The organism is Bradyrhizobium sp. WSM2254 (assembly GCF_000472645.1).
Taxonomy (GTDB): domain Bacteria; phylum Pseudomonadota; class Alphaproteobacteria; order Rhizobiales; family Xanthobacteraceae; genus Bradyrhizobium; species Bradyrhizobium niftali.
This window is the reverse complement of record NZ_KI421445.1, coordinates 1-57,671: the sequence shown is the minus strand read 5'-3', so window position 1 is coordinate 57,671 and position 57,671 is coordinate 1. Positions and strand designations below refer to the sequence as shown.

Genomic DNA, 57,671 nt, shown 5'->3' with positions numbered 1-57,671 from the left:
TTTTCGCGCTGTTCGCCTGCGCCTTCAACCTGGTTGCCGGATACGGGCGGCTCGTCTCCTTCGGCCACTCGATGTTCCTGGGCTCGGCCGGCTACGTCTGCGGCCATGCCGCCAAGATCTGGGGGCTATCTCCCGAGCTTGCGATCCTGGCCGGGACTGCAACAGCGGCCATGCTCGGCCTCGTCACCGGCTGGCTCGCTATTCGTCGCAGCGGCATCTACTTCGCGATGGTGACGCTTGCGTTCGCGCAGATGGTCTATTTCGTGGCGCTCCAGGCGCGCTTTACCGGCGGCGAAGACGGGTTGCAGGCCGTTCCTCGTGGCATGCTGTTCGGCCTCATCGACCTTTCGAAGCCGGCAAATCTCTATGGCTTCGTGCTGGTGATATTCCTCGGCGGCTTTTTCCTGATCATGCGGTTGGTGGGGTCGCCGTTCGGGCGCGTGTTGAAGGCGATCAGCGATCATGACGTGCGTGCCCAGTCGCTCGGCTTTGAAACCAATCGCTACAAGCTCGTCGCCTTTGTGCTCTCGGCGGCTCTGGCGGGGCTTGCGGGTTCGACCAAGGTGATCGTCAGCCAGCTCGCCAGCCTCACTGACGTGCACTGGTCGATGTCGGGCGAAGTGCTGCTGATGACGTTTCTTGGCGGCGTCGGCACCCTCTATGGCCCGCTGGTCGGCGCCTTCATCGTCGTCGCGATGCAGAACTATCTGGCGGCATTCGGGCAATGGGTCACCGTCATTCACGGCCTGATCTTCGTGCTCTGCGTGCTCGCCTTCCGGCGCGGCATCGTCGGCGAATTGATCGAGCTCTGGCATCGCCTGCGCCGGACACCGCCGGCTGCGTCCGCCGCGCTCCGCGAGGTGGTGGTCGCGCCGCAGGAGTGAGCAGAGACATTTCGAACAGCTTCGCCGTCCGGCGGAGCAGGACAGGACCGGGCCAAACCCGCTCGAGAGAGTGGATCTGACAACAGGGAATAGATGATGCAACAGACGCCTTCCAAATCCTTGCGCGGGATCGCGGCCGCGCTCTTCCTGGGTTCGTTCGCCGTCGGCGGTCAGGCCACGGCCCAGGTCAGCGACGACGTGGTCAAGATCGGTGTACTGACCGACATGTCCGGCCAGTACTCCGACCTGAATGGGCCGGGCTCGCTCCTGGCGGCGCAGATGGCGGCAGCAGACTTTGGCGGCAAGGTTCTCGGCAAGCCCATCGAGATCATCGGCGCCGATCATCAGCAGAAGGCCGACATCGGCGTCGGCATAGCCCGGCGCTGGATCGAGAACGAGAAGGTCGACGCGATCTCGGACGTCACCAACAGCGCGATTGCGCTCGCGGTGCAGCAGTTGACGCGCGAGACCGACCGCGTCGCGCTGTTCTCGTCGCCGGGCACGACGGATCTGACCGGCAAACAGTGCTCACCGACCGGCTTTCAGTGGGTCTACGACAACTATTCCAACGCGGTCGGACCGATGAAGGCCCTGATCGACAAGGGCAACGACACCTTCTTCATCATCACCGCCGACTTCGCCTTCGGACATTCGCTCGAGAAGATCGCAAGCGAGGCGATCAAGGCGAATGGCGGCAAGGTTCTGGGCACCATCCGCCATCCCTTCGGCGCGAACGATCTCTCGGCGTTCCTGCTGCCGGCGCAGGCGTCGAAAGCCAAGGTCATTGTTCTCGCCACCGCCGGCAAGGACATGACGACGGCGATCAAGCAGGCCAATGAGTTCGGTATCATCGCGGGCGGCCAGTCCATCTCCGCGCCGGTCGTGTTCATCACCGACGTCCACGCGATCGGCTTGTCGACCGCGCAGGGGATTTCGTTCATCGAGGGCTTCTATTGGGACCAGAACGACGAGACACGGGCTTTCGCCAAGCGCTTCTTCGAGGTGCGCAAGGCCATGCCGACTGCGCCGCAGGCCGGCGTCTATTCCTCGATCCGGCACTATCTCAAGGCGATCCAGGCCGCCGGCACCGATGAAGCCAAGGCCGTGGCTGCCAAGATGCGCGAGCTGCCTGTGGACGACTTCTTCGCCAAGGGCGGCAAGGTGCGCGAGGACGGCCGCATGGTCCACGACATGCTGCTGGTCCAGGTCAAGAAACCTTCCGAATCGAAGCAGCCATGGGACTATTATAATGTCGTGGCGACGGTCCCTGGGGAGCAGGCCTTTCAATCTCTTGCCCAGAGTGAATGCCCGCTCGTAAAGAAGTGAGGCAAGTCCCGGCGGTTTCGCGCCGCCGGGCGTCACTTACGCAATAAAAGGGAGAGAGCCGCGATGAAGAAGACTGCGACGCGACCGTCGCTGAGGGAGACCGCGGCCGCCGAGATCGTGCCAGCGCGTTTCTCGGCGGACGTCGCGCCGGCCGAGACAAGCGACGATCTCGGTCAGAGGCTGAAGCGCGTACGGATCGACAAGGGTTGGACCTTAAAAGAGGTGAGCGAGCGCACGGGGGTCGCCCGCTCGACCCTGTCGAAGATCGAGAACGGCCAGATGTCGCCGACCTATGACGTGCTCCAGAAGATCACGCGCGGGGTCGAGCTCGACATCGTCGAGCTGTTCGACCAGCGTCGCCAGAGCGCGCCCTTTGGCCGCCGCAGCGTCACCCGTAGCGGCGAGGGCAAGCCGCATCCAACCGATACTTATGACTACGAAGTGCTGGCGACCGACCTTTCGCAGAAACACATCCTGCCGTTCAAGGCGCGGATCAGGGCGCGCAGCCTGGACGAGTTCCCTGGCTGGGTGCGTCACGAGGGCGAGGAGTTCTTGTGCGTTCTGTCCGGTACCGTCCGGGTGTTCACGGAATTCTATGCTCCCGTCACGCTCGAGGTAGGCGACAGCACCTATTTCGACAGCAAGATGGGCCATGCCATCGTGTCGTTGAGCAAGGAGGATGCCGAAGTCATCTGGATTTGCACCGGCATCAGCGCACTTTCATGATTGGGACGGGATGATACCGATGCTGCGCAGTTACTCCGCTGCCGACGTCCATGCCGCGCTTGCCTTTCCCAAGCTGATCGAAGCATTGCGCGAGGCCTTCAGGCGCGACGGCGAGCCGATGCCGTTGCGGCAGGCCTACGAGGTCGGCGTCGACGGCGCGCCCGCCAGTCTCCTGACGATGCCGGCCTGGGTTCGCGGCGTGGCGCTCGGCGTCAAGCTCGTCACGGTGTTTCCGCAGAACGCCGAGCGCGGTCTCGGAGCGGTGTCGTCGCTCTATTTCCTGCTCGATGGCCAGACCGGCCAGCCGCGCGCCATGATCGACGGCGAAGCCCTGACCAACCGGCGCACTGCGGCCGCCTCGGCGCTGGCATCCGACTATCTGTCGCGCACCGACAGCCGCACACTGCTTGTCGTCGGAACCGGCCATCTCGCACCTCACCTCGTCGCAGCCCACTGCGCCGTACGTCCGATCGAGAAGGTGCTGGTCTGGGGACGCAATCCTCAGCGCGCGCTGGCCCTGGCCGATACGCTTGTCCAGCGGGGCGTCAACGCAGCCAGTGCGGCCGACCTTGCCGAGGCCTTGCCGCAGGCTGACATCGTCACCTGCGCCACGACGTCGACCGAGCCTTTGGTTAGAGGGGCACTGCTGCGGCCGGGAACCCACGTCGACCTTGTCGGTGCTTTCACACCGCAGATGCGCGAAAGCGACGATGATGCCGTTTTGCGCAGCCGCGTCTTCATCGACACCTATGCCGGAGCACTGGCCGAGGCGGGAGACCTGCTGCAACCCATCGCCGCCGGAAGTTGGAGCGCCGACAGGATTTGCGGCGATCTCCATGAACTGACTAATGGCACGAAGTCGGGTCGCCTTGACCGCAACGAGATCACCCTGTTCAAATCGGTCGGCGCGGCGATCGAAGATCTCACGGCCGCGAGTCTGCTGGCCAATCCGAGTTCCCTCGTGCGGTCTCCCGAGCGAGGGCGCCCGACAACGAAGGCCTGACGATGTCCAAGCAGGAAAAGCCTGGCTTCTGCACGTTGTGCCGCTCCCGCTGCGGCACGCTCAATGTGGTCGAGAATGACAGGCTTGTCGCTGTGCAGCCGAATCCGGCTCATCCAACCGGCAAGGCGTTGTGCCCAAAGGGCAGGGCCGCTCCGGAGATCGCGCACTCGGCCAGGCGCCTGAAGACGCCATTGCGACGCACCGCGCCGAAGGGCGCCCCCGATCCGGGCTTCGTGCCGATATCTTGGGACGAGGCACTGAGCGAGATCGCCGAGCGGCTCGGGCGCTACCGGGAAGAGACCGGGCCGGAATCGGTCGCGTTCGCGGTGACCTCCGGCTCTTCTTCCTCGACATCAGACAGCCTGGACTGGATCCAGCGCTTCGTCCGCGGCTTCGGCAGTCCGAACAACTGTTTCTCCACCGAGATCTGCAACTGGCACAAGGACCACGCCCACGCCTTCACCTTCGGCTGTGGCTTGCCGACGGCGGACTATCGCAATTCCGAACTCATCCTGCTCTGGGGCCACAACCCCGCCAATGTCTGGCTGGCCCAGGCGGAGGCGATCAGCGCCGCGCGGGCGCGCGGCGCCAAGCTTGCGGTGATCGATCCGCGCCGGACCGGCTCGGCGCGCGACGCCGATCTGTGGCTGCGGATTCGCCCCGGCACCGATGCCGCGCTGGCGCTTGGCCTGGCGCGCTGGCTGATCGTCAACCGCGCCTATGACGCCGAGTTCGTACGACGCTGGACCAATGCCGCCTTCCTGGTCCGCAACAGCGACGGCTGCTTTTTGCGCGCCGGCGATATCGGGCTCGAGGGCGACGGCTTCCTGGTCTGGGACGAGGCCGCGGGTCGCGCGGCGCTCGCCGCGGACGGATTAGCTGTGGCTGCGCTGGAAGGAAACTTCGACGTGATCGGTCCCGAGGGTCCTATCGCCTGCCGCACCGGTTTCGACCACTATGTCGCGGCGGCCGAGCCTTACGATCCCGCGACGGTCGAGCGTATCACCGGCATTCCGGCGGCGCAGGTCGAGCAATTCGCGGCCACGATCTCGGCTGCGGCATCGGTTTGCTATCACGGCTGGACCGGGCTCGGACAGCATACAAATGCCTCACAGACCGAACGCGCCGTCGCAACGCTCTATGCACTGACCGGCTGCTTCGATGCGCCGGGCGGCAATGTCCGGATGCCCAGCCTTCCGGTGCCCTCGTTGCATTCCATCGCGATGATCCCGCTGGAGACGAGAGCGCGCACCCTCGGCCTCTCGGAGCGCCCGCTCGGCCCGCCTACCGACGGCTGGATCACCTCCAGCGATTTCTATGACGCGGCCCTGACCAGCAAGCCTTACCGCGTGCGCGCGCTGTTCGCGTTCGGCTCCAATCTTCTCGTGTCGCATCCGGCGCCAGAGCGTGGACGGGAGGCGCTGAAGGCGCTCGACTTCCAGGTCCATTGCGATCTGTTCCTGAACCCGACCGCCGAGGTGGCCGACATCGTGCTGCCGGTCTCGAGCCCCTGGGAGCACGAGGCGCTACGCCTGGGCTTCGAGATTTCGCCCGAGGCGCAGGAACTGGTGCAGCTGCGCCCGCAGATGATTCCGCGGCAGGGCGAGGCCCGTTCGGATATGTGGATCGTGTTCCAGCTCGCCAAACGGCTCGACATGGGGGAACTGTTCTTCGACGGCGATGTCGAGAAAGGCTTTGAGCATCTGCTCGCGCCGCTCGGCCTCGACCTCGAAGCGCTACGGGCCAGGCCGGAGGGCATTCGCGTGCCGCTCAAGCATCTCCACCGCAAATATGAGACGACCGGCTTCGCCACCCAGACCGGCAAGGCCGAGCTGTATTCGGAACTGCTGCATCGCCATGGCTACCCTGCGGTACCGCGCTTCATCGAGCCGGCCGAGCGTCGTGACGAGGCGTTTCCGCTGACGCTGTTCTCCGCCAATAGCGGCTATTTCTGCCATAGCCAGCATCGGGGCATCAATGCGTTGCGTCGCAAGCGCGCGGAGCCGACGGCCGAGATTCATCCTGAACTCGCCCGCCGCAGGCGTATCCAGGAAGGTGACTGGATGCGCGTCAGCAGCCGCATGGGCGCGATCCGGATGCGGGCCATCTTTAACGATGCGCTCGCGCAGGATGTGGTGGCGAGCGATTATGGCTGGTGGCAGCCGGCGCCGGATCTTGGCCTTCCGGGCTATCTTCCGGATGCGACACAGCCTGTCGGTGCGAGTTTCAACGCCATCATCGCTGAAGATGGCCGCGATCCCCTGAGCGGGGCACTGGCGCTGCGCTCTTTTGCCTGCGATGTCGCACCTGAGGAGAGTACGTCCTGGCAGGGCTGGCGGTCATTCGCCGTCGCGGAGCGTCGCGAGGAATGTTCCGATGTGGTCGGGCTGACATTGCGGCCCGTCGACGGTGGCTCGCTTCCCGCTTTCCGGCCGGGCCAGTATGTCAGCGTCCGGATGGGCGATGCGATCCGATCCTATTCGCTCACCGGAGCCGCGGCCGCGTCACCCGAGGCCTACGACATCGGCGTCAGGCACATCGAGGGCGGGCGGGTCTCGACGGCGATCAGGCATGGGCTCGCGCCCGGTGACGTTGTCGAACTACAGTCACCGAAAGGTGGCTTCGTCCTGCCGCTGCGCAACGAATTTCCGGTCGTTCTGATCGCCGGCGGCATCGGCATCACACCATTCCTGTCCTATCTCGAAACGCTGGAGGGAACTAGCGACGAACCGCGTGTGACGCTGCACTATGGCTGCCGGGATAACGAGAGCCGCCCGTTCCAACATCGGCTCGAGGCGCTGCGGCAGAGGCTTCCGAATCTGACTCTCGTCACTTATTTGAGCCAGCCGCGATGCGGCGACCGCTTTGACCGGCAGGGCCGGTTCACCGTGTCGGATATCGATCCGGAACTGTTGCACAAGCGTGCGCGCTTCTACATGTGCGCATCCGATGCGATGATGGAAGAGGTGAGCGCGGGTCTCCAGGCGTGTGGCGTGCCTGCATTCGAGATCTTCAGGGAACGTTTCCGTTCGCCCGCGCCATCCGCGCTCGACCGCCTCGTGCCGCGCCGGATTCATTTCGTCCGCTCTGGCCGAACACTGACGTGGTTGCCGCAGGTGCCGCTGATTAGCATCCTTGCGACTGCAGAAGACGCCGGGCTTACGCTTCCGAGTGGTTGCCGTGTCGGACAATGCGAAAGCTGTGCCGTGCCGATAAAGACCGGCGAGGTTCGTCATTTCGTCGATTGCGCGGATCTGGATGGGGGGCATTGCCTGACATGCCAGGCCGTCCCACTTTCCGATCTTGTCATCGACGCATAACGGGCAGGCCCCCAAGCGATTTCAAAATCGGAGGCGCCGGGTTTCGAGGCCAAAGCTGACGTTACGCGCACGTTCACCAATCCCCGGACACGAGGCCGACAACTTGGCCAGTCCCGCTCGGCGAATTCAACCGCGAGGTGAGGGAGATCATCTGCGCCATAGCTCGCGGCTCGTGCATCGCAAGCGTGATCACCCATCCAGATCTGATGCGCGCGGACATGCGACTGTTCCGGCGCGAGGTGTGACTTGCCCGATAGCTGCAGAAAAACGCACATGGACTCGCAGTGCGTGGACCACATCATTGTCTCGGGCGAGATGCATCTGAAATCCTACGCGGACTATTACAATTGCGTCAGAACGCATCGATCCTGGAGCAGGGATGAGCCGGTTTCTCGCCCGGTTCAGCGAACCGGTGTGATCAGTTCACGCGCCATCCTGGGCGGACTTCACCACCACCACGGCCGGGTTTGAGGTTTCGGTCCACACAGCAGTCGCCGCAATGTTTTCCTACGGGCTACCCCGCTCGTCAGCTTCTGGCGCGCGGTCAGATAACGGCGTCTCGGAAGAGCCTGCTTGCAATGTTTAGTATCTCGTGGTTCACTAAACAAATCGAGCCTGGCTGAATCCCTAAGAATCCGGGCAGGCGCGAGGAAACGTCCGTTTAGTCGTTCAGCCCGTGAAGGACTGTATCGCTCTGCTCGAAGCATTCGAGCGGGTTGGAGAGTCGCGCCATGTCGATGGCCGGCCCCACTGTGAGGGAAAGCGTTATGAAACAGACAGTGAAGGCGCTTCTTACTACTTGCGGAGTTCTCGCATCCGCGCTCGGTGTCGGAGTGGGGACTACTCCTGCGCATGCGCAGGCCAAGACCATCACGCTGTGCTGGGCCGCGTGGGACCCCGCCAACGCCCTGGTCGAATTGTCGAAGGACTTCACCGCCAAGACCGGCGTCGGCATGAAGTTCGAATTCGTGCCCTGGACCAACTATGCCGACCGCTTCCTGAACGAGCTCAATTCGCATGGCTCGCTGTGCGATCTCATCATCGGGGATTCGCAATGGATCGGGGGCGCCGCCGAGAACGGTCAGTACGTCAAGCTCAACGATTTCTTCAAGAAAGAAGGAATCAGTATGGACGACTACATGCCCGCGACGGTGGTCGGCTATTCCGAGTGGCCGAAGAACAGCCCGAACTATTGGGCGCTGCCTGCCATGGGCGACGCGGTGGGCTGGACCTATCGCAAGGACTGGTTTGCACGGCCGGAGATCCAGGCGGATTTCAAGGCCAAATACGGCCGCGATCTCGCCGTGCCGAAGACGCTCGATGAACTGCGCGACATCGCAAAATTCTTCCAGGGCCGCGAGATTGACGGCAAGAAGGTCTATGGCGCTTCGATCTATACCGAGCGGGGCTCGGAAGGCATCACCATGGGCGTGTCGAACTACCTCTATGATTACGGCTTCCAATATCAGGATCCGAAGAAGCCGTATTCAATGGACGGGTTCGTCAATTCGCCCGGCGCCGTGAAGGGGCTCGAGGCCTACAAGGAGCTCTACAAGTGCTGTACGCCCCCCGGCGCATCCAACTCCTACATGTCCGAAGGCCTTGATGCGTTCAAGTCGGGGCAAGTCGCGCTGCAGATGAACTTCTTCGCCTTCTTCCCGGGCCTCTACAAGGATCCGAACGTCGGTGGGGACAAGATCGGCTTCTTCAGCAATCCCGCCGGCCCCGCGACCCAGGCGACGCAGCTCGGCGGGCAGGGCATCTCGGTCGTTTCTTATTCCAAGAACCAGGCCGAGGCGCTGCAATATATCAAATGGTTCTCCGGTGGAGATGTGCAGAAGAAGTGGTGGGCGCTGGGCGGCTATTCCTGCGCCAAGTCAGTGTTGAACGATCCGGGCTTCCCGAACAGCGCGCCGTTTGCCGGCGAGTTCTTGAAGTCGATGGGAATGGTCGTCGACTTCTGGGCCGAGCCTTCCTATGCGCAACTCCTGCAAGCCGAACAGAAGCGCGTGCATGACTACGTGGTGGCGGACAAGGGCACCGCGCAGGAAGCGCTCGATGGCCTGGTAAAGGACTGGAAGGCGATCTTCAAAGAAGAAGGCAAGAAGTTCTAGGGCAAACGCCTGGAGCGCACGCCGAGCGCGCTCCAGGCTCTCTTCGGTAGAACCCGCAGGCGTCGCATAGACGACAATCGCGACGCCAGGATTGACCAAGGCCATGAACGATTTAAGCACCTCGTCGCAGATCACCTACCGGGCCGTCCCGATCCGACCAGGCGTGATACGTCGTATCCGCGGCCTTTCGGACCAGGCGCTCGCATGGCTCTTCATCACTCCGACGATCGTGCTGCTGCTGGCGATCAATATCTTCCCGCTGGTATGGACGATCTACCTGTCCTTTACCAACTACCGCGCCAATCGGCCGAACGCGCCGACGTTATGGCTGGGGACCGATTGGTACCAGTCGATCCTGACCGATCCGGATATCTGGGCGGCGATGCAGGTCACGGCGCATTTCGTGGTTTGGACCGTGCTGATCGAGACGGTGCTCGGATTCGGCCTTGCATTCCTGATCGACAAGAAATTCCGTGGCCATGGCCTGTGGACCACGATCATTCTATTGCCGATGATGCTCTCACCCGCGGTTGTCGGCAATTTCTGGACCTTCCTCTATCAGCCGCAGATCGGGCTGTTCAACTACGTGGTCGCCTTCTTCACGGGGCGCGGCGCGTCGTCGTTCCAGATGCTGGGAGACGTGACCCTCAGTCCGTGGGCCATCGTCATCGTCGACGCCTGGATGTGGACGCCTTACGTGATGCTGATTTGCCTGGCAGGGCTGCGGTCGATCCCGGATTACATTTATGAGGCAGCGGAGGTCGACCGCGCGTCGAATTGGCGGCAGTTCTGGTCGATCACGCTGCCGATGGCTCTGCCGTTCATCATGCTCGCGGTGCTCTTTCGCGGGATCGAGAATTTCAAGATGTTCGACATGGTCAACCTCCTGACCGGTGGAGGGCCGGGCTCGACCACGGAAGTCGCTTCGATCACACTGAAGCGCGCAGCCTTTGAGAGCTGGCGAACCGGCTATTCTTCGGCCTTCGCGATCATTCTGTTCGTGACAGTGTTTGGCCTTGCCAACATCTACGTCAAGGCGCTGAACCGGGTGAAAAGCCGATGAGCGCGTCAAACGCAGCCCACTCAGTCGTCGAACCGTCGACCGGCACTCGCCGCTTTGCCGGCCTGCTCGTCATACTCTATGCCATCATAACGATGGTTCCGCTGATATGGATCGTGCTCACCTCGTTCAAGTCGCCTGACGATGCGATCTCCTATCCGCCGAAGGTCTTCTTCAAGCCCTCCCTTGAAGGCTATTGCAACGTCTTCACAACGCGCTCGCGCCAGACCCAGGAGTTTATCCAGACGCTGGGGCCACCGCAGGGGCTTTGTGACAATATCGCGCGCAGCCGCAACATGGTTGTCGCCGGGCCGTCGAACTATGTGCCGCGCTTCATCAACTCGCTGATCATCGCCTTTGGCTCGACGGTGCTTGCCGTCGCGCTCGGTACGCTCTCGGCTTATGGCTTTTCGCGCTTCCGCGTGCCTCTCAAGGACGACCTCCTGTTCTTCATTCTATCGACCAGAATGATGCCGCCAATCGCGGTCGCGATCCCGATCTACCTGATGTACCGGACTGTCGGGTTATCGGATACCCGTCTCGGGATGATCCTGCTCTACACTTCGGTGAACGTCTCACTCGCCGTCTGGCTTCTCAAGGGCTTCATCGACGAAATCCCGCGCGAATACGAAGAAGCGGCAATGATCGATGGCTATACGCGCTTCCAGGCTTTCGTGAAGGTGGTTCTCCCGCAGGCAACGACCGGGATTGCCGCAACGGCAATCTTCTGCCTGATTTTTGCCTGGAACGAATACGCCTTTGCGGTCCTCCTGACCTCTGGCAACGCCCAGACCGCGCCCCCTTTCATTCCGATCATCATCGGCGAGGGCGGTCAGGATTGGCCCGCAGTAGCCGCCGGTACGACGATCTTCCTTGTGCCGATCGTCGTGTTTACGGTGCTGCTCCGCAAGCATCTCCTGCGCGGCATTACCTTTGGGGCCGTCCGCAAATGAACCTTGATGTGAACACGTCAATGCCGCACGTCAGCCCGACGAGCAGAATGTTGCGGCGCGGTCCGCTAGAGGCCATCGCGACGGCAATCATTGCTGCAGGCGTGGTCATGCTGATGCAGCCGTTTTCTCTAACGCTTTATTCCTGGTCTTTCGTGGTCACTCTCTTTGGGACGGTGATGTTCACGATCGTCTCGAAGGTCCGGGAGTAGCGCTCGATGGCACAGATCAGGGTCGAAGCGCTCAATAAATCCTTTGGAGAGTTTCACGCAGTCAAGGGCGCGAGCTTTACGGTGGATGACGGACAGTTCCTTTGTCTTCTTGGGCCTTCCGGGTGCGGCAAGACGACAACGCTGCGGATGATTGCAGGACTGGAATTGCCGACATCCGGCACGATCAGCGTCGACGGTGAGGACGTGACGATGAACCGTGCCTCCGCGCGAGATATCGCCTTCGTCTTTCAGCTATTTGCGCTCTATCCGCACATGAATGTCCGGCGCAATATCGGCTTTCCGCTCAAATGCGAGGGGATTGGAGCTGCGGAGCGCGACCGGCGCGTGGTGGAGGCGGCTCGGATCCTGCGTATCTCCCATCTTCTTGATCGGTCGGTTTCGACCCTCACCGGCGGCGACCGTCAGCGCGTCGCGCTTGGGCGGGCGATCGTCCGCAAGCCGAAGTGCTTCCTGATGGACGAGCCGCTCGGAGCGCTCGATACCGAAATGCGCGAGGCGATGATCCAGGAATTGCGCGCGCTGCATGACCGGCTTGGCGCGACGACCGTTTACGTCACGCATGATCAACTGGAAGCCATGGCAATGGCGGACCTGATTGCAGTGATGAACAACGGCGTGGTCGAGCAGATTGCGAGTCCGCGCGACATTTATGACCGGCCTGTTTCGCTCTTCGTCGCCGACTTCATCGGTTCTCCAGCGATGAATTTCCTGCCGTTTCGCGGCAGCCTGCAAGCCGGGGCGCAGGCGATCCGGCTCGGGGATCGCGAAGTTGCGATACCCACCGCACGCGAGGCGTTGGTGGAGAGCGACCTTGTCCTGGGCGTCAGACCCGAGCATGTGCGGTTTTCCGATAGCGGCGTGGTGCGGGGCGAGATCTATGGTTCGGAATATCTCGGCACGACGCAGATCGTGACGGTGACGACGTCTTACGGCGCTCTCAAGGCTCGCTCGCCCGCCAGCATGCCCTTTCAGATTGGGGTGAATGTCGGGCTCGATTTTCGGCCCGATACGTTGTCGCTCTTCGACCAGGGGTCGGGACGGGCAATACGCACCGCATTGTACGAGGGAGGCGAGCATGGCTGAAGTCGAGATCGGGGCGGTCTCCAAGGCGTTTGGCAAGACGCAAGCCGTCGTCGATCTGTCCCTCACCATTGGAGACGGCGAATTCGTTGCGTTGCTGGGGCCGACCGGCGCCGGCAAGACGACGACGCTGCGTCTCGTCGCCGGATTAGAGGCGCCCGACAGCGGTTCGGTCCGCATCGACGGACGCGATGTGACCAGTGATGCGCCGGCGGATCGCGACGTCGCCTTCGTATTCCAGCAATATTCGTTGTACCCGCATCTGACCGTGTTCGAGAACATGGCCTTTGCGCTACGCGCGCCGACTCGCCGGCTGCCGGAGGCCGAAATTCGCGCAAAGGTCGAACAGGTTGCGCGTCTTCTCCATATCGAAGCCAAGCTCCACAGCAAGGCGACCCAATTGTCGGGCGGGCAGATGCAGCGCGTTGCGATTGGCCGCGCTCTGGTGCGCTCGCCCTCGATCTACCTGATGGACGAGCCGCTTTCTTCGCTCGATGCCAAGCTGCGCGGTGAAATGCGCCTGGAGCTTAAGCGCATCCAGATCGATCTCGGCGCGACGATCCTCTACGTCACCCACGATCAAACCGAGGCTATGACCATGGCATCGCGCATCGGCGTGATGGAGGCCGGGCGATTGATGCAGATCGGAACGCCGCGCGAGATTTACGAGAACCCGGTCAACACCTATGTCGCTGCCCGGCTCGGCCAGCCGATGATCAACCTGCTGCCGGCCGGTCTGTTTGCGGGGGCTCCGTCGAACGCCAAGACCATCGGGGCGCGTACCGAGCACCTGGCTATCACACGCAATGGCGGAGACGTGTCGGCAACCGTCACGCGGGTCGAGCATCTCGGCGACCAGAGTCATTTGCACCTGGATCTCGGTGGCCAACCCGTTGTGACGTTGGCGGAGTCTGAGACCACATTAGATGTCGGCGACGTGGTGTCACTACGCCTCAACAGGCCGCTGTTCTTCGACGCGGCCGGCAGGAGGGTCGCAGCATGAGTCTCGAGCGGGCCTCCAGGGAAGAGCTGGTGCGAGCGCTTGCGGAAGCGGTGATCCAGCACGCCGACGAGCTGACCGGCCTCGATCAGGCGATCGGTGACGGCGATCATGGGTTGAACATGAAGCGCGGCTTCGAAGCCGTGCTCGCGACCTTGCCTGGCCTTGCGGACAAAGCACTGCCGGAAATGCTGAAGTCGATCGGAATGACGCTGGTCATGAAGGTCGGCGGGGCCTCTGGGCCACTGGTCGGGACTTTCTTCATGGAGCTGGGCAAGGCGCTTCCGGAGCAGCCGACACGTGCAGAGTTCGTCGCGGCCGCGGATATGGCGATTAACGCCGTGAAGGCACGCGGACGCTCAGAAGCAGGACAGAAGACCCTGCTCGACGTGCTGGTGCCGGTGCAAGCGGTGTTGGCCGCGGGTGGCGATGCGCGGGCGATTGCGATGGAGGCAGCGCAGGCGGCCGATCGCACGACGCCTATGCTCGCCATTCGCGGCAGGGCTTCTTTTCTCGGCGAACGTTCGATTGGTCACATGGACCCCGGTTCGCGCTCAGTGTCCCTGTTGATCGGCGCTGCAGCCAAAGTATTGGAATTCGAGGCAAGGTTATGAACAGTCAAGATCGCGGTAATGTCGGAATCGTCATCGTTTCACATTCGCCCAAGATTGCGGAAGGCGCGGCCGATATGGTGCGTCAGATGGTGGGCAATGCGGTGCCGCTCGCCTGGACCGGCGGCGATGTCGATGGAGGGCTCGGCACGAATGTTGCTGGAATCCTGGAGGCGATCGAGGCGGCGTGGTCCCCATCAGGTGTGGCTGTGCTCGTTGATCTCGGTGGAGCGGAGACAAATTCCGAGATGGCAGTGGAAATGTTAGCCGAAGATCGGAGGGCGCGCGTCGTCGTCTGCAATGCTCCGGTGGTCGAAGGAGCGGTGATTGCAGCGACGGAATCCTCGGGTGGCTCATCGCTCGCAGCCGTCAAGCGTAGCGCGGAGGAATTCTATGCATGATGCCCACGCCAGCCGGGCAGGTGAGACGTCGGTGCCGCTGACCGCCTCGGCGGTTCTCGTCAACAAGGTCGGTCTTCATGCGCGGCCGTCGGTCAAGCTCACGCAGTGTGCGAAGAGGTTTGCCGCAAAGATCGAACTCGCCCTCTCTGGAGACGGGCCTTGGACCGATGCCAAGAGTCCGGTGAAGGTGATGCGTGTAAAAGCTCCGCAGGGGGCGACGCTGCATTTCCGGGTCACCGGACCGGACGGAGAGGTGGCGCTTGCTGCCGTGCTTGCGCTTGTGCATGACGGTTTCGGTGAGGCTTAACAGCAGTGGCAGAGATCCAACTTATCGGCCGTGCCGCATCGCCGGGCCTCGCGTTCGGGCCGGTCGCCGTGCTGACTGCGGCCGTGGCCGGGCGAATGGCGAGCGAGGATCCGGAGCAGGAGGCTGCAGCGCTGCGGTCGGCGATTGAGGGGGCGAGGGCGGAACTCGCCGAGCAGATCAAGACGATTCAGAGTGAGGCGGCAGACATTCTGGAGTTCCAGGCCGCCATGCTGGAGGACGATGCGCTAACAGACACGGCATATGAACTTATCGCGATCGGGATCACTGCCGACCATGCCTGGCGCCGGGCACTCGACCTAGAGATCGCCGGCTATCGCGCGGCTGAAGATGAATATTTCCGTGCCCGCGCCGTTGATATCGTTGACATCCGCGATCGCGTGCTTGCGCATCTGGGCGGTGTGGAGGCTGTCGCCGGAATCGCGGGCGGTTCGATTGTTGCGGCTGAAGATATCACGCCTTCGACCTTTCTTGCGACTGACTGGTCGCAAGGCGGCGCGATCGCGCTGGCCAGTGGCTCACCTTCCTCGCATGTCGCGATGTTGGCGCGCGCGCGCGGGGCGCCGATGGTCGTTGGATTAGGTCCGTTGGCGTGGCACGGACAGCCGCCGGTCTTGGCGCTGGTAGACGGCGACGCCGGAAGGGTCATCTTCGATCCGGAGCCGGAGACCATCCGTCTCTTTGAGCTGCGTATGGCGGCTGCGAAGGCCGAGCTGGCTGTCGCCGAGGCGACCAGCCTTGCGCCTGCCTTCGTCGCCAATGGTCGGCGGATAACGGTTCTGCTCAATGTCGCCGGGCCTGAAGACCTTGCAAACCTTGATCCCGCAATTTGCGACGGCATCGGCCTTGTACGCACGGAATTCCTGTTCGAGGCGGCTCACGGCCTGCCGGACGAGGAAACGCAATACAGGGTCTATCGAGACATTCTCGTCTGGGCTCAAGATAAGCCGGTGACGATCCGGACCTTGGATGCAGGCGGAGACAAGCAGGTTCCCGGGTTGACAGTCGAAGGTGAGAGCAATCCATTTCTCGGCCTCCGCGGTATCCGCCTCTCGCTCGCGCGGCCGGAGGTGTTTCGCATGCAACTCCGCGCGCTCTGCCGTGCGGCTGTCCATGGCACCCTGAAAGTGATGTTGCCCATGGTAGCGGTCCCGTCGGAATTGGACCGCGCGAACGAAATGCTTGAGGCGGAGTTCACAGCCCTCCAAGCGAAAGGAGTTGCCTGCGCTCGCCCGCCGCTCGGCATTATGGTCGAGGTTCCAGCGGCGGCGCTCTGTGCAGCGGATTTTGGCGCTGCATTCTATTCCATCGGTTCGAACGATCTAACCCAGTACACGATGGCGGCGGCGCGCGACATCGGCGCAGTCGCTGACCTCAATGATACCAGCAATCCAGCTGTGCTGGCTCTGATAGCCGCGACCGTCGAGGCCGGGCTAAAGCGTGGCGTCGAGGTTTCGCTCTGTGGCGACGCCGCGGCCAACACCCACCTGACGGCGGCGCTGCTCGCCACCGGATTGACAACTCTCTCGGTGTCGCCGATTGCCGTCGCACGGCTCAAGGCCGCAATCGCAAAGGTGAGTTCATGAAGGACGATGTCGGCAAGGACACGCCCGGTGACAAGAATGTCGCAGAATACAAGATAATCCTGCGAAAGGTACTCGACAATCGGCCCTCGGGGACGCGCCTGAAGCTTGCGGCGGCGCTGGGCAAGAATCGCTCTTTCGTGAGTCAAATCACGAATCCGGCTTATCTGGTGCCGATCCCTGCGAAGCATGTCACGGTCATCTTCGACGTCTGCCATCCGTCCAGCGCCGAGCGTGCGGCATTTCTCGATGCGTATGGCCGCGCGCACCCCGGAAGACTGCGCGCACCCCACCGCGAAGCACGCACGCGTGTCATTACGGTGACCGTTCCTGAACTTGGTGACGACAAGAAGAATCGTGCGCTCGAGCAGCTCATCGTGGATTTCGCCGCGCAGCTCGCGCGCTTTGCAGAAAGCGTCGGTTAGCCATTGAATTGAACTTTGGACCGGACTGGGAGAACGCTCATGAAAAAGCTGATCAACAGCGCAGATACGGTGCTCGAAGAAAGCCTTGACGGTCTAGCCGCAGCGCACGCGGATCTGCTGGTGCTTGGCCCCGAGCGCAAATTTGTGCGTCGTCGGGCTCTGAAGCCAGGCAAGGTCGCGCTGATTTCGGGAGGCGGTTCGGGACATGAGCCGCTGCACGCGGGCTTTGTCGGCCTCGGCATGCTTGACGCGGCTTGCCCCGGCCAGGTCTTCACCTCGCCGACACCTGACCAGATGATCGAGGCCGCGGAGGCCGTTGATACCGGCGCAGGCGTGCTGTTCGTCGTCAAGAACTACGAAGGCGACGTGATGAATTTCACCATGGCAGCCGAGATGGCCGGCCGAGAAGTGGCAAGCGTGGTGACGAACGACGACGTGGCGGTCGAAAAGTCGACCTACACGACCGGTCGTCGCGGTGTCGCTGGAACGTTGATCGTGGAAAAAATGGTCGGCGCCGCGGCCGAGACGGGTATGCCTCTTGCCGCGCTCAAGACGCTCGGTGACGATGTCAATCGGCGTACGCGATCGATGGGGGTCGCACTGCTGCCATGTACCGTGCCAGCGGCCGGACGGCCAAATTTTGCTTTGGCCGACGATGAGATGGAGATGGGCGTCGGCATTCACGGTGAACCTGGCCGTCGCAGGGTGCCGTTGGCTTCCGCGGATGCGATCGCCGCTGAGCTGGTCGAGTCAATTCTGAAGGATCTTGGGCCCAGCAGAGGCAGCGAAGTGCTGCTTCTCGTCAATGGGTTCGGCGCGACGCCTTTGATCGAGCTCTATCTGATGGTCAATGCCGCCAAGCGGATCTTGGATCGCGCAGGAATAGCGGCAACGCGGTTCCTGACCGGTCCCTACGTCACATCGCTAGACATGGCCGGCGTCTCGATCACCGTATCTGTACTCGATAACGACGCCGCAAAATTGTGGGATGCCCCGGTGCATACCGCGGCTCTGCGGTGGGGAGCCTGATATCGGCGTCGTGACGAAGTGGTTCTGTTGCAGGCGAAGACCCGTCGCTTTCACACCGCCGGGGTCCGCAAGATCGCGCAGCGGGCTTCGGCGGCGTCCACGCCGACTTCGACGCGAACAGCACGGCAGCCACTCCAAATTAATGCGATTTCCTTGACGTTGTCGTCGCGATGCCCGCGAGCAGTTCACTGCACCAACCTCTACTGCTCTTTCGCTTCCATTCTTGCGCAATCACTGCCGATCGTCGTCGGCCGAGGTGACGGCACGCGATTTCAGCGCTGCAACTACGGATTGGGGCCGCGCCACGCAAAAGCTAATCGCTGGGAACTACCCTTAGGGCCTACCTGTCAGGTCGCAACCGTCAGCGAATGTCGGTCGGCGTGTTGGTGCATCATTAAGTAGAATCCCGACCACTCCTTTGCAGCGGATTCTAGTCCAGGTGCCTTGCGCGCAGATCTTGAAGGTCCTTTTTCAATGCCACCAGATCCAGCCCGCGAGGAAAAGTGAGGCGTCCAGAGCGGATCACGAGCCGGACATACGGATACCGTTCTTCGGCAAGCATCGGAGAACTGATCTTGTACTTGTGCCAATCTTCGACGATGTGTGCCTGTTGTTCGACGTTGTATGAGTCCCAGCTATCCCCGGGCGTGTAGTCGTAGCCGGCACCGACCGTCTGCGCCCAGAAGGAGCGCGCCATCGTCCAGTTTGAATCGTTGAACGCCTGCCACACGTGGGTCATTTCGTGCACGAAGAGGTCGCAAATGCGACCGAAGTTGTCGCACAAGAGGCCGAAGGTGGGGCTAGGCGATGCCAGGTTACTGAACGCGACATTGCCGAGATTGATGGCATACCGCATGCTCGGCACCATGGGATTGCTTCCTCTAAAGAACGGTCCATCGTTCGTCCACGGTCTTCCGCCTGCTCCCAGGCCATTGGTAATCGCGATTGTCTCCCACGGCGGCAACGTCGGGCCAAAGACGTTGCGCGCGAAATCCCGTTCGCTGACGTCCAGCACGCGCGCGAAGTCGGGTCGGCTTCCTTCACAGTCCGGCGGGGTCGGAGCCGCTGGGGTGGGCGCAACCGGTGGAGTGGGCGCAATCGGCGGGGGAGGCGGCGTACCTGGCGGCAGATAGATGAATCCCCCTCGCCATCCACCTTTCCCGCCGGTCGTACCGGAAGAAAACGCAAAATTCTGGCGGTCGGGCGACATCGCGCGGCAGCCTACATACTCGGCCAGGTACCAGTTCACCTGCCGTGTGGCTTGTTGGAAATCGCGCTGTTTGACGAGCTTTATGCCCGGAAAATTGAACTCGATGAGGTCCCAGGGGTCGATGCCGATCCGCTTGGCGAGGGATATCCAGGTCTCGCCTGCCGTCACCGCATGCCGGATTCCTGCTGGCGGTACATAGCTTTCGACGACAGGCTTCAAGGGCCTTTCCTGGTTCGGCAATGTGAGACCTCCCCTGCTGGTTCCTGCGGAACTGTGCGTTCTCGCCACCAATATCCTGGTTGCCGCTATCTCGAGGCGGTTCGATAGTTCCATTCATTCGGGCCACGAACTGGCAGTGGCAAATCGAGGAGCCTCATTCGTAGCTTGGAGGCGTAGACACGGAGCAATGTCGAACGAGCAATGTCCGCTTTAGCGCCGGCCTTTTGACTTCGAACCAAGCAGATCATGCGTTCCGCTGATGCTCACCGTTCCCGAGCACTCGAAGCCGCCGAAAATTCCGCAGGAGCCGGTGACCGTAACGCGCAAGTCTTTGCGTTGGTACATGTCGACCGAAATGCCCAGGCGCGAAAAGTCGTTCGCGCTGTTCGGCAGGATCAGATCGATGTGCTCTGCGGCCCATTGCGGTATATGCTTGTTGCTCTTCCAGAACAGTTCATTGCCGGCGTGATGCACGAAGTTCGGCCCGACCGTAAGCGCACCGTCCACGCCCTCGAACACGAAGCCCGTTTCGTCGATGTGCACGTTCACCCGATCAGGCGCTACGGCGAAATGCAGCGAGGTGATGTCCTGGGGCTGCGGGTCCTTGCCGAATTGCGAGCTGTAGGCGTCGCTCCATTGTCCGCGGTCGCGCCCGAGCCCGAAGCCGTGGCGGCCCGGGAGATCCCGCGTTGAGAGCGGCCTGTCCGACAGCTTTGGGCGCCAGATCTCCCGAAACCCCTTGCCGATCGTTGCCGCCATCGACAGATCGAGGGCCCAATGCGACGCTTTCTCCGGGCTTTGCCCTTCGGCGAAGGCGTCGAATCCGTCGGTCGTCTTGGCAATGCGCAGCTTCTTGATCAGCTCTTCCCAGTCCTTGGGCAGGAAGGTGACGCCGTCGAGCGTGGTCGTCGCGGCAGCAACACCATACTTCTCGAGTTGGTGTCGGATGTAGGGCTTCTCGTCATAAAGGCGCACATCCGGGTTGGGGCCGGCAAAGTAATTCTTCAAATCGATCTGCGGCCGAAGCATGGTCAATCGCGCCGCGATCTTCCGGTAAGTGTCGGTCGTCGTCGGATCAGTCGTCGTCATGGAACGCCCTCCGAGCCAATCCTCCCCTCAGATTGGTCTCACCCGAACGGGCTCGGGTTCAATGCCGGCTCGTTCGGTCAAGCTGCCGCCCGGCCCAGGTCATTCGAATTCCTGTCGCGCCAGCGCAGTGACTGTTTGAACCTGCCGATCGGAAACGGCGACCACCATCCGTGGGGTAGTGTGAACAACGAGGACGATCAAATGTCACTGCGGAGCAGGGTGTTAGACGTACTCAATGGCCCGGCGGTCGCACGCATGCGGTTCCGGTTTCCGATCCGCGGCAGCCATGTGACCATTGCGCCGCAAACGTTCCATCACGTCGCCCGCGCTATCCGGTTGGGGCAGGTCACCGTCAGACCTCCGACGGATCTCGCGGCAGGCGTTGCTGCGCAATACAACGATGTCGCGAGGACCAGGGCGGACGGCACAGCGGTTGCGGCGAACACGCTGGAGGTCGTGTCGGCGACGGGGCGGCTGGACGAGGCCTATATCGTCCACGAAAGCCTGCATGCGGCATATGATCTGCTGCGTACCGGCCTTGATGCCAATGCGGAAGAGGCGTCTGCGTACGTTTGCACGGCGCTCTATTGCCGCATGACAGGCCTGCCCCGCCCTCGCTGGGCCAACGGGCCGATCTACGCCAATGCCGCAGAGGTCGCCCGAACGCTCCTGTCCCAGTATCAGAAGGGCGATCCCGGGATTCCCTGGGTCGGCGAGCATGAATGGAAGATGCTGCGCGCAGGTGTTGGCTTTGATCCGGTCTATACGAGCGGACCAGGCGGTATTCTCACGGGATGGCTCCTCGGCCAGCAATATACCCACGACGGCTAGAGTGCCGGGGCCGCATCCGTTTCAGGAAATGGCAGGAGCTTCCAACTCCTGCCGTTCATCGCCAACGGAGCCGACGCACTTGAGCGCGTCATGCGACCAGCAGGCCCAGCTTGCCGACCATCGCAAGCGAGCGTCGAACGCTTTCTCGCGTTGACAGCAACAACGGATCGGCAGGCTTCCCGGCACTATCCTTCTGGTCTACCTGGATGGTCGGGCCGAATCTTTCGGTCATTTCGGCCGTGATCTGATCGATAGTCCGCGCACCGTCGAGCAATTGCAGGAAATCCCTGGTCCGGTCGTCCTCCAACTGTACCGTCTGGTGGAGGAGGTTGGTGACGAGCGGACCTGTTTGCGCTTGTCTTCGTGCGAGCAGGCTCGCCTGCGGATGCTCGGAAGCTTCCTTCAACAGAAATGGGCGCGAGAGCAGGAACGAAACCTCGCCGCTGCAAGCCAGGATGAACATTGCCTCCGTCAGCACTTTTTCGTCATCATCCGCGTGTCGGCCGCCCAGCAGCGCGCGGGCGCCATCGAGCAACTCGCCAAATGATAATGCGCGCGGCCAGGCCCGGCCGAGACATAGATACGCAGCCTTCAAGAGCGGATTGGTTACCGTGACCCTGCTGCCGTCCTGGTTTTCGAATTCCATCGCGGAATCGTCGATCACGCAGGCGCCGGGGTCAACCGGGTTGGTCGTGCTCAGCAAATGGAACCTGGTGACGAAATCTAAGTCGATCTGGCGGGATAGCGAAATGCTGTCGTGGCAGAGCAAGGTGCGCCGAAAGCCGTTGCCGTCGATGAAGTCCTGATATTGATCGCGCGCCATGAACTCGCTCTCCGGGAAGCGCTGCAGCGTCGCGCGAACCTCCTCGGAATAGCCGGCAAGATAGCGTCGTGAGAAATCAGCGTCGCTCAGATATTGCAAGCCGTGGCGGCTTGCGTCTTCGGCAACCTCATGCAGCAGGAAGGCCTCGGCGCCATCATCGAGATCGTCGTGAAATAAAAGTTCGTCGGGGGACTTGAGGACGCGGTTGTACTGGTCGCGCATAACTGCGCCGTGCACCGAGTTGGCCTTCGAGCCGTCGCTCAGGAACTTCAAGATCGCGCGGGCCTGTCCTACCTTCCCCTTCATGTCGGTGAGACGGCGGGTGTGATACCGCATCATGTCGCGGACCATGTCGCGAAGATGCGAGAACGGGTGCGCGTTGTAGCTGACGTAGCAGACCCCGCGTGGAGCCAGGTTCTGCTTGAAGATCATCATCATCTTCTCACGCACCGCCGGCGGCACCCAGGAATACACGCCGTGTGCGATGATGTAGTCGAACTGCCCGAAGCTCGCGTCGACGTTCATGATGTCGCAATGGAGGAGCTTGATATTGCTCAGGCCCAATGTGGCGATATTTCGCTGGCCGCGCTCGATAGTCACGCCGCTCAGGTCGACACCGACGAATTCGCTGTTTGGATATTGAAAGGCCATCGGCAACAGGTTGCCGCCAACGCCGCAGCCAAGCTCGAGCACCCGACAACGCTCGACCGGAGCCGCCTGCATGCCGTAGACGGCAGCAATGGTAGCGAGATGGTTCGGATGAGTGAGCCCGTAGACGTGGCCAGGGTAGTAGACCTCGTCGTATGGCGTGGGACCGGTGCTCGGGTGGCGATGCTCGGCTTGAATGTTCATCGTCCTCAATTCCACGAATATGCGAACTTGTCGTTCTCGATCGAGACCCGCGCTTGCTTGACTTCCTCCTTGGCAAGCGACTTGCTGAGGAATTCGCGCGACAGCTCCGGGAGCAGGGTGTTGGTGATGATGTTGTCAATCATTCGCCCGCCGGAGTCCGGATCGTTGCAACGTGACACAATGTGCTCCACGACGGCGTCATCGTAGCTGAAGGCCGCGTTATGGTTGTCACGGAGGCGTCGTCCGATCCGGTCGAGCTGCAACCGAGCGATCCCGGCGAGCATTTCGTCGGATAGCGGGAAGTACGGTATCGAGACGATGCGTCCGAGCAGCGCTGCAGGAAACACCTTCAGCAATTCCGGCCTCAGCATCTTGGCGAGCTCTTCCGGCTCGCTGCGATACCTTGGATCTCGCGAGAGGCCCATGATCAGATCGGTGCCGACGTTGGTGGTCAGGATGATCAACGTGTTCTTGAAGTCGATCCGCCGCCCGTTGCCGTCCTCCATGGTTCCCTTGTCGAACACCTGAAAGAAGATCTCGTGGACGTCGGGATGAGCTTTCTCCACCTCGTCGAGCAGAATGACGCTATAGGGCTTGCGCCGGACAGCCTCGGTGAGGCGTCCACCTTCTCCATAGCCCACATAGCCGGGAGGCGCTCCCTTCAAGGTCGAGACGGTGTGCGCCTCCTGGAACTCCGACATGTTAATCGTGATCATGTTCTGCTCGCCACCGTAAAGAGTCTCGGCAAGCGCCAGGGCGGTTTCGGTCTTGCCCACTCCGGACGGACCAGCCAGCATGAACACGCCGATCGGTTTCGACGGGTTGTCAAGCTTGGCGCGGCTGGTCTCAATTCGCTTGGCGATCATCGTCAGCCCATGGGACTGTCCAACGACGCGGCGGTTGAGGATCTCCGGTAGCTTCAGCACGGTTTCGATCTCGTCGCGCATCATCCGGCCGACCGGGATGCCAGTCCAATCAGAGACAACGGACGCAACCGACTGCTGGTCCACATGGGCATAGACCATCCGCTTTTCCGGATTGATGCTCTCAAGTGTGTCGAACTTGGCGCGCAGCTCCGCGCGGCTGACGGCCGGATCTTCGCCTTCCTTGGGCCCTGACAGGATCTCCCGAATGCTCCGGATGTCCTTGACGAGCTCCTGCTCTGTGGCCCAATCGGATTCGAGGTTTGTCAGCTTGTCCTTCAGTGCCGCGATGTCGTTGTCGATCGCCGTGATGCGGTCGCTCTCCTCAATCCCAAGATCGCCGTCGCTGACGAGCGCTGATCTCTCAGCTTCACGAGCGGCAATTGCAACGCGTGCATCCTCGATCAGGGCCGGCGTCGCGCTCTGGCTGATGGCCACGCGTGCCGAGGCAGTGTCAAGCAGGCTGACCGCCTTGTCCGGCAACTGCCGTGAAGGAATGTAGCGGTGGGACAGGTTGACCGCTGCGACGATCGCTGCATCCGAGATACGAACGCCGTGGTGCTTTTCCATCGGACCGAGGAGTCCGCGCAGCATGATACAGCAGGTCTCCACGTCGGGTTCATCGATCTGGATCGGCTGGAAGCGTCGTGTGAGCGCGGGATCTTTCTCGATATACTGGCGATATTCTGCCCATGTGGTGGCGGCGATTGTGCGCAGCGTGCCACGCGCAAGGGGAGGTTTCAGGAGATTGGCTGCATCACCGGTGCCGGCCGCGCCGCCGGCGCCGATCAGTGTGTGGGCTTCATCGATGAACAGGATGATGGGGGTGGGTGAGCTCTGGACCTCGTCGATCACCGACCGCAAGCGCTGCTCAAACTCACCCTTCATGGAGGCACCGGCCTGCATCAGGCCGATGTCGAGCGCACAAAGCCTTACACCGCGGAGCGGTGGCGGCACGTCGCCGGCGGCGATACGCTGCGCGAATCCCTCGACAACTGCGGTCTTGCCGACGCCAGCCTCGCCGGTGAGGATTGGATTGTTCTGCCGCCGACGCATCAACACGTCGATCAGTTGGCGGATTTCTTCGTCCCGGCCAAGGATCGGATCCATCTCGCCCGATTTGGCCTTGGCGGTGAGATCCTGGGAGAACCGGTCGAGCGGCGTCGTCCCCTTGGGACCCGCTTGGGCCGCGCCTTCCGTGCCGGCGCCGACCAGGCCCGAACCGTCCATCGGCCGCATGGTCTCCTCATCGGAGCCGGCCCAGACGGCGCGGCGCTCCGCGGCCAGTGCGTCGACGTTGACCTTGGAAAATTCCTGCGAGAGGTTGTTCAGCGTGCGACGAATATCGTTCGATTTCAGGCCTGCCACAAGCAGATGACCGGTACGGATCTGGGTCTCGCCAAAGAAGAGCGTGGCATAATGCCAGCCCCGATCGAGCAGATCGATGACCGAAATGGCGACGCCCGGCATGTCGGTTTCGTTCTTACGAAAGCCATTGATCACGCCGGCAAGGTCCGACAACAAGCGTGCCCGGTCGAGCTTGTAATGATCGACCGAGAGGCTGAGATCGTTGCGTTCCTGCTGCAGGATATGAAACAGCCAGTGCGCAAGCTCGACGTTGCGATTGCCGGCGCTCTTTGCGTGGCGCAGGGCCTGTATGAAGGCATCATAGCCGGCCCGGTTCAGCTTGCCCGTTACAGCTTCAATGCTGATGTCGGTCACGGCGGCTCCTCCTGCTCAATTCCTCCGCGGATGCGTGCCATCACGCAGAAATTGCTTCGAATTCCATAGCATTAGGCGATCAGCGCGATGGATAGGTTCAAACCGCCGCGGCATTGGCTGCGGCACTCCGGCGGGCTCTCAATCGTTCGCCGAGCTGAAAGCGGGCATCGCGGCGATATTCTTCCGTCGAAGTCCAGTTCGGCGAGACCCAGGTGGTCCATCCAAGTCGTCCACTCTGTCCCAGCCTGACCGGTACGACCTCTCCCGCAGGAATGGCGAGCTCGACCTCCCGTTCCAATTCGTCGCCGATATAGAAGAAAACGGCGTCGGCCAGTGGCGCCGACAGGTTGGGTGTTTCGGTCGGCAGGAATTGTTCGTACTGAGCAAAAGTTCTGACAAAGACCCGAACTCTGATCTTGTCCTCGACGCTGAACACACGCGAGCCGAGAAGGGCGTCCTGGCCGAGCCTCGCATGCGTTCCGCCGAGCCGGCTGCAGTGACTTGGGTCGAATGAGAGCCAGGTGCCGACGAATTCGTCGATCTCGACTTTGACGTCGAACAGTCCTTGCAGGAACCGCGTCAACCGTGACGCACACTTCGCCCTGGGCGCGACCAGTCCAGCGAAGCTGAGCTTCGCCATGTCCGGAACCGCATCGCGATCGGCGAAAACATCGGAGCCCAAGCCGGCGAAGGAGCCGACATAGGCAATGAAGCGATCGTCCGCCGGGCGGTCATGCTGCGCGATCGGGCGCGCGTCGGCCCAGGCACGAAAGAAGAGTTGCAGGAAGCGTCCGTTGAGGAGGTCTAGAAAGCGGGGGAAGGCGTCATCCCGCATCAGCCACCAGCTGAGGCTTTCATCGGTGGTGGCAAGGGGCAGGGCGCCCTGCGGGCCGAGGAGGCCGAGAAATTTGACGAGTATCTTGAGCCGGCCACCCTGGTCGTCCACCGCCGCGAGGTTCGAGGCGGGGAACTCCAGATAAGGCACCTGGCCGAGGTCGATATATTCGTCGCGACGCGCAGCACTGTCGCCGATCCGCGGTCGATCCGGGTTGGCGCGCTCGAACTGGCGTAACGTATGGAAGAAATCGAAGCGCCAGGGCTCGGCCTTCATCTGGTCGATCAGCGTCATAGCGGTCTCCGCGTGCCCATGCGCGGTGGCCACCGCATGATCTCGCCGCGCTCCGGCGTCGAGATGACCGTCTGAGTGAAGGTGTTGAAGCCCGAATAGTCGGCGAAGAAGCGCTCCAGCACTGCCCCGAGCAGAAACACGCCGCTGCCCTCAAATGCCTTCTCGTCGAGCGTAACGGTAATCTCCAGGCCCCGTGCGGCGCCGCTACCCGTGCGCTCGCGCACGCGCCGCACGACAGGTCGGCTCTCTATGCTGCGCACGCCGCGGATCTTGCGCTCCGTGGCGTCGTCGAACTGATCGGCGAACAAGGACAGCATCTCGCGCAGCGCTCCGGCGTTCTTGCCGCCACCGCGTTCGACGAGGCCAAGATAGTTGAGGCTGAGCATATTGATAAGCCGCCAGCTGACAATCCCAATGTTGGCGATTTCGCTGCGGCTGCGCAGTTGGGCGATCACCGGCTCGCGTGGTGGCGTGGGACCTGCGACGCACATCAAATCAAGGGAGGTATCGTCAAGCAGACGAAAGTCGGCGCCACCTTGGCCGACCGGTAGGTGCTCGGTGAGATGGCGATTGGAGCAGAGAGCCCGGACGCTCAGTTCGGCGACGGAGCCTTGGCCGCTCAATTCACCGGGCTCGAGCAGTGAGAGGAACATGTCCGTTCCGGTGTAGTCGGAGGAAGAACCGTATGTCTTCTCTTCCACTGTGCGGCGCCGAGGTAAGCGGCGGACGGTAAAATAAAGCCCGTCGACCGATCCGCTGGTCCGGTCGACGGCGGCCGAATAGAGCGGGCGCACGGGCCGTTTATCCTTCTCTGCCGGCAGGTGCGCGTAGACCTCGAGCACCTGGTGCGGTTCGTATTCCAGATAGCGGCTGCGATCTGGCACCACATGGTACTCGTAAGTATTCGACTTGACGGGAATGCGATCGCTCGTTTTCTCGAACAGATTGATCGCCGGCGCAGTATAGAGCCTGAAGGTCTCGGGGCGCACCGAGGCGGCCAGCCGCGAATTGTGTTCATCGAATGCGAAGACAATATCGATCGATTTGCTGCGCAGTCGCGACATCACGCTGCGTAGTCCCGTCAGGTTTATGCCGAGGAACTTGCGTGGAAACATGAAATATTCTCGCAGCAGCTCCGAGCCGCGAAAGATCCGGTTGTCGTTGGGAAACAGTGACTCGTTTTCGTCGAAGCCGATTTGCTGCACGCAGTCATGGGGGGCACGAGTCACCACCGGATCGCCGAAGTCGTCGAGATGCCGGAAGTAGACTCCCCTGCAATTCGAGATCAATTGCTCGTAAAGCGCGATGGCGTCGGATTCCGCGCCTGACAGATAGATCGGAAGTTCGCTCACGCGGCAGCCTGCAAACCAGGTTTCCGGCTTGGTCCGGGCTTCTGCGTCCGACAGCTCCTCGTCAAGCCGGGCCGCACTACGATGGGTCAGCGACAGCCTCAGCCCGGCGATGACGTCGCCGCCGACCGGGATCCCGAGCGCCTGCAGAGTGCCCGCTGTCGAGAAATACTCTGCGCTGGTGACGTCGAACGGCCAGAGCACGATGTCGCGGCAAAGTCGAAATCGGCAGGAAAGGCTTCGTTCTCTCTCGCGGTAGGTCGCGTCGAAATAGGCGCCGCGCGCGATCTTTCTGCCGTCGCGCAGCGCCGGGTCGGCATAGGGTGGCCGTGCGGTGACCAGCATGGCCGATGGTGTCGGCGCAAGATAGTTCGGTACCAGCTGCTCAAGCAGATTTGCAGTGAATTCCGGAAACTCGTGCTTGAGCTTGAGCTGAACGCGGGCGGCAAGAAACGCGGCGCCTTCCAGCAGTCCTGTGATCATCGGGTCCGAGCGGTCCCGGATGAGGCCGCCGAGGCGCTCCGCGATGCCAGGATATTCTTCGGCGAAATCTCCCGCCTGCTCGTACAGCAATGACAGTTCACGATTGTAGAAATCGAGGAATTCGCGATTCATGCTAAAGTCGATTGATCTGGATATCGCCGCTGTCGAGGTCGACGTCGGCGATAAATTCCACGGGGACGTTGAGCGGCTCGGCCTTAAGGTCGGCATGAACGATGAAGCGCAGTTTGAGCTGCTCGGGACCGACGGAGCCGTCGCGGCGGACCCGGATCGTCTTGCGATCGAGCCTTGGTTCGTAGGTTGTTAGCGTCTCGCGCAGGGCGTCGGTGAGTTCGTCGTCCGTAACCTCGTCGATCGAACGGTGGGCGATATCGGGGAAGCCATAGTTCAGGATCGAGGTTCGAACCCTATCCCGCCCGCTCAGATCCAGGGTCGATTCCAGAGCAATGGTATTGAGGAGCGTTTCAAGGTCATGGGAGACCTCCCGCCGCAACAACGTTTCCGAGATCGGAAAGCGGCCTGCGCTGCGCCGCCCGGCAATGATCCGCTCACCGAACTCATCGCGCAGATTGAGCTTCTTGCGCGCATCGCGTGCTTCATGAGCCGAGCGAAAGGCCAGCATCAATGGAGGAGAAAGCCGGTCCCTCTTTGGAGCAATAGTCATTTACGGTCCCCAAGATGGCCGCCCGACTCGCTATTCTATTCCGCGGCGCATCAGCTGGTCTCCAAGATGATGTCGCCTCGACAGGCGGTCGGGCCCACAAAGACGTACGACCGCAATTGCGTCGCCTGGCGCCGGTTCGCGCTTATCGCAACCGGCGCCAGGTAGGGCCGACAATCAGGCCCATTCCTTGTTGGCGGGAACGTCCCAGCCAAACACCGGCGCAGCTCCAGCGCCGCCTTTTTCCGTCTGGGTCTTGTAGGTCATCTTGACCTTCGCGAAGTTCAGACTCACGTTTTCGGTGAGGCGATCTTCACCGTGCGATCCGCCCGTCGATACGCTGGTGACTAGGATGTGCTTCATCTCGATCTTGAGATACTCCAGCGGATTTTCACCCGCTTTGCGGACGGTGAGGATCGCCGTATCAATGTGCTTGCCGTTCGCGCAGACCTTGAAAAGCTCCGGCGTGGCCTTGTCGACGAAGTGTGTAAAGTGGAGATCCTGGACGCTGACCTTGCCGGCGCCGCCGCCCGAACCGCTGTGGAAAGTGCCTGACTGGCTCTCGCCGAAAGACCAGCTCAAAATATCGATTTCGTCCTTGTGCTTGTCGTCCAGCGACTCGCCCTTGATCGGATCGAGTTTCAAGAAGATGTCGACAGCCATAGCGTAGTCCTCTCAAATTTCTGCATGTTTACGGTTGCGATGTCGCGGCGTCAGGAACCGGGGCCGGGCAGGCGTGAAACCAGACTGAGGCCGACGTCCATCGCCTCCAATTGAAAGTGTGGACGAAGAAAGAAGCGCGCGTTGTAATATCCCGGGTTCTCCTCGTTTGCGATGACTTCAACCTTCGCAGCGGCCAGCGGCTTGCGCGCTTTCTGAGCTTCTGACGAGAGGGCTGGGTTGGCATCAACGTATTCGTTGATCCAGGTTTGCAGCCAGATCGTCAGCTCATCCTTCTCCTTCATGGATCCGATCTTGTCGCGAACCATGCACTTCAGATAGTGGGCAAAGCGGGACACTGCGAACATGTAAGGTAGTCGTGACGACAAGTTGTCGGACGCGGTGGCATCCACGCCCTTTTCGCCGAAGTACTTCTTCGGCTTGTAGAGTGACTGGGCGCCGATGAAGGCGGCCTTGTCGGTGTTCTTGCGATGGATCAGCGGGATGAGGCCCGCCTTTGCAAGTTCGTGCTCGCGGCGATCACTGATGGCGATCTCGGTCGGGCATTTCAGGTCGACGCCGCCGTCATCGGTCGGGAATGTGTGCGTCGGCAGGTTGATGACTTCGCCACCGGACTGCACGCCGCGGATGCGCGTGCACCAGCCAAATTCCTTGAAGGCGCGGTTGATGTTGACCGCCATTGCGTAGGCGGCGTTGATCCAGCCGTATTTGTCGCCGGTGTGTCCGTCCGTCTCCTCTTCGAAGGCGAATTCTTCCACGGGCTCCGATTTCGCGCCGTAGGGGAGGCGGCCGAGCGCGCGGGGCATGCACAGGCCGAGATAGCGCGAGTCGTCCTGATCGCGCAGCCCCTTCCATGCGGCATATTCCGGCGTGTCGAACACCTTACCGATGTCGCGAGGGTTGGACAGCTCGGTCCAAGAGTCCATTCCCATCAGCGTCGGCTCGGCGCCGCTGAAGAAGGGAGCGTGCGCGGCGCCGGCGATCTTGCTGAGATCGCGGAGCAACTGTACGTCGGTCGGGAGGTGGCTGAAATAGTAGTCACCGATCAGGCAGCCGAACGGCTCGCCGCCCAGCTGGCCGAATTCATACTCGTAGATCTGCTTGAACAGGGGACTCTGGTCCCAGCGCGCATCGGGGTAAAGCCGCAGATTCCGATACAACTCGGTCTTGGAGACGTTCATCACCCGGATCTTGAGGTTGGCGTCGGTCTCGGAATTGAAGACGAGGTAGTGGAGGCCGCGCCAAGCACTTTCGATTGCCTGGAACTCAGGTGTGTGAAGAATTTCGTTCATTTGCGCGGTCAGCTTCTGGTCGATCCGCGCGATCATCTCCTCGATGGTGTCGAGGACGTCCGACTTGATGACGCTCGTGTCCTTCAACGCCTCTTGAACGAGCGTGGATACCGCGTTTTCGACTTCGGTCGCTGCGCGTTCAGTGCGCGGTTTGAAGCTTTGCTTCAGCAGAGTGGCAAACTCGTCAGCTTCGACGGTCTTGACCTGGGTGGTGCTCTCTTTGTGAACAGCTTCTTTTGCCATGGTCCCCATTCCTTCCTTAGCTCTCGGTGCCAGGTTCGGTCGACTGGCTTGTCGCGCGTTCCCGAAGCGCCGCCATCAGTTGAGGATCGGCGAGAAGTTTTTTGAGCTGGTCCTCGGCGGCCACCTTGCCATCCATGTAGCGCAGCAGGTTGGCGAGTTGTTCGCGCGCCTCGAGCAGCTTGGCAGTAGCCGGCACCTGGCGGGCGACGGCCACCGGCGTGAAGTCTGCCATCTTGTTGAAGCGCAGGTTGACCGAGATCTTTTCGTCGGATCCATCGCTGAGGCGATTGGCGACACGCGCCGTCACGCCGGGCTGGATTGCCGCCATGCGGTTGTCGAAATTGTCCATGTCGAACTCGAGGAACTTGCGCTCCTCGACCTTCGTCTTCTCGACGCCGGGGTTATTGCCGGAGAGGTCGGAGAGGACGCCCATGACGAACGGCAGTTCGATCAGCCGCTCGGCGTCGTAAGGATCTTCGTATGTGATGTGCACGCGTGGTGCGCGGTTTCGCCGAATGAATTTTTGACCGCTGTCTGTAGCCATGGTTCCCTCACTACGAAATCGCATTAGACATCGAAAAAGACATCGAATTTGCGCGACGCAGATTGGCTAGGGCGCTTCAAGTTGCTGCGGTCGGCAAACATCCTTGTGTCCAGTTAGTGCCCTCGAGCGAAAGCTGGGTTCAATGCGATCTGTCGATTGTTTTAAGCGCTCCCTCAGGAAGAACATCATTCAAAAGGCTGAGAAAATCTCGTTGTGCGAGGTCGCGCGCGCGATCGACCAAAAAGGGGATGGGGCTGGACGGCTCCGCGGTTCGGAAAAACGACGCCACCTTCGTCAGCAGGCTTAAGGCCTGCGCCCTGCTTTCTATTGAAAATACAATATCTTGAGCGCTGTCATCGGTCGTCGATGAGAGCGAGGTAGCGAGCTCGGCCATCCGTTCGATCGGCAGGTCGAAGACCTTGTCGCGTCCGATGTTGATCGCAGCGCTCTCCACGTGCGCAGGCACCAGCATCCGCATCACTTCAATGAATGATTTGCCGACCATCTCCTGCGCTTGACGCACCAGTAACAGAGCCGGGTTGGATGGTTCCATTCGGGCGAAATAATCGGCCGCCGCTGCAAGCGCTGCAGATGCCTGTGCGGATGAAGCCACCACCCCGATCGTGTCTGACGGCACCTGTGTATCGACAGGACCGACATCTTCCGCAGTTTCGACAATTGCCGTCGGATCCCGCAACGCAACAAGACCCGCAAGCCAGGCAGCCATCCCGTTAACCAAGCCCGAGAGCCTGTCGAGGCTGATTGGTTGCCCCGAGTTCAACTTCTCACGCCAGGTCGCCTTGATGCCCGCGATTTCAGCCGCGACCGCGGAGCACCGCGCGCTGGCTGTCCTGAGAGTGTCGAGATCCGTCTCGCTGACGATGCGCTCGATGGTCGCGAGATCGAGCCCGTCGGCGTCGGCGTCACCGGCGGGAATTTCGCCCTGGGCGATTTGATAGGCGCGGTAGTTGAGGTTGCCGTGTCTGCGGTTCTCGATCAGGGGAAGGAACTGGAGCGGGTTGATCACGGTCGGAAACACGTCGATTGCTTCGACCGTGACAGCCCGAAGCGCGTAGTCGCCGTCCTCGCCTCTCGGATGCACCGCTTCCCACTGCTCGCGCAGCAGCAAGTTGGTCGCCTTCAGGCAGCAGAGAAAGCCGTCGAGATCGCGGTTGAGAATTGAAAATTTGGCCAGCAGCAGATTTAGGCGCAGATCGCGGGTACGAGCAAGAAGGGGCTGTGCGGCGGCAAATTGGCCGGCAAAATCGACTGCCTTTGGATCGAAGCGTCCACGCTCACCATTGGCATTGACGACCTCGAAGAACGACATTGGCAGCAGGGATTCCGCACCTGCGAAGAAATTCAGATACTGGACGTCTCCGATGGCGTCGAGATCCGGCCCGCAGGGATCGTCAGCGGCAACGGGGTGCGTCAGGGAGGCGACATCAAGCATACGACAATCGTCCATCTGCTCGGTCACGGCCCCGCTGCCGAGCCCGTGGCGACTGCCGGATCGCGGGGGATCCATGATCCGAGTCTATATCCATGGGTCAGATGCCTGCTGGTGTTGGTTCATTCCCGAAGATCATGCCATTTTCGCGTGAACCGGCAAGCTCTTGGAGCCGACTACTTGATGACCGGGGCGGTTCTTTGGACCGCTGTTGTGGAACGTCCGGGGCGGACCTGCCGGCACTGCCGGTGGCGGGCAGGATTTCGGTGGTCCTTGCATAACGTCTGATCAGCTCTTCGCAGCGGGTCATTCGATCGAAGGAGGGAGTTTAAGCCCACATGGGCCAGCTTACTCAGGATACCCGCCTCTGCGAACTCAAGACGCCTCTTGGCAAGGACGTTCTGGTTTTTGCCGGGTTCGAAGGCTCGGAAGGTCTCAGCGAACTGTTCGAGTATCGCATCGAGTGTCTCAGTGAGGATGCCGACCTCGACTTCGATCGTGCCATCGGTCAGCAGTGTACGCTGACCATAAAGCTGCATGAAAAGGAGCGCGAGTTCAGTGGCATTTTGACGGAGGCCCAATGGCTCGGGGTGAAGAACGACTATTTCAGCTACCGGATCGTGCTGAGGCCCTGGTTATGGCTGTTGTCGCGGACAACTGATTGCCGAATATTTCAGGACAAGAAGGCGCCCGACATCATCAAGGAGGTATTCAACGAACGTGGCTTCACCGACTATGAATCCAAACTGACCGAAGAGGGTTCCTGTCCGAAGCTCGAATATTGCGTTCAGTACCGCGAGACCGACATGAATTTCGTGTGCCGGCTGATGGAGCAGCACGGCATCTCCTACTTCTTCAAGCATGAGGGCGGCAAACACACGCTGGTGTTGGCGGACTCCAAATCGTCGCACAGCCCGATCAAAGGTCTTGCTACGATTCCCTACATCCCGCTGACGGGTGCCGATCGTCGAGGCGAGCAGCACATCTATGAATGGGTGTCGGAGCGCCGGTTTCGTACCGGCAAGATCGAACTCAACGACTACAACTACCAGAAGCCAAACGCTCAGTTGATCAGCGATGCCAAGGGCTCCGAGCATTACACTCGGTCGGAGATGGAGTATTACGACTATCCCGGGAAGTTCAAGGAAAAGTCCGACGGCGAGCGCTACGCGAAGATCCAGCTCCAGGCGGAGCAGGCGATGGACCGGCGGCGTCGCGGCAATGGTGACGCGGTCAACCTGTTCCCCGGTGGGCTGACGAAGCTCGAAAAGCACTCCAAGGACTCGCAGAACGTGGAATATCTCGTGGTGCGAGCCACGCACTCGTTCTCGATTGAATCTTACCGCACAGGCGGTCCCAGCGACGCCGGGCAACATGTCTATTTCGGCAGCTATGAGTTTCTGCCGAGCGATCGGCCGTTTCGAGCGCTGATGATGACGCCGAAGCCAAGGATCAACGGCGTCCAAACGGCCAAGGTGGTGACCAAAGACGATAATTCGAACGAGGAAATCGACGTTGAATCGCTAGGCGAAATCTATGTCCGCTTTTTCTGGGATCGGAAGAAGAAGCGGTCGTGCCGGTTGCGCGTGGCTCAGGTTTGGTCTGGCAAGCGCTGGGGCGGTCAGATCATCCCGCGCGTCGGACAGGAAGTGGTTGTCGAATTCCTAGAGGGGGATCCGGACCGGCCCCTGGTGATCGGCACCGTGTACAACGACGAATACAAGCTGCCCTATGATTTGCCGTCGAAGAAGACGGTTGCAGGATTGAAGTCCGACTCCACCAAAGGTGGTGGCGGCTTCAACGAGTGGAACTTCGAGGACAAGAAGGGATCCGAGAAGATCACGGTGCATGCTGAGAAGGACCACGACGTGACGGTCCGCGACACCGAGACACGGACCATCGGCGAAGCTGCATTCGGCGGGGACACCCGCAAAACCACGCTCAAGAAAGGCAATGATAAGCTCGATATCGAATTGGGCGGTCAGCACATCACGCTGGCCATGGACCAGTCTGTCAATGCGGGTATCAGCATCACGCTCACGGCCAATGCCAATATCACCCTACAGGTTGGTCCCAGCCAGATTATCCTGAGCCCGGCGGGCATCGTCATCAACGCGCCGACGATCGCCATGACAGCGCAGGCCGGCATGGCGCTTGCAGCCGGCGGTCCGCTGGTCGCGCACGGCACTCCAACTCTTGTCGGCTGACGGTCATGGGGCAGGTTCGGTTCGGCACGGTACGGGATCTGTTTCAAGCCTATCCCTTGGCGCGTTATGATGTCGGCAAAGCCGATGCCGACAAGCCTTCGCTGGATTTCCTTCAGGAGGCCGCCGATGCCCGCAACTGGCACCAGGCCGTATCTTACTGCGCCTATCTGCTTCCCAGGCGCGTGGCGATCGCCTGGGGATGCCGCTCCCTGCGACGGATGTTCGACCATTTCGACGCCTACGACAGCAGGTCGCTGAATGTTGTGGAGACCTGGGTCCGGCAACCGGACGAGCAGTCCCGGAACAAGGCGCTGGCCGTCGGCAATGCCAACGATCCCGAGCAGCCAGCGACATGGCTGGCGCTGGCGGCCGGCTGGTCCGGCGGAAGCGTGGTTCCTCCGGAATTTGCGCCCGTGGAAGCCAAGCCAGATCAGGCCGCACGGGCGGTGCGTGCAGCGCTGCTGATTGGCCTCTGCCGGCTCCCCCGTGACTCCCGGGACCAGATAATGACGTCATGCCTGGAGGATGGTATTCAATTGGCACGCGGCGAACCGCGCCCTCCGCGCTAACGAGACGATGTGATGGTGCTTCGCTTTAATATCGAGAACGAACCGAACCTTCCGGACGGCGGACCTGTGTCGTTTACGGTCACCGGCAGGCGCTCGGTCGATATTGGCCGGGATCGTCACCTCGACTGGACGCTGCCGGATCCGGCGCGGACGATTTCCGGAAAGCACTGCGAAGTGCACTTTCGCGACGGCGGCTATTGGCTGCACGACGTCTCGACCAACGGCACCTTTCTCAATGGTGCCGACCAGCGCATGCGGGGGCCGCACCGCTTGCGCGATGGCGACCGACTGACGATCGGCCACTACGTCATCGGAGTTTCGCTGGAGGATGAGGCTGGCGGGCGCAGCCCAAACCATGAGGCGCAACTGCACGAACCCTCGGTCCAGCAGCATGCCGATTACGGAGAGCTTTGGACGGCCGATCGTGACGTTCCGCCGCCGATCGATCCGAACCTGTTGAAGAAGCCACGCGAGGCTGCGCGGCCCGTTAATCCGGGGTTCCTGGATTGGGCGGCGAGCGTCCCGGCGCCGGGTGTAGACCCATTTCGACCGTCATCGCCGACGTCTCCGTACCAACCGTCCGTGCAGGACGACGACATGAACTGGGCAGCGGGTCCGGTCACCGCGCCGAAACCGCAAGTCGAGCGCCCCCCAGTCAAGCCGACCCCACGCCGGCCGTCGGTGTGGATCGATGATGAACCAGCCGGTGCACAGCCGCCGGCATCGCCATTGCACCAAGAGGTTGCGACGCCGCGCCAGACGCAAGCAGCAGGCGAGGGGCCTGTCACGTCCAAGCCAGTCGGCGGTACCGAGTTCGCGCGACTGGTGGCGCGCGCTGCAGGATTGCCGGACAATTTCTTTGCCAACAAGTCCGACGCCGAACTCGCCGAACAGCTTGGCATCATCTTGCGCATGACCGTGGATAATCTCATGGCGCTGCTGCAAGCGCGAACCCAAGCCAAACAGCTGACCCGCAGCACCAGCCAGACCACCGTCCAAGCCCTCGAAAATAATCCGCTGAAATTCTCGCCGACCGCGGAAGAGGCGATGCGCATTCTCTTTGGGCCGCCGACGCGTAGCTACCTCGACGCGCAGCGCGCCTTTGCACAGGGCTTCAGTGATCTCAAATCACATCAGTTGAAGACCTACATGGCGATGCAGCACGCTGTCCATGAGCTGATTGCGGACATAGATCCGACGCTGATGGCGCGCGAGCTCGAGCTTCAGCGTGGCGCAAGCTCCTGGCTCGGTACGAACAAGGGCAAACTCTGGGACGAGTTCTTGACGCGCTGGAAGGCGCATCTTGGCCGCGACAACAGCGCGCCGATCGAAACCTTCATGTTGCACTTCTCGGACTATTACGACCGCGGCGACAAGCCCGGTTCAAAGTAAGCTATCGGCGACCATGCGGTCGCCGACATTTTCTAAGTGGATGTAGGAATGTCTTGGTACAGCAAGGTTTTCTGGTCGGAAGGTCTGTTTCTGCGGCCGCATCATCTGCAGCAGAACGACCGCTACATCGAACACTTGCTGGAAAAGCGCGTTCGCTACACGACACCATACCCCTGGGGCTTTGCCCAGCTGGAGATCGATAAGGATCTTACCGAACAAAGCAAGTTCGCGGTGCGCAATGCGTCCGGCGTCATGCCGGACGGTACGCCGTTCGATATCCCTGCGGACAGCCCAATTCCCGAAGCGATCGATGTGCCGGAGACGGCCGCAGGCCAGATCGTCTGGCTGATGATGCCTGTCGCGGCACCAAACACCCGCGAGGTCGACGAGGACCGCACCGACAGCGCCAGTCGTTATGTTCGTACTTCGGAAACCTTCATTGACTCGACCTCGGCGCTACGCATCGAGGAAGAGATCGACATCGCTTATCCGCGCTTGTCGTTCGAACTGCGCAAGACCAGCAAGCCCGGATACATGGGCCTCGGCATCGCGCGCATTCTGGAAGTGCGCGACAAGAACATCCTGTTCGACGACAAGTTCGTGCCGCCGATGCTGGTCTGCGCAGCGCATCCGATCATCGATGGTTGGCTCAACCGCATCATCGGCTGGGTTGAGACCAAACTCGACGAGCTGGCGCGTTACGCGGTCGATCCGTCATCCGGCGGTGGGTTGCAGAGCGTCGACTATCTGGTCCTGCAAGTGCTGAACCGTACCATTCCCGTGCTGACTCATTTCCAACGCTCCGGCAGCGTGCACCCCGAGCGCCTGTACGAGGAATTGCTGAGGTTCGCGGGTGAACTTGCGACTTTTTCCACGGCGGAACGGCGGGCGCGCAACTATCCGGCGTACGATCACGACGATCTCGAGAACGTCTTCACACCATTGGTGAGCGACATCCAGGACTTCTTGAGCGCGCGGCTGGGCCGGCGGGCGATCCGTCTGGAGATCATCGAGCGCGCGCAGAATGCGTTCGTATCGCCGATCCGCGATCGAGCGCTGTTCCGAAATGCGACCCTGGTGCTGGAGGTTGCCGCACGGCGGCCGCTCGTGGAGATCCAGAACGATTTCCCGCACCTGTTCAAGGTCGGGCCGAACACCAAGATGAACGAGATCGTGCACGCAAACTTGCCGGGCCTGACCTTGGTGCATTTGCCGACGCCGCCGCCGCATATCCGGGCCATCACGGATCACGTCTATTTCTATCTCGACCGCAAGTCGCCGCTGTGGCCCGAGTTCAGCACGGCGGCCTCGATCGGAATGCACTTCTCCGGCGACTGGCCGGAGCTTGAGCTGTACCTTTGGGCTATCCTGGAAGACAGGCCATGAGCGACAGGGACAAGCCGGTCAATCCTTTCGGTCGGGGCGAACGGACGATCATCCGTCCCAACCCCGGCGGGAAGTTGCCGCCGACGCCGACCTCTCAGCCTCCGCCGGGCGAGGGGCCTGCAGCACGTCCGGCCTATTCGCCATCACCCGTACCTTCTCCCGGCGCGCCAGCGCCACCACCATCCTTTTCGCCCGTTCCACAGGGCCCGAACTACGCCTCCGCGCCGGCCAGCCATCCAGCCGAGGAATGGATCTCCACACCCGCGCAAGGCCAGGTGCCGCAACCCATGTTGCCGCCAGGGCCGCCGTTGCGCGTCGACGATCTCGTCGCGCCAAATGCCAATCCAGTGATGCGCGCTGCGGGCCCGTTGCTGCAGCTGCTTGGTCGGTTGCGGGTGGCGCTCATGCGCGCGTCATTCGCGAGCCTGATGGAGCAGGTCGCAGACGCTATCAAATTCTTTGAGAAGGACATCCGTTCAGCGGGCATTTCCGAGCATCAGGCCAACACAGCGAAATACATCCTGTGTGCCACTGCCGACGATATCGTGCAGCACATCCCAACCGAGGAGCGTCACGTCTGGACGCAATATTCGATGCTGAGCCGGTTCTTCGGCGAGCGTGTCGGCGGCGTCCGTTTCTTTGAGATCCTCGACCATTTGAAGGTTGATCCACTGGTCAACTATCCGGTCCTCGAACTTCAGCACGCCTGCCTTGCGCTTGGTTTTCAAGGCATTCACCGGACGTCAGGGGGCGGACTTGCAAACCTGCAGCTGATCCAGCGCAACCTCTATGAATTGCTGCGCCGGGTCCGGCCGAAGACGATGAGCGACCTGTCGCCCAACTGGCGCGGACAGGCGCTAGCGGGGCGCCGGCAGCGTCTGCGCGTTCCGGTCTGGCTCGTGGCGGCCGTCGTCGCCGCGCTGCTGACCGGGTCCTATTTCGTCCTGCGGACGCTCCTCGCTGGCCGGGCAGAGAACGCTGCCGAGGTGGCGCTCGCGCTCCATCCGGCCGGCCCGATCGAGCTCAAGCGCCAGGTCGTTGCACCACCGCCGCCGCCTCCGCCACCGCCGCCACCGGATCGCATCACCCAGTTGCAACGCATCCGCAACGCGCTCGCGAAGGAGAACACAGCCTGTGCCATGACCGCGGACCAGACCCCCAGTTTCATCGTGATCAGGGTCTGCGATCTGGCCTTGTTTGCATCGGGCCAGGCGACCATCCTCGACGGTTTCAAGCCGATCGCACTCCGCGTCGCGGCAACCCTCGACAAGGAGCCGGGACGGATCCGAGTCGTTGGCCATACCGACAGTTCGCCGATCCGCACAGTCCGCTTTCCGACAAATTTCGAGTTGTCGGTCGAGCGCGCCAAGGCGGTTGCCGCGGCACTGAAGCCTGGCTTGACCGATGGTTCGCGCGTCGACGTCGAGGGCAAAGGAGCAGATGCGCCAATCGCCAGCAACACGACACCCGAGGGACGCGCCAAGAACCGGCGCGTCGAGATCTTTATCGAACGCAGCGAATAGGCAGATTCCACCGGGTCAGGTGGTTTGCGACAGGTACGGTTAGATGCTTGCCAAGGACATTCTTCGCATCGTTCTCTACGGAGTCGGGCTCAGCTCGCTCGGAGCGGTGATCTATTTCGCCGGTCCCTTCATTGCGTTCGGCGATTGGCGGCCGCTGGAGAACCATATCGTCCGGCAGATCGCTATTCTGCTGCTCACCACGATCGTGGCAGGCATCGTTGGCCTCAATCTGTTCAAGCGGCGCAAGGGTGCCAAGGAGATTGCCGATGGCATCGCTGGTGCGGACCAGCCCGTCAGCGATGAACCGGTGCTCAAGGAGCGCATGAAGGATGCGCTCGCGACGCTGAAGACCGCCAGCGGCAACAAATCGGGCTTTCTCTACGATCTGCCGTGGTACGTCATCATCGGTCCGCCCGGCGCCGGCAAGACCACGGCGCTGGTCAATTCCGGGCTCAAATTTCCGCTCGCGCGCGGGGCGACGCCCGCGGCGATCGCGGGGGTCGGCGGTACCCGCTACTGCGATTGGTGGTTTACCGAGGAGGCGGTGCTGATCGATACCGCCGGCCGCTACACCACCCAGGACTCCAATAGCAAGGCGGACAAGGACAGCTGGCTGGCGTTCCTGGACATCCTGAAGAAAAGCCGGTCACGCCAGCCGATCAACGGCGTGCTTGTCGCCATCAGTATCGAAGACATTCTAACGCTGCCGAAGCAGGAGCTCGCACTTCACGCCGATGCCATCAGGATGCGCCTGCTCGAGCTGCATCAGAGGCTCAAGGTCAGCTTCCCGGTCTACGCGCTATTTACCAAGGCCGATCTCGTTGCCGGCTTCACCGAGTATTTCGCCTATCTCGGGGATGCCGGCCGCCGCCAGGTCTGGGGTGCCACGTTCCAGACCGCCGACAAGACCCAGAATCTGGTGGGGCAGATCCCGGTCGAGTTCGACCGTCTGCTGGAGCGCCTGAGCGAGGAGACGCTCGACCGTCTGCAGGACGAGCCGACGCCCCAGCACCGCGTGCAATTGTTCGGCTTTCCGGCACAGATGGCGCGGCTCAAGCCGCAGATCCACGATTTCCTCAACCTGATCTTCGAGCCGACGCGCTATCACGTGAACGCGAACCTGCGCGGGTTCTACTTTACCTCGGGTACGCAGCAGGGCACGCCGATCGACCAATTGATCGGATCGCTGGCGCGTACGTTCGGCGCTGAGGAGGTCGGTTCCGGATCCTATTCGGGCACGGGCAAGAGCTTTTTCCTCGCCGATCTGATTTCCAAAGTCATCATCGGCGAAGCCGACTGGGTCTCGACCGACCGTGCCGCGGTGCGCCGCGCGCTGATCCTGAAAACCGCGGCCCTGTCGTTGATCGGCCTGGTCTCGATCGGACTGATCGCAGCCTGGCTGACGAGCTACAAGCGGAACTCCGATTTGATTGAGCAAAGCCTGCAGGCCGATAGCGAGTATGCAGCCGCCGGCGCACCACTTATCAAACAGACGCTGATTGCTGATCATGATCTAGACAAGGTGCTGCCGCTACTCTACCGGCTGCGCAACGCCCCGGCCGGCTACGGATCGCGCGGCGAGTCGGTGCCTTTGTCGGCTCGCTACGGGCTCAGTCAGCACGCCCGGTTGCTGTCGCCCTCGAAGGCGGCCTATCATACGGCGCTTGAGCGCATGTTCCGGCCGCGCCTGCTGTATCGCCTGGAGGAGCAGCTCAATGCGCGCATAAACGAGCCTGCCTTCGTCTACGAGGCGCTCAAGGTCTATCTGATGGTCGGCGGCCTGCAGTCGCCGGACCGCGAGTTGATCCGCTCCTGGATGCAACGTGACTGGGCGGACAACCTCTATCCTGGCGCCACCAACGCGGAAGGGCGGCGTCTGCTCGACGAGAACCTCGTGGCAATGTTCGACCTCGAGACCGAACAGCAGCCGCTGGTCGAACTCGACGGCCGGTTGATCAAGCAGGCCCAGAGCTCCTTGGCGCGCCTGAGCGTGTCGCAACGTGCCTACGAGTTTTTGAAATCGGAGGCTCGCGCATCGACCGCTGGCGACTGGATCGCCAGCCGCCACGGCGGACCCGACATGGGTGTCGTGTTCGAAACCACGACGGGGCAGCCTTTGGACGCCGTGCGGGTACCCGAGTTCTTCACGTATAACGGCTTCCATCAGAAGTTCGTTGCCCGGCTGTCCGGATTGTCTGAGCGGATGAAGCGGGAGCGATGGGTTTTGGGGGATGCCGGCCAGCAGTCGGCCATCGACCAGCAGTACGATAATCTGGCCGGCGATCTGCTCAGCATCTATTCCAACGATTTCGTGACGACCTGGCGAACGGCGCTCGGGAGCCTGCGCCTGAAGAAGCTGCTCGCCGACAAGCCGAAATATGAGGTGCTGCGGGCGCTTTCGGCGCCGACCTCGCCGATGCGGCAAATTCTGGAATCGGTGCGCGACGAGACGTTGCTAACCAAGGAACGGGCGAAGCCGGCGAGCGCTTCGGCGCCAGCTGCCGCACCGGCGCCAGCACTCTTCACGAATGCCCAGGATGGACCGCCTGGCGCGACGATCGAGGCGCAGTTCAAACCTTACCACGCGGCGCTCGAAGGCGAGAGCACCCGCCGGCCGATCGACTCGACCGTCGCGAACCTGAACGACATCGCGCAGAACCTGACGCTGATCATCGAGAATCCCCAACTGACCGCACAGGCCACAGCTGCGCTTCAGACCCAGGTCGCAGCGCTCCGCAACAATGCCTCGCGCATGCCGCCGCCATTCTCCGACATGCTGCGAGCAGCAGCCGCGGAGTTCGAAGGCAGCATTGCGGCTTCAACCGCCGGGCAAATCCTTCAAACGTTGCGCGATCAGGTCACGCCGGTCTGCCAACAGACCGTGACCAACCGCTACCCGTTTATCCGCAGCAGCAGCCAGGAAGTCCCGCTGGCGGATTTTGCCAAATTGTTCAGTCCGAACGGCGTTATGGACAAGTTCTTCACCCAGTATCTGGCACCTTATGCCGACACGTCGCGATCGGACTGGGTTTGGCGAAAGGAGAGCCCCGTTGGTCGGTCGTTCTCGCCGGATACGCTCAAGCAATTCCAAAATGCGGCCTATATCCGCGACGCTTTCTTCCAGACCGGCGGCGGTGTGCCGGCGGTATCGTTCGCGATCCGGCCGCCTGGGGCAGCCGGGCCAGGCGTGACCGTCAAGACCGAGATCGGCGGCACCACAATTACAAGCCCAACCACACCTGGTCCAGCGACCTCATCCTTGTTCGGCGGTCCGCAACCTACGCCGCCGCCACAGCCACAGAGCAACTCGCCAACGACCGTCCTATGGCCGGGCCCCGCGCCGCGAACGGCAATTTCAGTCAGCAACGACACCGGCCCGCCATCCGTGCTTGAGCGCATTGGTCCCTGGTCGTTGTTTCGGATGCTGGAGGCGGGTTCGTTAGTGGTGAAAGCGGAAACGGCCAGCGCGACTTTCATCGTCGCCGGGCGCGAGCTCAGCTATCAAATTTCGACTGGATCGTTGCGCAACCCGCTGAACCTGTCAGTGCTGCGTGAGTTTCGTTGCCCGACCGGGATATGACCATGCGTTGCGGGTTATTCGGCAAAATCGGCGCGAAGCGCGATTTCATCGCGATCGCAACCCCGCGCAGCTTCCTGGAAGCCTGGGAGCCGTGGGTACAGGCTGCGCTGTCAGCAAGTCGCCACCAGCTTGGCCCAGGATGGCAGCAGGCCTTTCTGACCGCGCCGGTCTGGCGGTTTTGGCTCGGTGCCGCAATCTGCGGAACGACGGTGGCGGGGGCGATTATGCCCTCGCTCGACGGGGTGGGGCGATACTATCCCTTGACCCTGCATGCCGTGACCGGCGAGGCCGTCTCGCTGCCGCCGCCGAGCATTGATCCGCAGGACGAATGGTTCGGGCAAGTGGAGGCGTTCCTGCTTTCGACCCTGGATCGGGCCGCGACCTTCGAGCAGATCTCCGATGGATTGGACCGGCTTGCGATGCCACGATTGCAGGAGACCATCGCCAGCGGTCCGCCGATCACGTCGCTTGGTACTGCGGCAATGGGGAGGGCTTCGGCGGTCGACGCCTTCGCGGGGGCGTTTGCAGCACTTTGCGCCGCCAACCCACAGGTCTACGCCGCGGCTAGCTTCTGGTGGACCGCCGGAGGGGAAGGCTTTCCGCCAATGGCGCTGAGTTGCCGCGGATTACCAGATCCGTTTCACTACATTACGCTGCTGACCGGTGATCCCGGCCTCGCGGCATCCGGGAATGGATGACGCACGATGGCGCATACTCCATCCTTGTTCGATGTTGGTAGCGTTACCCATGCCGGAAGGGTGCGGGAGCGGAACGAGGATTCATGTTTGGTACGAACCGACGTTGGCCTGTGGGCCGTCGCCGACGGTATGGGTGGTCACGAGGCCGGCGATCTCGCCAGTCGCATTGTAGTGCAGTCGCTTGACGCGATCGGTACGCCAGAATCAGCCGCAGACCTGCTGGCGGAATGCGAGGAGCGGCTATTCAGCGCAAACCAGCAGATACTGGCGCTTAGTCATGAACGACAGGGTGCCACCGTCGGGACGACAGCGGCGGTTCTGCTCGTTCGCGATAGCTACTATGCCTGCATATGGGCGGGTGACAGCCGGGTTTACCTGATCAGTCGCGGCGCAATTAGCCAAGTGTCGCATGATCACAGCGAACTGGAGGAACTGATCGCCGAAGGTGCGCTGTCGCGCGACGACGTGAATGATTGGCCGAGCAATGCCATTACTCGCGCCGTCGGTGTCGCCGATGATCCGGAATTTGAGGTGGTAACAGGCCCGGCCGAGCCGGAGGATGTCTTCGTGATCTGCAGCGATGGCCTGACCAGGCACGTGCGGGACGACGAGATCCTGCAGCACGCGGCTACGCGACGCGCCCAGGCAGCTTGCGATGACATGCTCGCGCTGGCTCTTGATCGTGGCGGGCTTGACAACGTAACGATTGTGATCGTGCGACTGCTGACGCCGCGATCTCAGGAGGCGACAAGATCTCCGCTTAATCGCGAGCCGCAACCATGACCCCGAACGATCCGTTCCGACCGTCCTATCAGGGCGTGCCCCCCGGCACCCGTCTCAACGGTATCTACGAGATCGAAGCGGTGATCGGCGCGGGAGGCATGGGTGAGGTCTACAAATGCCGAGAGATCCAGACTGGATCGCCTGTTGCCGTGAAAATGCTATTGCCCGACATGGTCGATAACGAGGCGGCGCTCGCGCTGTTCCGTCGAGAGGCCGCGGCACTCCACAATCTTCCGCATGATGCGATCGTTCGCTACTTCCTGTTTACGGTGGAGCCGGTGCTGCAGCGACCGTATCTCGCGATGGAGTTCGTGAATGGCCGCTCGCTCTCGAACATGCTCGACGATGGACCGTTGACTTTCGAGGCGCTGATCCAGCTTATGCTGCGCGTCGCATCGGGACTGGAGGCTGCCCATGAGCACGGCATCATCCATCGCGACGTTTCTCCGGACAACATCATTGTTCCGCTCGACGACGTCAGGCGGGCTAAGATCATCGACTTCGGCATAGCCCGGTCGACCCAGATGGGTGACAAGACCATCATCGGCTCGGGCTTCGCTGGCAAGGACAACTACGCATCGCCGGAACAGGTAGGGTTGTACGGCAATGACGTGACCGCGAAATCCGATGTCTACAGCCTCGGTCTTGTGCTGTTTCACGCCCTGACCGGACAGAAGCTCGACATGGGTGGCAGCCAGTTTCAACTGGTGGAGAAGCGCCGGCGTGTACCCGACCTCGGTGCGGTGGATATGCGCATCCGGCCTTTGCTGGAGCGGATGCTGCAGCCTGATCCGGCATTGCGCCCGACCATGGGAGAGGTCGCCAGCTGGAAGCCGATCGGTTTGGTGCAGACGCCGGCCGCGCCGTTATATGGCTTCGATCCGCTGCGGCGGCCGGAAGGCGCGGCGCCGGTGCCGCAGGACAGGATGCCGTCGACCGCGCGGAGTCCGCGCGGCCGCTGGCTGGGGGCGGGCGTGGCGGCTCTGTTACTGCTGGTCGGCGGTGGTGGATATGCCTTCTACAAGCTGGTCTGGTCAGCGCCCGCAACCGCGGTCTTGCCGCCACCTCCAAAGCTCGCTGGAACAATGGCGCCGCCAAAGGTCGAGCCCGCTGGACCACAGCCCGGGCGCCAAGAGCCGGAGAAGTTGTCCGCGCAGCCGACGGCGACGCCGTCTCCGGCACTCGATGGGGCGGGGCGAGCTGAGCGCATCCGCAAATACGTGGCCCAATATTCTGGCGGTGACTGCTTCTTTGTCTTGCCGATTGCCGTGAGCCCAAATGCCGCTGTCATCGAAGGGTTCGGTGCCTCGACCGCCCCATTCGACACCTTCGACAAAGCGTTTCGGCGTGAGCAGGGTTTCGAGGCTTCGATCGGCGTCAGGCAAGTGACCCAGGCGCAATGCCCAGCCGTCAAGTTCTTGAGTCAGGTCGGGAGCGATCAGGCGCGAATGCCACGCATCACCCTGTCAGCGACAGAGCTGAAGGGTGGTGAAGCCCTCAATGGGACCATTGAGAACTTTGCCAACCGCGTGGTCGAGCTGCTCATGGTGTCGGATCGCGGCGAAGTCCAGAGCCTGTCTTATCTTCTGAAGCCGGGTATCGACGCGCTTTCGTTTACGCTCCCGACAGCGCGCGCGAGCGGTCCGCAATTGCTGTTGGTCGTGGCGGTTCCGCAGGTTCTGGACTCACTGCGCCAGCCGCGACCGATAGCTGCCGATACGTTCTTCCTCCAGGCGCTGAGCGAGGCTCAGCGCAACAAGGTGACTATCATCGCGGCCGCGCGCTACGTGCTGCTCACCAATTGACCGGCACGCTCAGAATGTTCCGATCACCAGGATTTTCAGGTCGGCATCCGGCTTGAAGTTGTTTGCCGTATATTCAAGCGTGTTTCCGGTAGCAGACGATGCCTTGAGCCGCCCAGGACAGAAGCTCACCAAGCGGTCGTTGCCGCCTGGGTCGATAGTCAGCTTGAACGACCGGATCGGCCCGGCCCAATTCGCGCCGGTCTTGAGCACGTATGATATGCGCCTCTCCTGCAGGTTCGCGCTGTTGGTCTGGTTACTGCCCGCGCGCTTGTCGAGCTCGGCGAGGAACGTATCCTGGACGCAGTATTCTTTCCGGTAACGGGCGACTTGCTGACCCAGCGCGCTGCTGCGGCGTAGGCTCGGGCGCAGGATGGTGTCAGGACTGGAGCCGACGCTCGGCCGGTACTGGTGTTCGACCGTGACGGTGCGCATGGGCGGAAACACCTGCTGGCGTACAGCCGAGGTCTTGATAACCCAGCCTGGCGCATACTGCTGGCGACCGTTGTCGCTCATTCCGGCAGGCATCATAAGTCCGTCGTCCACGAGCCGGGTCCGAGTCGCCACGGGCAGGTCGCTCACCCGGATCTCGCGGCCACCAATCGGCAGCAGCGGCAGCTTGAGTTCGCGGAGCAGGGCACTGACATCCCTGTTGCCAACCATGGCGCGCTGATCGACGGTCAGCGGCGCCGGGCTGCCGTCGACCCTGGTCTCGAAGTCGACGAAGTTGATCGGATCATTTGAAGGCAGTGCAATGTTCTCAGCCTCCGACAGGTCGATGTCGGGTAGCGGAAAGGCAACAGTAAGCGTGACCGGCTTGGCAGTGACGTTGGCGAATTGGTAGCGAACACTGATTCTGTCGAGCCCGATACTAAGGTTCTCGCTCTCCATGGCCACGTCATTGGTGCGTACGAACTGGAGCCCGCCGATCGACAATTCCGCAGCCGAGTCGTTGGCGCGTGCCGGCCAGCCCGTCGCAACCAGCAGCGCGACCGTCAAGGCCCGTATTCGGAACGACGGTCGGGTGCAGGCTCCGTTCGGCAAGCTAGTCTCCATGCGGCGTCGCAACATATGCTGGTTCCATCCGATGCGGGTCAATCGATCGGCTGATAAAGATCGCCCCACTCGGACTTCCAGACCCCGTCTGGATCGCACACCACCAGCGCCAGCTTTACGTCGTTTGCCAGCCGGATCGCGCCGCGAAAAGCATCCTGAGCCGGCAATTGCGCGCTGATCTGGTCGGTGGTCAGCCGTCCCCGGCTCGCGGCGGCCGGCAGCACGATTGATCCGCAGGCGCCGTCATTGTCGCGTTTCAGGAGCAGCGTGATCGCGTCGGGCTGAACGTCGCTCACCTTCTCAAATCTGTTCCGGGCCATGTTTTGCACCGCAAGCTGAAGGAAATTCGGACTATCACCGTCAAGTGATAGAATTGAACGTGATTGATATTGCTCACCACTAATTGACGCGCCGCATTAACGGCATCTCGGATTAGTCGATCCGACGCCGCGATCGGTTCGGGGTACATTGAGGCGAACATGCTTCGTCCAAATCGTTGGATCTGGGTCTTCATCGTTGGCGCTGGCATTTTCGGAACCAAGGCGCATGCCGACGATACTGTCGTCCGCAGCTTTGCCAGCGGTTTGGCTGCTTCCATGGTCGGCATCGTTCCGGCCAGCCAGGACGTGGAACTCGCGGGACCACAAGCACTCAGCGCCGACGGGCAGGGCAACCTGTTTGTGCTCGATCAGGTCAACGGTCGCATCCTGCAGTTTGACCCGAAACAGCCGAACTCAGATCCTGATGTCCTCAAGATGCCGAAGGACGTCCAGCCGACCGATCTCGTGGTCCACAACGACGACATCATGGTTTGGGACGGCGGCGTACGGACGCTGAAGGCGGCGCCAGGGCAGTCCACGCGCGGAATCGGTGGCGACGTGATCCAGCTTGAGGAAGTCTCGAACCGTGGCGCGGACGATCAACTCGCCGTCTCCGCTTTCGCCCAGATGGGATCGCAGGCGCCCGGCAGCGCGGCCGACTTGCTCGACCAGAATACCCGCGCGGCCATCGTCACGACGACGCGGCAGCCCGACCGGCAATATGTGGCTTCTCGAAGTAAGGGCTCGGTGATCGCCGATATCATTCCGGACAAGGGCAATGCCAGCGTAAGGGTCGAGATCCAGACCATGGTCACCAACGAGACGATCGCACAGCTAAGCCTGCGGGTGCGCAACCAGCTCGGAACGGTGGAGTTTCTTGAGATCGACAACGGCGACCGCTTCTACGTGCTTGCCGAGGACGTTCCGCCATCGGGAAAGAACGCCTCCACGTTCGTCGCACGCTATGCTGCGAACGGCCGTCTCGAAGGAATCTATGAGCTTCCTTTGGAAAATACGCCGCTGACCCGGCGGTTCGTAACGGTCTCGGGCGATGGCGATGTCTATTTCCTTCGGACCAAGCCGGACGGCATTGAAGTGGTTGGCGTCGGCTTCAGGCCTCTGACCAACGCTTCGATTATCGACGTGCGGCCGTCGCGAACGGCCGCCGCGCCGGCACAGCGATCCGACGTCAAATTTGACGCGTCGGCCGCCGTGAGACCGTCCAATCGCCAGCAGGCGATCGAGACCGCGTTTGCGTTCGAGGGCATCCAGTGGAAGCTGACACAGGCCAACTACGGCAGCGATCCCGACAGCCAATGCAGCGGCTTCAGCCGTGTTCGTCGGCCGTGGTATCTGCAGGGAAAAGTGAACCAGGAGGTGCGCGGCGTACCTTATTGCTGGGGCTGCCACGGATCGCTCGCGAACTTCCGTCAGCGGATCGAGAGCGGAACGCTGGCTGGCAATGTGTGCACTCGCAATGCGCCACGGCCGGATGTTGCTGGCGTCGACTGTTCGGCATTCGTCAGCGCCGCGTGGGGACTTTCCGTCCACTACACGACTGCCGCTATTCCTGCGATCGCAGCCCCCGTGGCAAATCCCTGGGACCTGAGGCCCGGCGATGCGCTGAACAAGCCGGGCTCGCACGTGATGTTGTTCCTGCGGTTCACGCCCGATCGCAAGGCCGAGGTGATGGAATCCTCGACCGGTGGCTGCAACGGCCGCGTCTGCCGCAACGTCTACCCGTTGGCGAGCCTGCTTTCGCGTGGCTACGTTCCGGTCCGCTTTCGGGCGTTCGCGGATGACCAGGCGACAGTCTCAGCGAGCGCCTATCAAGAGGCCGAACCGCAGGCGGGCCGCAAGACGGCAAGCAAAAGGCGCTGAACCCGGTGTGTCGCTGGCGCTACAGAATGGATATGAAGGATGTCGAGGTGGATCACGATGCGGATGCCTAGGGAACTTGATTGCGGGATCAAGCGGCTATGCGCCACCATCGGGCTCGCTGCGTTGATCGGGCTGATATCCCCGCACGCGCATGCGGCAGGCGGATTGTCGATCAGCAATCCGGACGGGGCGGCGGTGCGCGCGCTCGTGATCGGGATCGATGACTATCAGCACGTGCGGAAATTGAAGGGCGCGGTCGCCGACGCCACTGACATCGTGACCAGCTTGAAGAGCATGGGGGTTGGCGACGTCGTCGTACTGACGAACGCACAGGCCGACAGGGCAAGCGTCTTGCGCGAGATCGGTTCACTGGTGGAGCGGACCAAGAACAACGACCTCATCTTTCTGTCGATCGCAGGTCATGGAACCCAGGAGCCGGAGCGCGTCAAGGGCTCGGAGCCGGACGGGATGGAAAATGTGTTCCTGCTGCCAGGCTTTGAAACCACGCCAACCGGGTCCGTCGAACGTGTTCTGGGCAGTGAGTTCAACCATTTCATCCGGCAGTTCGAGCTTCGCGGAGCGAAGGTGATCTTCGTGGCTGATACCTGCCACGGCGGCGGTATGGTGCGCGATATCGATCCGCGTGCCGCTGAGATGAGCTTCCGGCAGGTCCCGCGTTACACGTTGCTGGTTGACGAACTGAAGCCGGTGTCGGACAGCAACGATCCGAAGTCAGAACTCGATCTTGACCACACGGCGTTCCTGGCTGCGGTGGACCGCTACACCAAAGCGCCGGAAGTCCGCATCCCTGGCATCGATGGCCTGCGCGGGGCTCTCAGCTATGCTGTCGCGCGGGCGGTGGAGGGGAGCGCGGACATCAATCACGATGGGAAGGTGACGCTCAAGGAGCTCTTCAGCAATGTTCGACAGGTGGTCTATCAGCTCTCGGACCAGCGCCAGAACATCGTGACCATATCATCGCCGCCTCAGACGCCGGATACCGACATCGCCTTCGAATTGACGCGCGGTGTCGTGCTGATTCAGGGGCCGGCCGCGAGAGCGGCCTCCGGCCCGGCCGGATCCGGGGCGCCCGTCGAGGGACAAGCGCCCGCGCCGCCGGCTGTCACGGCCAAGGCACCAAACATTCCCACCCTTTCCGCGGCAACGACCAAGGAACTTCCGACCGGCGACGCGCCGGCCCCCCTCCATCTCGCTGCGCCAATCCGGCTGGCGGCGCTCGACGGCAAGACGAACTATTTTGCCAGCGTGGTGCCAAAGGATGTTCCCGTGCAGGCTGTTCAACCGACGGACAATCCCGACCTGATCTGGGATCCCGTGTCGCACGACGTGATCGCGTGGGGCGACGTAGTCGCCTACGGGATCGACGTTGCCAGCCTGCCGACGGTCGTTGACCGGACAGCGGCAATTCGTGAACTGAAGCGCATTGCGACCCGGTCGCCGCAGATCATGCGCATCTGGCCGGACGATCGCCAACAGCGTGCTGGCCAGACTGTCGAAGTTGATCTGTCTGATGTGGGGTCAAGAGCGGTGTTGCTGTTCAATGTGTCTGGCGATGGCACCATCCAATTGTTGTATCCGGTGGGTTCCGATGCGGCACTGGCCCGATCGGCGAGTTTGCGCCTACCGCTCAGGGTCGGCGAGCCGTTCGGTGCGGAACAGATCGTTGCAGTGACCTCGCAGCAACGCATGGTCGATCTTGAGACAGTCCTGATGCAGCTCAACCGGCGCCGCGCTTCGGGGCAGGTGATCAAGAGCCTGGAGCGGTACTTGCCTGCGGACGCGCGGATCGCCTCGATCGGCTTCTTCAGTGCTCCCTGACTTTTAGGGAGAGCAGGCCATGCCGTCATCGCAGCCGATCCGCCGGGGGCGACCATGGCTCGCATTCCTGCTGCTGCTGGCGGGTAGCGGAGCTTCGTGCGCAGCACCGTTGCCGTCAGCATCGCTGAATGTCGGCACGACGTATGCACCCTGGCTTTGGCCCGTACAAGCGGCGCGCAGGCAGGCCAATACCGCGAGTGTGTCCCTTCAGATCCTGCCGGGTCAGACCGTCAACCTCGGCGGCAAGGTCACGTTCGGCGTCACCGCGAGGAAGCCGGGATATCTCATTCTCGTCGACGTCGACGCGGAAGGGCGGATGTCCCAGATCTTTCCGACTCCCGAGCTATTGGCGCAGTCGGACGGACGCGACATCAATCTCGTGAGGCCCGGCGTCGAATTTGTCGTTCCAACCCCGGCGGCTCGGCAGCGTGGTTTTGAATATGTCGTCTCACCGCCGACTGGGTCAGCAGTAATGATCGCCATCCTGAGCGAGCGGCGGGTGCAGTTGCTCGATTTGCCGGACTTGCCGCGCAAGCTACAAGATCAGGCCGAGGCGTTGAGCTATCTAACGGCTTGGACCAGTGAGCTGCGCGTGCCGGACAGCGGCAGCGGAAAGCTGGTGACGAATAATTGGTCGTTCGACGTCAAATCCTATTCCATCAAGTGAGCCCGGCAAGGCCAAGGCCTGTGAAGGCTAAAGCTTGCTCAGCCGGCTGAAGAAGCCGCCCCGGGCGATCATGTAATGAATGTCCTTTGGGAAGGGAAAAGCGCTGCGGACGTTGGAAATCGCGCCCTGAAGGAATTCCCCGTGCTGTGGCGCCGGCTTGTGGTGCAGACGCGGCTGGTCAGCGACCTGCGGTATCATGAAGCGATCCACGAAAGCCGGGTCGAGATCATTGACCCTGACCATCTGGCCAAATGCCGGGAACAGGTCGTAATGACCGACCCTTACGCTGAGGTTCTTGAGAGCAGGACGTTGTGGCTGCGCTTGATTTCCATCGGCCGTCGCCAGCCCGCGCCCGACCAGGTCCAGCTTCACCGATTGCGGGAGAGTTGATGGACCATACACGATCTCGAGCGCGCGGCCGCTCTGTCCAGACAGCCACTGGTACCAGAAGGTCGCATCGTCGGGCCGCGCATTGGCACCGTAGAGGCAGTCAAATCCCCAACAAGCCGTCAGCTTGCCCTGATATTTTCCAAGGCTCCCGACGAGATTCCGCATGCCGTTACCACCGCCGGAGTGGCATGCGATGATGAGCTTGCCGATCTGGAGCTGAGGAATGGACGTCGAGGAGAGACCCAGGAACCTGGCAAGAGCTCCAAGAATCTCCTCGAGATAGCGTTCGCCCCAGTTCGCGGTTGCCAGGTCAGACACGCTGTAGTTTCCGGCAAAGGTGTCGCCAACGGCATATTCGTAGCCCAGGAACGGCGCGATAAGCACCACGTCCTTGCCGGAATCCCGGACTTGTTCGCGCAGTCGCGCTGGATCGTTGTGGAACAGGAACTCATGGTTTTTGACGTAGAAGCCGTGAAGCCAGATCACGACATCGAACTTGGTGGCGGCTGTTGGGTGCTTTGGCGGAAGATAAACCGCCGTCGGCTTCATGCCGGGCGCCTGCCGCTTCGTGAAGAGCGTCACCCCTGGAAAGGCGTTGGCGTCCTTCTGCTCGAGCTCACACGCCACCACGCAGGTCGCTCCGCTTCGGCCAAGTCAGACACAGGGTCATCGACCGAGCCGAGGGTAGGCTCGGCAGCTCGGCACACTCGAGATAATCCGGCGTCCCGATAGCTTCCTGACGCCGCCGGCGTAGCGTTTCGCCGCGCTAGTTGCAGACCTCGGCATTGGGATTGGCGTAGGGGCCACCTCCGCCGCGATATTCGAGATGGCAGCCGCGCTTGACGGGGCGGCACAAGAGGTCATTGCAGTAGATCTGTCCGCCGGCGCCTGATGCGCTGCGCTTGGCACCATCCGCCTGCGGCTTCGGGCTCGCCTGTCGCGGCGGAACGTCCGCAGTCGGCTGCCGATTCTGGCGGGCCGAACGATCCGCGCGCGACGGACGGTCATCCGTATTGCTCTTGGCAACCGGCTTCTTCCCGCGCTGCTTCTCGCATTCATTGTCGTCGTTGAGGAACGAGCCCTCGGCACAGGTGATTTTGCTGCACTGGTCGCCGTCGGGCCTGTAGCCGCGATCGCAGATCAGCGGGCAGACCCGCGATGGCCTAAGCTTGATCGCGTCAAGAGCATCCAGACTTGCAAGCTTGACGTCCAGTTTGGTGCCTGCGTGCCGGTTGAAGAGAGCCAACGAGCGCTGTGAAGCCGCATTCCATTGGCCATCGACGGGGCCGGCGAAGCAGCCGACGCGGCTCAATTCGCCTTGTACGGACTTGGCGATATCGGCTCTTGCGATATCGGTCTGGCGCGGCTCGTCGCTCAGTGCCGCAAGCTTGGGCGTCTTGCTGTCCTCACCGGGCGCAGCGGCCGTAGGGCTATCCGCGACGGTACTCTCAACGGCCGGCTTATTCCCGGAGAGTGCAGCGACGATTGTAGATTCGGATGCAGTCCGTTTCCGTTCCGCCTCGGTGGCCTGCTCCTGCGCCGCTTGCTTCGTCCTCTCGGCGGCAATCCGGGCCTCTTCCGCAGCCTTCAGATCCGCGGCCGCCTTCTCCTGTTCGGCACGCTGGGCGCCCTGGGACATCAGGCGAGCTTGTTGCTGCTCGGCCTGCTGCGCTTTCGCCGTCGCCGCGACGCGTGCCTCTTCGGCCTCGAGCTGATTAAGCTGCAGCTTGGCCAGATTTGAGTAGTATCCGTCCGGATGCTGGGTCAGGAACGCGTTCAGAGCGGGCTTGTTGCGGAGCTGCAAGGCCAATTCGTAATCGCGACGAATTTCCGACTGGGGATTGGCTGCTTGTATCGGCTCCTCGGCCTTGGCAGCCGGAACAAGTGCAACGTCTTCGCCGCCCAGCGAGCCGTAGACATAGGGCTCCTGTCGGTTGCCCGTGGCTTGCAAGACATCGTCGCGGACGAAGCCGAAAGCCCTGCGCAAGTCGAGCCCCGGCTTTGCAATATACTTCACGAGGGCCGTCGCATACGGACTATTCTTGCTGTTGCCATCGAGTGCGGTTAGTCCGGCTTTCGCGGCAAACGCGATCAGTGTGTTGGAGACGGCAGGTTCGACCCTGGCCAGCCCGCGGCTGATTGATCGCGAGGCAACTGTACGCTTCATTGAGTCGGCAAACGGATTGTTGCGGCACGCGTCGACGATCACAACGCGCAGCTGCCTCGCAGGCTCGATCGCCAGCAGGACACGGTCGAGCGAGAATGCTTCGTCATAGATATCCGTGTCACGCTCGAGTCTGGCGTCTGTCGGGATCAGATAGTTCGTTCCGTCGATCTCGATACCGTGGCCAGCATAGTACACCAAGGCAATGTCGGCATTGCGGGCCTGATCGGCGAATTCTCTCAGGGCCCGCCGCATGTCGGTCGCGGCGAGGTTGAGCCTTGAGTCAACCACATCGAAACCTGCGCTCTTCAAGGTCGCGGCGATGGCCGCAGCGTCATTGGCCGGGTTTGGAAGCAGTGGGGCGTTTTGATAGCTGGAATTGCCGACCACCAAAGCCACGCGCTTTGTCGCCCAGGCTGGCTGAGAGGCCAGGAACAGCGAAGCGGCGAGAAGAAGACAAACCCGGAGGTGCCTGTACAATCTCATGGCGAACACCCAACTATGCCCGTAAAATGGTAACGTCGCGAGGACGGCCGCGTAAGAAACAATTCCTGAATTCGCACGCTACTGGCGGCTGCCTATCTGCATACAGTACCGATCTCGAGCCCGATCCATTCCTATGTGTTGTTTTGAAATGCGGAGGCGTTCAAAAGGTGCGGAGGATTATTGCGGCCGGGCGTTGTGCGCCGATTCATGTGGATGATGGGCGCTTGCCAATGTTGTGCTGTCGTGCGACCTCGGTATAAGATGTTGATATAAAACAGTTATTATACTCCTGCTGGCCTGCTCGCGGCAGCGCACCAGAAGGCTCTGGCGTGGTTCAAACGAAAGTTCCGCTGACGGCGATCGAGGGGACGTGAAGTCCAAGGACGGGCTCGCGGATCGACGGTCTCGGTCGCAGCTTGCATTCAGGTCAACAGCGCGGAGCAACGCCGTCAGTTCGGCTTCGGGCAGTGATGGACTTTGCCAAGAATTCGCGTCCATCGAGCTATGGCTTGGCGGCCACGAAGCCGTAGAAGTTCTCCAGGAGCTGATCCTCCGCGAGAGAGGACGTTCTTGTGGCCCTTGTACTCGTAATCTCCCCAAGTGAAGACCGTCATTTTCAAGTTCCCGCCGGAGCGCTCGATCTTCGAGCGCAGGACGATCCGATGACGAGCTTGAGCCTCATCGAGCCCGACGTCGCCTGATCCGACGCATCGAGCAAACTGGGCGTCGATAAGCAAACAGACGCGGTAGCCCGCGGCAAATAGCCGGCTCGCCCTGTCTATACGGCCGGTGCCCGACGGTGAAACACGAGATCGGCGTCTTCTTGGATGTCGGTGTAGCCGGCGCGGTGAATCTCCATCGGGGTCATGTCCCCCGGACATTGTTCCTTCGGTAGAGTCGAAATGAACCAGTCCTCCGAATTGCGGAGGACCGCGCGCGGAGATACGATCGCAAATTCCGAACTTCGGAGAAACTAATGCCTATTCCCTTGAGGATTTACATCACGCCACTTGCCGAGAGAGGGGTCGTTGAGTCCAGGCAATGGAGCAGCGACATGTCAATCGGCCTGCAAATTTGACCCCTCATCGGCGTCCAATTTTGACCCCTTAGCGCGGCGGGGTTTGGTGGTAGCGCTCGTCTCGTCGGAGCTGGTCGGGATAGCGGAGGCGAGACGAGCGCGGGTGGCGTGATCGTCGTCGCGGCTTTTGAACCGCCAGCTGTCGTTGCCGGTTTCGACAATGTCGCAGTGGTGGGTCAACCGATCGAGCAGCGCGGTGGTCATCTTGGCGTCGCCGAACACGCTTGGCCATTCGCCGAAGGCAAGATTGGTGGTCACGAT

46 protein-coding genes (1 of these 46 running past the window's edge) are annotated in these 57,671 nt (G+C 61.7%); 30 read left to right on the top strand and 16 right to left on the bottom strand.

The window, feature by feature from the left end:
- The 17 genes from A3M7_RS51455 to dhaK form a co-directional block, all read left to right on the top strand.
- Positions 1-884: the 3' portion of a branched-chain amino acid ABC transporter permease gene (locus A3M7_RS51455; RefSeq protein WP_371090255.1), read on the top strand. Its footprint begins 94 nt before the window's first position; 884 of the gene's 978 nt are visible here — the last part of the coding sequence; its start codon lies off the left edge, out of view; it ends in the stop codon at positions 882-884.
- A 96-nt stretch (positions 885-980) separates the two neighbouring features.
- A complete protein-coding gene (locus tag A3M7_RS0139235; RefSeq protein ID WP_027548776.1) occupies positions 981-2,210 on the top strand; it encodes an ABC transporter substrate-binding protein in 1,230 nt (409 codons plus the stop codon).
- A 63-nt stretch (positions 2,211-2,273) separates the two neighbouring features.
- A complete protein-coding gene (locus tag A3M7_RS0139230; protein WP_027548775.1) occupies positions 2,274-2,936 on the top strand; it encodes a helix-turn-helix domain-containing protein in 663 nt (220 codons plus the stop codon).
- A 19-nt stretch (positions 2,937-2,955) separates the two neighbouring features.
- Entirely contained in the window at positions 2,956-3,939 is a 984-nt protein-coding gene (locus tag A3M7_RS45665) for an ornithine cyclodeaminase family protein (RefSeq protein WP_049823972.1), read from the top strand.
- A 2-nt stretch (positions 3,940-3,941) separates the two neighbouring features.
- On the top strand, positions 3,942-7,259 hold the full coding sequence (locus A3M7_RS0139220) for a molybdopterin-dependent oxidoreductase (RefSeq protein ID WP_027548774.1): 3,318 nt from the start codon (positions 3,942-3,944) through the stop codon (positions 7,257-7,259).
- A 767-nt stretch (positions 7,260-8,026) separates the two neighbouring features.
- A complete protein-coding gene (locus A3M7_RS0139215; protein ID WP_049823971.1) occupies positions 8,027-9,373 on the top strand; it encodes an ABC transporter substrate-binding protein in 1,347 nt (448 codons plus the stop codon).
- Between the two features lie 103 nt (positions 9,374-9,476).
- Positions 9,477-10,436: a carbohydrate ABC transporter permease gene (locus A3M7_RS0139210; protein ID WP_014492573.1), complete on the top strand. Its 960-nt coding sequence runs from the start codon at positions 9,477-9,479 to the stop codon at positions 10,434-10,436.
- The gene (locus A3M7_RS0139205; protein ID WP_027548772.1) at positions 10,433-11,386 is read left to right on the top strand and encodes a carbohydrate ABC transporter permease; all 954 of its coding nucleotides are present in this window, start codon (positions 10,433-10,435) and stop codon (positions 11,384-11,386) included. Before A3M7_RS0139210 ends, A3M7_RS0139205 begins: the two co-directional genes overlap by 4 nt.
- Entirely contained in the window at positions 11,383-11,595 is a 213-nt protein-coding gene (locus tag A3M7_RS0139200) for a hypothetical protein (protein WP_049823970.1), read from the top strand. The genes A3M7_RS0139205 and A3M7_RS0139200 overlap by 4 nt, the downstream gene beginning before the upstream one ends.
- A gap of 6 nt (positions 11,596-11,601) precedes the next feature.
- On the top strand, positions 11,602-12,699 hold the full coding sequence (locus A3M7_RS0139195; protein WP_027548770.1) for an ABC transporter ATP-binding protein: 1,098 nt from the start codon (positions 11,602-11,604) through the stop codon (positions 12,697-12,699).
- Positions 12,692-13,699, top strand: a complete 1,008-nt coding sequence (locus A3M7_RS0139190) for an ABC transporter ATP-binding protein (protein ID WP_027548769.1) — start codon at positions 12,692-12,694, stop codon at positions 13,697-13,699. The genes A3M7_RS0139195 and A3M7_RS0139190 overlap by 8 nt, the downstream gene beginning before the upstream one ends.
- The gene (gene dhaL / locus A3M7_RS0139185; protein ID WP_027548768.1) at positions 13,696-14,310 is read left to right on the top strand and encodes a dihydroxyacetone kinase subunit DhaL; all 615 of its coding nucleotides are present in this window, start codon (positions 13,696-13,698) and stop codon (positions 14,308-14,310) included. Before A3M7_RS0139190 ends, dhaL begins: the two co-directional genes overlap by 4 nt.
- Positions 14,307-14,708 carry a dihydroxyacetone kinase phosphoryl donor subunit DhaM gene (dhaM, locus tag A3M7_RS0139180; RefSeq protein WP_027548767.1) on the top strand — a complete coding sequence of 134 codons (402 nt, stop codon included), beginning with the start codon at positions 14,307-14,309 and terminating at the stop codon, positions 14,706-14,708. The genes dhaL and dhaM overlap by 4 nt, the downstream gene beginning before the upstream one ends.
- Positions 14,701-15,015 (top strand): HPr family phosphocarrier protein, encoded by a 315-nt coding sequence (locus A3M7_RS0139175; protein WP_027548766.1) that lies wholly within the window; start codon positions 14,701-14,703, stop codon positions 15,013-15,015. Before dhaM ends, A3M7_RS0139175 begins: the two co-directional genes overlap by 8 nt.
- Positions 15,016-15,020: 5 nt before the next feature.
- Entirely contained in the window at positions 15,021-16,619 is a 1,599-nt protein-coding gene (ptsP, locus tag A3M7_RS0139170; RefSeq protein WP_027548765.1) for a phosphoenolpyruvate--protein phosphotransferase, read from the top strand.
- Positions 16,616-17,041, top strand: a complete 426-nt coding sequence (locus A3M7_RS0139165) for a hypothetical protein (RefSeq protein WP_027548764.1) — start codon at positions 16,616-16,618, stop codon at positions 17,039-17,041. The genes ptsP and A3M7_RS0139165 overlap by 4 nt, the downstream gene beginning before the upstream one ends.
- Before the next feature lie 39 nt (positions 17,042-17,080).
- Positions 17,081-18,070: a dihydroxyacetone kinase subunit DhaK gene (gene dhaK, locus A3M7_RS0139160; RefSeq protein WP_027548763.1), complete on the top strand. Its 990-nt coding sequence runs from the start codon at positions 17,081-17,083 to the stop codon at positions 18,068-18,070.
- 430 nt (positions 18,071-18,500) lie between these two features.
- On the opposite strand, the gene A3M7_RS0139155 is transcribed toward dhaK, so the two are convergent.
- Positions 18,501-19,499, bottom strand: a complete 999-nt coding sequence (locus tag A3M7_RS0139155) for a hypothetical protein (RefSeq protein ID WP_245284425.1) — start codon at positions 19,497-19,499, stop codon at positions 18,501-18,503.
- Between the two features lie 210 nt (positions 19,500-19,709).
- Complete coding sequence (locus tag A3M7_RS0139150) at positions 19,710-20,588, bottom strand: hypothetical protein (RefSeq protein ID WP_027548761.1); 879 nt, start codon at positions 20,586-20,588, stop codon at positions 19,710-19,712.
- Between the two features lie 135 nt (positions 20,589-20,723).
- Here A3M7_RS0139150 and A3M7_RS0139145 point away from each other — a divergent pair, with 135 nt between their 5' ends.
- Positions 20,724-21,419 carry a hypothetical protein gene (locus A3M7_RS0139145; RefSeq protein ID WP_245284424.1) on the top strand — a complete coding sequence of 232 codons (696 nt, stop codon included), beginning with the start codon at positions 20,724-20,726 and terminating at the stop codon, positions 21,417-21,419.
- Between the two features lie 88 nt (positions 21,420-21,507).
- Here A3M7_RS0139145 and A3M7_RS0139140 read toward each other — a convergent pair whose 3' ends face one another.
- From A3M7_RS0139140 to A3M7_RS0139100, 9 genes are all read right to left on the bottom strand, one after another.
- Positions 21,508-23,094 carry a class I SAM-dependent methyltransferase gene (locus tag A3M7_RS0139140; RefSeq protein WP_049823969.1) on the bottom strand — a complete coding sequence of 529 codons (1,587 nt, stop codon included), beginning with the start codon at positions 23,092-23,094 and terminating at the stop codon, positions 21,508-21,510.
- A gap of 5 nt (positions 23,095-23,099) precedes the next feature.
- Positions 23,100-25,739: a type VI secretion system ATPase TssH gene (tssH, locus tag A3M7_RS0139135; protein ID WP_027548758.1), complete on the bottom strand. Its 2,640-nt coding sequence runs from the start codon at positions 25,737-25,739 to the stop codon at positions 23,100-23,102.
- 97 nt (positions 25,740-25,836) lie between these two features.
- Entirely contained in the window at positions 25,837-26,901 is a 1,065-nt protein-coding gene (gene tssG, locus A3M7_RS0139130; protein WP_027548757.1) for a type VI secretion system baseplate subunit TssG, read from the bottom strand.
- The gene (gene tssF / locus A3M7_RS0139125) at positions 26,865-28,832 is read right to left on the bottom strand and encodes a type VI secretion system baseplate subunit TssF (protein ID WP_027548756.1); all 1,968 of its coding nucleotides are present in this window, start codon (positions 28,830-28,832) and stop codon (positions 26,865-26,867) included. The genes tssG and tssF overlap by 37 nt, the downstream gene beginning before the upstream one ends.
- 1 nt (position 28,833) lies before the next feature.
- On the bottom strand, positions 28,834-29,382 hold the full coding sequence (gene tssE, locus A3M7_RS0139120) for a type VI secretion system baseplate subunit TssE (protein ID WP_027548755.1): 549 nt from the start codon (positions 29,380-29,382) through the stop codon (positions 28,834-28,836).
- Between the two features lie 174 nt (positions 29,383-29,556).
- A complete protein-coding gene (locus A3M7_RS0139115) occupies positions 29,557-30,042 on the bottom strand; it encodes a type VI secretion system tube protein Hcp (RefSeq protein ID WP_011086373.1) in 486 nt (161 codons plus the stop codon).
- Positions 30,043-30,092: 50 nt separating this feature from the next.
- A complete protein-coding gene (gene tssC, locus A3M7_RS0139110) occupies positions 30,093-31,595 on the bottom strand; it encodes a type VI secretion system contractile sheath large subunit (protein WP_027548754.1) in 1,503 nt (500 codons plus the stop codon).
- A 16-nt stretch (positions 31,596-31,611) separates the two neighbouring features.
- Positions 31,612-32,139, bottom strand: a complete 528-nt coding sequence (gene tssB / locus A3M7_RS0139105) for a type VI secretion system contractile sheath small subunit (RefSeq protein ID WP_027548753.1) — start codon at positions 32,137-32,139, stop codon at positions 31,612-31,614.
- A 139-nt stretch (positions 32,140-32,278) separates the two neighbouring features.
- The gene (locus A3M7_RS0139100; RefSeq protein ID WP_027548752.1) at positions 32,279-33,592 is read right to left on the bottom strand and encodes an ImpA family type VI secretion system protein; all 1,314 of its coding nucleotides are present in this window, start codon (positions 33,590-33,592) and stop codon (positions 32,279-32,281) included.
- Between the two features lie 335 nt (positions 33,593-33,927).
- Between A3M7_RS0139100 and A3M7_RS0139095 the strand changes: the two genes are divergently transcribed.
- The 9 genes from A3M7_RS0139095 (at position 33,928) to A3M7_RS0139055 (ending at position 47,532) form a co-directional block, all read left to right on the top strand.
- Complete coding sequence (locus A3M7_RS0139095) at positions 33,928-35,796, top strand: type VI secretion system Vgr family protein (protein WP_027548751.1); 1,869 nt, start codon at positions 33,928-33,930, stop codon at positions 35,794-35,796.
- Positions 35,797-35,801: 5 nt separating this feature from the next.
- Complete coding sequence (locus tag A3M7_RS0139090) at positions 35,802-36,365, top strand: hypothetical protein (RefSeq protein WP_027548750.1); 564 nt, start codon at positions 35,802-35,804, stop codon at positions 36,363-36,365.
- A gap of 12 nt (positions 36,366-36,377) precedes the next feature.
- The gene (gene tagH / locus A3M7_RS0139085; protein ID WP_027548749.1) at positions 36,378-37,757 is read left to right on the top strand and encodes a type VI secretion system-associated FHA domain protein TagH; all 1,380 of its coding nucleotides are present in this window, start codon (positions 36,378-36,380) and stop codon (positions 37,755-37,757) included.
- Between the two features lie 48 nt (positions 37,758-37,805).
- Positions 37,806-39,143: a type VI secretion system baseplate subunit TssK gene (gene tssK, locus A3M7_RS0139080; RefSeq protein ID WP_027548748.1), complete on the top strand. Its 1,338-nt coding sequence runs from the start codon at positions 37,806-37,808 to the stop codon at positions 39,141-39,143.
- 74 nt (positions 39,144-39,217) lie between these two features.
- Positions 39,218-40,666, top strand: coding sequence for a type VI secretion system protein TssL, long form (gene tssL / locus A3M7_RS0139075; RefSeq protein WP_256374925.1), 1,449 nt, complete (start codon positions 39,218-39,220; stop codon positions 40,664-40,666).
- Positions 40,667-40,709: 43 nt separating this feature from the next.
- Positions 40,710-44,246, top strand: a complete 3,537-nt coding sequence (gene tssM / locus A3M7_RS0139070) for a type VI secretion system membrane subunit TssM (RefSeq protein WP_027548746.1) — start codon at positions 40,710-40,712, stop codon at positions 44,244-44,246.
- Positions 44,243-44,944 carry a type VI secretion system-associated protein TagF gene (tagF, locus tag A3M7_RS0139065; protein ID WP_027548745.1) on the top strand — a complete coding sequence of 234 codons (702 nt, stop codon included), beginning with the start codon at positions 44,243-44,245 and terminating at the stop codon, positions 44,942-44,944. The genes tssM and tagF overlap by 4 nt, the downstream gene beginning before the upstream one ends.
- Before the next feature lie 6 nt (positions 44,945-44,950).
- Positions 44,951-45,727 (top strand): PP2C family serine/threonine-protein phosphatase, encoded by a 777-nt coding sequence (locus A3M7_RS0139060; protein ID WP_027548744.1) that lies wholly within the window; start codon positions 44,951-44,953, stop codon positions 45,725-45,727.
- Positions 45,724-47,532, top strand: a complete 1,809-nt coding sequence (locus tag A3M7_RS0139055; RefSeq protein WP_027548743.1) for a serine/threonine-protein kinase — start codon at positions 45,724-45,726, stop codon at positions 47,530-47,532. The genes A3M7_RS0139060 and A3M7_RS0139055 overlap by 4 nt, the downstream gene beginning before the upstream one ends.
- 9 nt (positions 47,533-47,541) lie before the next feature.
- Here A3M7_RS0139055 and A3M7_RS0139050 read toward each other — a convergent pair whose 3' ends face one another.
- Both A3M7_RS0139050 and A3M7_RS0139045 read right to left on the bottom strand, forming a co-directional pair.
- Positions 47,542-48,600 carry a DUF4424 domain-containing protein gene (locus tag A3M7_RS0139050; RefSeq protein WP_371090254.1) on the bottom strand — a complete coding sequence of 353 codons (1,059 nt, stop codon included), beginning with the start codon at positions 48,598-48,600 and terminating at the stop codon, positions 47,542-47,544.
- A 23-nt stretch (positions 48,601-48,623) separates the two neighbouring features.
- Positions 48,624-48,905 carry a hypothetical protein gene (locus A3M7_RS0139045; RefSeq protein ID WP_027548741.1) on the bottom strand — a complete coding sequence of 94 codons (282 nt, stop codon included), beginning with the start codon at positions 48,903-48,905 and terminating at the stop codon, positions 48,624-48,626.
- Positions 48,906-49,064: 159 nt separating this feature from the next.
- On the opposite strand from A3M7_RS0139045, the gene A3M7_RS0139040 reads away from it, so the two are divergent.
- From A3M7_RS0139040 to A3M7_RS0139030, 3 genes are read left to right on the top strand one after another with little or no spacing between them, the layout of a single operon-like run.
- A complete protein-coding gene (locus A3M7_RS0139040; RefSeq protein WP_027548740.1) occupies positions 49,065-50,786 on the top strand; it encodes a hypothetical protein in 1,722 nt (573 codons plus the stop codon).
- A gap of 39 nt (positions 50,787-50,825) precedes the next feature.
- Positions 50,826-52,625: a caspase family protein gene (locus A3M7_RS0139035; protein ID WP_084302912.1), complete on the top strand. Its 1,800-nt coding sequence runs from the start codon at positions 50,826-50,828 to the stop codon at positions 52,623-52,625.
- Positions 52,626-52,644: 19 nt separating this feature from the next.
- On the top strand, positions 52,645-53,292 hold the full coding sequence (locus A3M7_RS0139030) for a DUF4384 domain-containing protein (protein ID WP_027548738.1): 648 nt from the start codon (positions 52,645-52,647) through the stop codon (positions 53,290-53,292).
- A gap of 27 nt (positions 53,293-53,319) precedes the next feature.
- Here A3M7_RS0139030 and A3M7_RS0139025 read toward each other — a convergent pair whose 3' ends face one another.
- From A3M7_RS0139025 to A3M7_RS0139015, 3 genes are all read right to left on the bottom strand, one after another.
- Complete coding sequence (locus tag A3M7_RS0139025; protein WP_027548737.1) at positions 53,320-54,312, bottom strand: hypothetical protein; 993 nt, start codon at positions 54,310-54,312, stop codon at positions 53,320-53,322.
- 136 nt (positions 54,313-54,448) lie between these two features.
- Positions 54,449-56,236 (bottom strand): caspase family protein, encoded by a 1,788-nt coding sequence (locus A3M7_RS0139020; RefSeq protein ID WP_198033909.1) that lies wholly within the window; start codon positions 56,234-56,236, stop codon positions 54,449-54,451.
- Positions 56,237-57,389: 1,153 nt separating this feature from the next.
- On the bottom strand, positions 57,390-57,671 hold a 282-nt coding region (locus A3M7_RS0139015; protein ID WP_027546943.1), incomplete at its 5' end, for an ATP-binding protein.

Bases quoted from the DNA above. Each gene is read 5' to 3' on its own strand.
- A3M7_RS0139235 (WP_027548776.1), top strand. From the start codon at position 981: ATGCAACAGACGCCTTCCAAATCCTTGCGCGGGATCGCGGCCGCGCTC.
- dhaK (WP_027548763.1), top strand. From the start codon at position 17,081: ATGAAAAAGCTGATCAACAGCGCAGATACGGTGCTCGAAGAAAGCCTT.
- tssM (WP_027548746.1), top strand. From the start codon at position 40,710: ATGCTTGCCAAGGACATTCTTCGCATCGTTCTCTACGGAGTCGGGCTC.
- tssC (WP_027548754.1), bottom strand. From the start codon at position 31,595: ATGGCAAAAGAAGCTGTTCACAAAGAGAGCACCACCCAGGTCAAGACC.
- tssB (WP_027548753.1), bottom strand. From the start codon at position 32,139: ATGGCTACAGACAGCGGTCAAAAATTCATTCGGCGAAACCGCGCACCA.
- dhaL (WP_027548768.1), top strand. From the start codon at position 13,696: ATGAGTCTCGAGCGGGCCTCCAGGGAAGAGCTGGTGCGAGCGCTTGCG.
- A3M7_RS45665 (WP_049823972.1), top strand. From the start codon at position 2,956: ATGCTGCGCAGTTACTCCGCTGCCGACGTCCATGCCGCGCTTGCCTTT.
- A3M7_RS0139060 (WP_027548744.1), top strand. From the start codon at position 44,951: ATGGCGCATACTCCATCCTTGTTCGATGTTGGTAGCGTTACCCATGCC.
- tagF (WP_027548745.1), top strand. From the start codon at position 44,243: ATGACCATGCGTTGCGGGTTATTCGGCAAAATCGGCGCGAAGCGCGAT.
- A3M7_RS0139045 (WP_027548741.1), bottom strand. From the start codon at position 48,905: ATGGCCCGGAACAGATTTGAGAAGGTGAGCGACGTTCAGCCCGACGCG.
- tssF (WP_027548756.1), bottom strand. From the start codon at position 28,832: ATGAATCGCGAATTCCTCGATTTCTACAATCGTGAACTGTCATTGCTG.
- A3M7_RS0139115 (WP_011086373.1), bottom strand. From the start codon at position 30,042: ATGGCTGTCGACATCTTCTTGAAACTCGATCCGATCAAGGGCGAGTCG.
- A3M7_RS0139100 (WP_027548752.1), bottom strand. From the start codon at position 33,592: ATGCTTGATGTCGCCTCCCTGACGCACCCCGTTGCCGCTGACGATCCC.
- dhaM (WP_027548767.1), top strand. From the start codon at position 14,307: ATGAACAGTCAAGATCGCGGTAATGTCGGAATCGTCATCGTTTCACAT.
- A3M7_RS0139090 (WP_027548750.1), top strand. From the start codon at position 35,802: ATGGGGCAGGTTCGGTTCGGCACGGTACGGGATCTGTTTCAAGCCTAT.
- A3M7_RS0139140 (WP_049823969.1), bottom strand. From the start codon at position 23,094: ATGAACATTCAAGCCGAGCATCGCCACCCGAGCACCGGTCCCACGCCA.
- A3M7_RS0139030 (WP_027548738.1), top strand. From the start codon at position 52,645: ATGCCGTCATCGCAGCCGATCCGCCGGGGGCGACCATGGCTCGCATTC.
- A3M7_RS0139230 (WP_027548775.1), top strand. From the start codon at position 2,274: ATGAAGAAGACTGCGACGCGACCGTCGCTGAGGGAGACCGCGGCCGCC.
- A3M7_RS0139150 (WP_027548761.1), bottom strand. From the start codon at position 20,588: ATGACGACGACTGATCCGACGACGACCGACACTTACCGGAAGATCGCG.
- A3M7_RS0139215 (WP_049823971.1), top strand. From the start codon at position 8,027: ATGAAACAGACAGTGAAGGCGCTTCTTACTACTTGCGGAGTTCTCGCA.
- A3M7_RS0139165 (WP_027548764.1), top strand. From the start codon at position 16,616: ATGAAGGACGATGTCGGCAAGGACACGCCCGGTGACAAGAATGTCGCA.
- A3M7_RS0139050 (WP_371090254.1), bottom strand. From the start codon at position 48,600: ATGTTGCGACGCCGCATGGAGACTAGCTTGCCGAACGGAGCCTGCACC.
- tssK (WP_027548748.1), top strand. From the start codon at position 37,806: ATGTCTTGGTACAGCAAGGTTTTCTGGTCGGAAGGTCTGTTTCTGCGG.
- A3M7_RS0139095 (WP_027548751.1), top strand. From the start codon at position 33,928: ATGGGCCAGCTTACTCAGGATACCCGCCTCTGCGAACTCAAGACGCCT.
- A3M7_RS0139200 (WP_049823970.1), top strand. From the start codon at position 11,383: ATGAACCTTGATGTGAACACGTCAATGCCGCACGTCAGCCCGACGAGC.
- tagH (WP_027548749.1), top strand. From the start codon at position 36,378: ATGGTGCTTCGCTTTAATATCGAGAACGAACCGAACCTTCCGGACGGC.
- A3M7_RS0139195 (WP_027548770.1), top strand. From the start codon at position 11,602: ATGGCACAGATCAGGGTCGAAGCGCTCAATAAATCCTTTGGAGAGTTT.
- A3M7_RS0139190 (WP_027548769.1), top strand. From the start codon at position 12,692: ATGGCTGAAGTCGAGATCGGGGCGGTCTCCAAGGCGTTTGGCAAGACG.
- A3M7_RS0139210 (WP_014492573.1), top strand. From the start codon at position 9,477: ATGAACGATTTAAGCACCTCGTCGCAGATCACCTACCGGGCCGTCCCG.
- A3M7_RS0139035 (WP_084302912.1), top strand. From the start codon at position 50,826: ATGTCGAGGTGGATCACGATGCGGATGCCTAGGGAACTTGATTGCGGG.
- A3M7_RS0139205 (WP_027548772.1), top strand. From the start codon at position 10,433: ATGAGCGCGTCAAACGCAGCCCACTCAGTCGTCGAACCGTCGACCGGC.
- A3M7_RS0139040 (WP_027548740.1), top strand. From the start codon at position 49,065: ATGCTTCGTCCAAATCGTTGGATCTGGGTCTTCATCGTTGGCGCTGGC.
- tssE (WP_027548755.1), bottom strand. From the start codon at position 29,382: ATGACTATTGCTCCAAAGAGGGACCGGCTTTCTCCTCCATTGATGCTG.
- A3M7_RS0139175 (WP_027548766.1), top strand. From the start codon at position 14,701: ATGCATGATGCCCACGCCAGCCGGGCAGGTGAGACGTCGGTGCCGCTG.
- A3M7_RS0139220 (WP_027548774.1), top strand. From the start codon at position 3,942: ATGTCCAAGCAGGAAAAGCCTGGCTTCTGCACGTTGTGCCGCTCCCGC.
- A3M7_RS0139055 (WP_027548743.1), top strand. From the start codon at position 45,724: ATGACCCCGAACGATCCGTTCCGACCGTCCTATCAGGGCGTGCCCCCC.